Source organism: Pseudomonas japonica, assembly GCF_013522925.1.
In the GTDB taxonomy this organism is placed as follows: domain Bacteria; phylum Pseudomonadota; class Gammaproteobacteria; order Pseudomonadales; family Pseudomonadaceae; genus Aquipseudomonas; species Aquipseudomonas japonica_A.
Genome location: NZ_JAAMQU010000015.1, coordinates 56,901 through 114,571, shown reverse-complemented (window position 1 = coordinate 114,571; position 57,671 = coordinate 56,901). Strand labels below are relative to the sequence as shown.

Below are 57,671 nucleotides of genomic sequence, written 5' to 3'. Positions count from 1 at the left end.
AAAACGCGGCCGAGGCCGCGTTTTCCGTTGTAACAAAGCGCGATCAGTTCTTGGCTTTGTCGACGATCTTGTTCGCCGAGATCCAAGGCATCATCGAACGCAGTTGCTCACCGATCACTTCGATGCCGTGCGCTGCGTTGTTACGGCGGCGAGCGGTCATGGACGGGTAGTTGGCGGCGCCTTCAGCGATGAACATCTTGGCGTACTCACCATCCTGGATGCGCTTGAGTGCATTGCGCATGGCCTGACGGGATTCGGCGTTGATCACTTCCGGGCCGGTAACGTACTCGCCGTACTCAGCGTTGTTGGAGATCGAGTAGTTCATGTTGGCGATGCCGCCTTCGTACATGAGGTCAACGATCAGCTTCAGCTCGTGCAGGCATTCGAAGTAGGCCATTTCCGGGGCGTAGCCAGCTTCTACCAGGGTTTCGAAACCGGCTTTCACCAGTTCTACCGCACCGCCACACAGAACGGCCTGCTCGCCGAACAGGTCGGTTTCGGTTTCGTCCTTGAAGGTGGTTTCGATGATGCCGGTACGCCCACCGCCCACGCCGGCAGCGTAGGACAGCGCGACGTTCTTGGCATTGCCCGAAGCGTCCTGGTAGATCGCGATCAGGTCAGGAATACCGCCGCCCTTGACGAACTCGGAGCGAACGGTGTGGCCCGGTGCCTTGGGGGCGATCATGATCACGTCCAGGTCGCTGCGAGGAACAACCTGGTTGTAATGGATGGCGAAGCCGTGGGAGAAGGCCAGGGTCGCGCCCTGCTTCAGGTTCGGCTCTACTTCGTTCTTGTACAGTACCGACTGGAATTCATCCGGGGTGAGGATCATGACCAGGTCAGCAGAAGCAACGGCGCTGGCCACGTCAGTGACTTTCAGGCCATGAGCCTCAGCCTTGGCCACAGTAGCCGAACCCTTGCGCAGGCCGACGACGACATCAACACCGGAGTCTTTCAGGTTGCACGCCTGAGCATGGCCCTGGGAGCCGTAACCGATGATGGCGACTTTCTTGCCCTGGATGATGGACAGGTCACAGTCTTTGTCGTAGTAAACTTTCATGAAATTCCCCTGATTATCCTGGCCCTTGGGCCGCCTGCAAAAATGGTTTGATTAGATGCTGAGTACTTTGTCGCCGCGCGCGATACCGGTAACGCCACTGCGCACGGTTTCGAGAATGGACGCTGTGCCGACGGCCTGGATGAAGCTGTCGAGCTTGTCGCTGGTACCTGTGAGCTGAACGGTATAAACGCTGCTGCTTACATCCACGATCTGCCCGCGGAAGATGTCGGTGGTGCGCTTGACCTCGGCGCGCTGAGCGCCGGTCGCCTTCACTTTCACCAGCATCAGCTCACGCTCGATGTGTGCACTTTCCGAAAGGTCGACCAGCTTCACCACTTCCACCAGCTTGTTGAGGTTCTTGGTGATCTGCTCGATCACCTCATCATGGCCGATAGTGGTGAGGGTAAGGCGCGACAAGGTCGGGTCTTCGGTCGCGGCAACGGTCAGGCTTTCAATATTGTAGTTGCGCTGCGAGAACAGGCCGACCACCCGGGACAGTGCGCCCGGTTCGTTTTCCAACAGCAAAGAAATGATGTGCCGCATGGTCAGGTACGCTCCGTCTTGCTCAGCCACATGTCACGCATCGAGCCATCCTTGATCTGCATCGGATAGACGTGCTCGCTGGTATCCACCTGAATGTCCAGGAACACCAGGCGATCTTTCATGGCAAAGGCTTCGGCCATCATGGGCTTGAGGTCCTTGAGGTCGGTGATGCGCATGCCGACATGGCCGTAGGCCTCGGCCAGCTTGACGAAATCTGGCAGCGACTCCATGTACGAATGCGAATGGCGGCTGCTGTAGTTCATGTCCTGCCACTGGCGCACCATGCCCAGTACGCCATTGTTCAGGTTCACGATCTTCACCGGCAGGCCGTACTGCATGCAGGTAGAGAGCTCCTGAATGTTCATCTGGATGCTGCCCTCCCCCGTCACGCAGGCAACGTCGTTGTCGGGGAAGTTCAGCTTCACACCCATCGCGGCCGGGAAGCCGAAGCCCATGGTGCCCAGGCCACCGGAGTTGATCCAGCGGTTAGGCTTGTCGAACGGGTAGTACTGAGCCGCGAACATCTGATGCTGGCCCACGTCGGAGGTCACGAACGCATCGCCCTGAGTAACATCCCACAGAGTACGAATCACGGTTTGAGGCTTGATCAGCTGACCATCGCCCTGCTCGTAGGGGAACAGGCCGCGCTCGCCACGCCATTCGTCGATCTGCTTCCACCAGGCGGCAACCGCTTCCTTGTCCGGGGTTTGCCCCAGCTCTTTATAAGCGGCAACCATTTCAGTCAGCACGCTTTCTACCGGGCCCACGATTGGCACATCGGCCTTGATCGTCTTGGAAATGGACGCCGGGTCGATATCCACGTGAATGATCTTGGCGTTAGGGCAGAACTTGGCCGCGCCATTGATTACACGGTCGTCGAAGCGCGCGCCCACGGCGAAGATCACATCGGCATGGTGCATGGTCAGGTTGGCCGTGTAGCTACCGTGCATGCCGAGCATGCCGACGAACTGACGATCAGTGCCTGGGTACGCGCCCAGCCCCATCAACGTGTTAGTGACCGGAGCGTTAAGCAGCCGCGCCAGCTCGGTGAGTGGCGAAGACGCTCCGCCAAGGATCACGCCGCCACCGGCATAGATAACCGGGCGACGCGCAGCCACGAGCATTTCGGCGGCCTTGCGGATCTGGCCCGAATGGCCCCGCACGGCAGGTGAATAGGAGCGCAGCTTCACCTTTTTCGGGTAGACGTATTCGAATTTCTCCGCCGGGTTGGTCATATCCTTCGGGATATCGACCACAACCGGGCCAGGCCGGCCAGACTCAGCCAGGTAGAACGCCTTCTTCAGGATCTCCGGAATTTCCGAGGGATGCTTGATCATGAAGCTGTGCTTCACGATAGGCCGGGAGATACCGATCATGTCGGTTTCCTGGAAGGCGTCGGTGCCTACCATGGTGCTCGGAACCTGGCCAGACAGCACCACCATGGGGATCGAGTCCATGTAAGCCGTGGCGATCCCGGTGATGGCGTTGGTAGCGCCAGGGCCGGACGTCACCAGCACCACACCCGCCTTGCCGGTGGCGCGGGCATAACCGTCGGCCATGTGAGTAGCGGCCTGCTCGTGGCGAACCAGGATGTGCGAGACATCAGGCTCTTTGAACAGGGCATCGTAAACATGAAGGAGAGCACCGCCAGGGTACCCGTAGATGTGCTTGACACCCTCGTCACGCAAAAAGCGGACGATCATCTCAGCGCCGGATAAGAGCTCCACGTTGTTCACCTCAAAAACGCCAGAATACCGCCGGGAGGCGGGTCCATTAGGTTTACTGCCAAGCAGAGCATGAGCGACGGTGGTCGCCGACTACGTCAGCACTGACTGAGCAAGTATTGGGACTTCCCCAAAGTGTTGCGGGGGTTTCCCACCCAGCGCGAGGTAACGCGTTGCGGGTGTAACAGGTCGGCGCGGGTATGCGCCTCATGATCTGCTGAGCGGGTCTGCTTCTGGCAGTCCCTTCACAGCGGACTTTGGATTGTTGTGAATAGCCCCTCGCAAGTCAAGTCATCTGTCGCCTTTCTGCTTCTGTGGTAATTTTGCGCAAAGCCCTTTGGACGAACGGAGCGGACATGCGCCTTACATGCCTGGTGGCCAGCGTGATGCTGGCAGCAATGGGGTCGCTGCAAGCGGCCCAGGTATACAAATGGGTGGATGCCAACGGCGTGACTCACTTCGATGCCAAGCCGCCGACCGGCCAGGCGGCCACGCCTATCGACACGCACGCGCCGCCCCCTGCCAGCCCTGCGAAAGGTTCGCAGAACGAGGACGACGTGGACAACGATCCCGAGCAGAAAGCCGCAAACGATCGTGTTCGCCAGCAGGTGACAGAGCAGGAAGCGCAGACGAAGGAGTTCTGCGACCAGGCGCGCACCAACCTCGCCCAGTTGAACAACAACCCAAGGGTGCGCCAGGAAGTGGATGGCGAATTGAGGCGCCTGACCGAGGAAGAGCGGCAGGCGAAGATTGCCGAAACCCGCAAAGCCATTGCCGATCAGTGCCACTGACCGGCAGCCCTGCCCTGCAGGTCAGGCCTGGCTGGCGCCAGTGATAAGAAGGTCGAACTCGCGCAGGCAGGCCATGAGCGCAAGGCCCTGCCCAGGCCTGCTGGCGTAGACCATTTCAGCCATGGCGAGGATGCCGGAGGCATTGGGCAAGGCCAGGCCGTTCTCCAGGATTAGCTTCATTCGTGGCAGGAAGATCCATTGCAACCACTCCTCGAAGCTGAGCGTGTCCACGCAGAACGGCTCCACACTGGCCAGCGCCTGCTCGCTGGGCGGCTGGGCGGCCCACCATCCAGCCTGACGAAGGGCGCGTTCGATCAGCAAAAGCTGATCGGCAATGGCAGGAAAACGAGCGTCCATTTCCCTGATCACCCTCGCGCATTCTGGCGAGCCTGCGCCGCGCCTGCTGCGTCACCCTGTTTCTCGCGCGCCTGAGCGATGGTTTCCCACAGCCGCGCCTGGAGGTCCGGGCGCCCGTTGGCGTAGCTCAACGCCCGCCGGGCAAACTGCTCGGCCTGGGCAGCGTCACCCTGTGCCAACCTTACCTGGGCGAGACGAAACAGCACCTGAGGCTCGCGCGGCGCTATGCGCTGGGCACGCTCCAGGCTGGAGGAGGCGCCATTGAGGTCGCCGCCGCCCTGCTGTTGTTGGGCGGTAGTGAGCAGCGCCAACACCGGACCGTCCAGCTGCTCATCCGCTGCCAGGCCTCCGCTGGAACGCGTGGCCGCAGGAATACCGCTCGGAGCAGACGGTGCGGGTGTATACAGGCTGCCGCTGGCCGCAGGCGTGGGCGGTGTATAGGCAGGGCCATTGGTAACCGGCCCCGGGGTGATCGGGCTGGTACTGATAGGCGCTGCGCTGGCCTGAATCGGAGCACTGGAGGTGGGCACCATCACCATGACGCCGCTGTCTTCGGGGGCAGCCTGCGTAGGGGCCGCCGCGACCGGAGCGCGGTAAGCGGTATTACGGTTGGCCGACACGCGCTCGCTGTTGGAAACCCGCGCGCCTTGATCAACCACAGGTATCGAGCCGCGAGGCACGCTTGCACAGCCTTGCAACAGGACTGTCGCGGTCAGCATTGAAAACCACAACTTCTTCACGTCAGTTCCTCAGTCAATTCAGCCAGCCCTTGATCCAGTCCATCACCGGAGCCGCCGGGGACTCGGAGCCGGAATTACATGCCACGCCAGGGGCTGGTTCACTGCCCCGAATATAAGGCATCTGCACGGCGTTCGGGCAGCCTTCCGCCGAACCCTGCCCGGTCTGGGCGTCCACCCAGGCGAGCACGACGTTATCCGGCACCGCCATGTTCAGCGGGAGCGGATCGGCCTTGCGCATGAAATTGGTCCACACCTGCAAGGCGCCGGTGGCACCGGTGTAAGGGGTTTTACCGTTGTCGTCGCGCCCCATCCACACCACCGCCAGCAAATCCTGGCTGAAGCCGGCGAACCAGCTGTCGCGTGAATCGTTGGTAGTGCCGGTTTTCCCGGCCAGGTTCAACGACGAGGGCAACACATTGTAAACCGAGCGCGCGGTACCTTCGCGCACCACACGCTGCATGGCGGTCTGGATCAGGTAAATGCTGCCTGGATCGAAACGCTGCTGGATCTGGAAGGGGTAACGCTTCAACGGCTGGCCTTCGGCGGTCAACACGCTGCGAATACCCCGCATCGGCGTGTTGTAGCCACCGTTGGCAATGGTTTGATAAACCGTCGCCACCTGCATTGGCGTGAGCGCGCCTGCGCCCAGCAACATGGAAGGGTATGCCGGCCAGTTCACATCCACGCCCAGTTTGCCAAGGGTTTTGAAGACATTGGGAATGCCGAGATCAAGGCCGAGGCGAGCACTGGAGAGGTTGTAGGAATGCGCCAGCCCTTGATACAGGAAGATGGTGCCGTTGGAGCCTTTTTCGTAGTTCTGCGGCGACCACACCTGCCCATCGGCGCCCTTCACCGAGAAGGGTTCGTCCTTGATCCAGCTGGTAAGCGTGTACTGGCTGGGTTTTTCAAGGGCGGTGAGGTAGATCGCCGGCTTCACCAGCGAGCCGATGGGCCGCACCGCATCCAGGGCCCGGTTGAAGCCGGCAAAACCTGCCTGGCGGCTACCGACCAACGCTTGTACCTCACCACTTTCCGGATTGGTCACCACCATTGCGGTTTCCATTGCGTCACCGCCCTTACGGGCCGAGAAGCGCTTGAAGCTCTCGCTGACGGCCGCTTCGGCTTTCATCTGCAGGATGGGGTCGAAACTGGTGAATATCCGCAGGCCTTCGCCAGTAAGGTCTTCATCCCGGTAATCTTCGCGCAGCTGGCGCTTGACCAGGTCCAGGAAACCCGGGAACGAACTGTCTGCCAGGCTACCGCGCTGGGTAACGCCCAGGGGCATTTTCTTCGCGGCGGCCACGGCCTCGGGTGTGGCCACGCCCTGCTCCTGCAGCAGGTCGAGCACCAGGTTACGGCGCTCCAGCGCCCGCTCGGGATAGCGACGGGGGTTGTAATACGAAGGGCCTTTCACCATCCCGACCAGCAATGCAACCTGGTGCAACCGGAGCTCTGACAGGGGCTGGCTGAAGAAGAACTGGCTGGCCAGGCCAAAGCCGTGCACGGCCCGTTGGCCATCCTGACCGATGAACACTTCGTTCAGGTAAGCCTCGAGGATTTCCTGCTTGCTGTAATGCAGCTCGAGCAGCACCGCCATCATCGCTTCGGTCAGCTTGCGGCTGAGGCTGCGCTCGTTGGTGAGGTAGAAGTTCTTCACCAGCTGTTGCGTCAAGGTACTGCCGCCCTGGCGCATCTGCCCCGAGGAAGCGTTGATGTACACCGCCCGCGCGATGGACTTGGGCGATACACCGAAGTGGTGATAGAAGTCGCGGTCCTCTACGGTCACGAGGGTGTCGATCAGGTAGGGCGGCACCTGATCGAGCTTGATGAGAATCCGGTCTTCAAGGTTTTTCGGGTAGATCCCGCCGATCAGCAACGGCTCGAGCCGCACCACGGGGAGCTTTTCGCCGCCGTTGCCAGCCAGGTCGCCAACGTAGTCGCCATTGAAGCGCACCCGAACCGGCCGGGCTTGCTCCAGCCCCTCATAGAACTGGAAACCACGGGTATTGAGCGAGACGGTATTGCCGGCCACCGCAACCTGCCCGGGGCCATCCACGGCATTGACGCGACGATAGCCAAGGGCGTCCAGTTCGGTGAGAAAGTCTTTGAGTTCGAGCTTTTGCCCCACGAACAATTCGAGCGGCCGGCCGTACACCTTGGCGGGGATGGTCCAGCGCTTGCCGGAAAACTTCTCCTGCACCACGGCATCGAGGTAAATGGCAACGCCAGCCAGCGCCACAAGGCCGACCAGGCTGAGCTTGAGCAGCCAGCCGAGCCACGTGCGGGCGCGATTTGAAGCGGGACGAGAGGGTTTGCGGGGGGATCGGCTACGAGTCATGGCGGCGGATTATACGCAGTTTGCCCCCCCACAAACAGAAACGTTGTTACGGTTTGCAGCACCGGCGGTAGCCGCCATAATGAACGGCAATGCCCCTCGACCGCATAAGGATTTTCCGTGAGTCAAGCCCTCGTTGCCGCGCTGCAGAACCCGGCGCTTTACCCTCACCCGGTTGAAGCGTTCGAGCTGATCGAAACACATATTTCCTGGGTCATCCTGACCGGCCCCTACGCCTACAAGATCAAGAAGCCGGTAAACTTCGGCTTCCTGGATTTCACCACCCTGGCCGCGCGACAACACTTCTGCCAGGAAGAGCTGCGGCTCAACCAGCGCCTTACCGAGGGGCTTTACCTGGACGTGCTGAGCGTAACCGGGAGCGAACAAGCCCCGGCCCTGGGTGGCGAAGGCCCGGCGATCGAATACGCCCTGAAAATGCGCCAGTTCCCGCAAAGCCAGTTGTTGAGCACGCTCCAGGCCAATGGGGAGCTGGGCAACGAGCATATCGACGCGCTTGCGCAACAAATCGCCGAATTCCACCTGGCCGCACCGCGGGTTCCGCTGGAGCGCAGCGAAGGTACGCCTGAGAGCGTGATGGCCCCGGTGAGCCAGAATTTCGAACAGGTTCGGCCGTTCCTGTCCGACCGCGCCGACCTGGTGCAGCTGGACGCACTACAGGCCTGGGCGAGCGCCGAGTACGACCGCCTCCTGCCGCTGTTGCAGGCACGCAAGGCCGAAGGGTTCATCCGTGAATGCCATGGGGATATTCACCTGGGCAACGCAACCATCATTGATGGCAAGGTAGTGATCTTCGATTGCATCGAGTTCAACGAGCCCTTCCGCTTCACGGATGTGTACGCAGATATCGGTTTCCTGGCCATGGACCTCGAAGACCGCGGCCTCAAGTGCCTGTCCCGCAGGCTGGTCACCCGCTACCTCGAGATCACCGGCGACTACGCGGGCCTGCCGCTGCTCAATTTCTACAAGGCTTACCGCGCGATGGTGCGGGCCAAGGTCGCGCTGTTCAGCATGCCGGCCAACGCCGATGGCCTGCAGCGCGCAACCTCGCTGCGCCAATACCGGAACTACGCCACGCTGGCAGAAAGTTACAGCGCCATTCCGTCCCGCTTCCTGGCCATCACCAGCGGCGTGTCCGCCGTGGGCAAGAGCCATGTGGCATTACGGCTGGTCGAAGCTCTGGGCGCCATTCGCTTGCGCTCGGATGTAGAGCGAAAGCGCCTCTACGCTGAAGTGGACACCGATGCGCTCTACAGCGAGCAGGCCAGCGAAGCGACCTACCACAAACTGCACACGCTGGCCGGGCAGATACTGAGCGCAGGCCTTCCGGTGGTGCTCGACGCCACCTACCTCAAGCAGTCACAGCGTGCCGCAGCCCAGGCGGTTGCCCAGGCCCAGGCGGTGCCTTTCTTCATTCTGGATTGCAGCGCTCCCCAGGCAGTGATCGAAAGCAGGCTGGCCCAACGTCAGGCTCAGCAGAACCCGGACCCTTCCGATGCCACACTTGACGTGATCGCGGCACAATCACACAGCCGAGATCCACTCTCCGGAGAGGAGCGGCTGGCGGCGAAAGCGGTCAATACCCATGACGCCAGCAGCGTCGACGCCGTGATCGAAGCGATTCGCAGCCGACTGCCGGGGCTCTGACCTCGACAGCGCGTGAACCAGTCCACACCTTCGGCTTTCGGGTGGTGTCATTATGATGGCGCCACCTTCCCAACGGAGACGCTGCCATGACCCAGCCCAAACTGATCGATTCGCCCCTTTTCGCACTCGTGAGGGAAGAACGGATCGGGGACTTCAATGAGGCGAAGCGCCGCGAGGGGGCGGTGGACTTCACTGGGGGAGACTTCCGAGGCCTGGACCTGCGCAACCTGGATGCAGACGGCCTGAACCTCAGCGACGCCTACTTTCGCTCCGCCGACCTCAGGGGCATAGATTTCCGCAATGCTTGCCTGGAAGGCGCCTCGCTCGCCCATGCGCAAATCTCCGGGGCGTATTTCCCGCCGGAACTGAGTGCGGACGAAATCCTGATGTCCGTCAACTTCGGAACCCGGCTTCGGTATCGCACCAAATGACCCTCGGCTAAAGTCCGCTGAGGGGACAGCCCCCGATTAGGAGCCTGGATGAACGACGAGCTGCAGGAACTGCGAAACCTGGGCAAGACCTCCGCCCAATGGCTCCACGCTGTTGGCATCCACAGTGCAGCCGACCTGCGCCGGCTGGGTGCCGTGGACGCTTATCGCGCTGTAAAAACTCGAGGCTTCCGTGCTTCAAAGGTACTGCTTTATGCCATCGAGGGCGCGCTTCAAGGGGTTCACTGGAGTGACCTGCCTGCCGAGCGCAAGGAAGCCCTGAACAAGGCCTTCAACGCTTCGCCCTCGCCTCGCCCGAACAACTGACCACGCGCCAAGCGCGCACGCTGAGAATGAATCATGTATCTAGTTGGGGAGCAGTCGGCCTACGCCGAAGAATGGATCACACGCTTGCAAGGGTTGCCTTCGCGGCTGTTGGAAGGCGCGCGAGCCAGTGATTCACCGCTGGAATTATCGGCTGACACCCTCCTCGGATCGCATATACGCCCCGACCAGCTTTACCTGATCGAGGCCGGGCTTGTGCAGGTGGCCTTGAACGACCGCAATCTGTTCTATCTCAGCGAGGGTGATGTGCTCAACCTTGCACCGGCGCCTGAAGGCCTGGAATGCCGCTACCGCGCCCAGGCGCCCCTGCGCCTTGTTCCTTTTGAGCGCTCCACCGCCCTGGCTCACATTGGCGCCGCGGGTAAAAGCGAGCTGCTCGCCGATTACCTGGGGGGGCATGCCTGGTTACTCGCCGAAGCCGTTACCCGGCTGAAACAGCCCGAATACCGCAGCGCCAGCGGCTTCAAACATGTGGCCGCTGGTGAAGTGCTCATCCGCCAGGGGGATGAACCCGATCATGTCTTCATCATCATCGACGGTCACGCGGAGGTATTCGTCGACGGCCTGAAGGTGGGAGATGTTGCCAAAGAGGAAATTTTCGGCGCGATGGCAGTGTTCACCGAGGAAAAGCGCACCGCCACCGTGATTGCGAGCACCGCTTGCACAGTAATGATGATCCCGAAGGATCAATTCCTTGCGATGACGCAGTCCAATCCAAAAATTGCGCACAGCCTTATCGAGAGCATGGCCAAGAAAATCAATGTGTTAAATCGCCAGCTCACAGGATCTGGCTTGGAGCCGCAATAAACCCACGAAAATGCACTTGACTCTCAAATGAGAATAGTTATGATTAGCACAACTGGTCGCGAGATCAGCCGATAAGCAGCCCGGTGGTTCGGACTCAGCTTATCTCCTCATCAGGCTAATCACGGTTATTGACCCGGCTCTTGCCGGGTCTTTTTTTGCCTGTGAAAAATGCACCCCGCTCAATCCAGCTGAAGGCTGAGCCGGCGGTCAATGAACACTTCTTCTGGCGTAAGGTGTACGCCGTAGGCGAGCACCTCTACACCTTCACTGGCAGCGAGGCGAAGCGCCTGGGCATAGGTGTCATCGATTTCCCAGGCTGGGCGAACGCTCTCGATACCGCTCAGATTCACGCAAAACAGCTGTACTGCCCGTACGCCGCGCCTGGCCAGCGCGGCCAGCTCACGCAAATGCCGCGCTCCCCGCTGGGTCACAGCATCTGGGAAGGCCGCCACTGTGGTGCCATCGAAGCCCAGGGTTACGCTTTTCACTTCCACGTAGGCTTCGCTTGATGCAAAGCCAAGGTGAAAGTCTATCCGGCTGTTTTCTTCTCCATACCGCACCTCGCGGCGCAGCTGGGTATACCCCGCCAGTTCCGGAATCATCCCGGCCAGCAACGCTTCCTCCACCAGCCGGTTGGCTCGCCCGGTATTGATACAGGCCAAGCGCCCTTGGGGTGTTTCCACGATTTCCCAGGTACCGGGCAGCTTGCGCGAAGGGTCGCTCGAGCGGCTGAACCATACCCGGCAGCCAGGCGCCATGCAGTTGAGCATCGAGCCGGTGTTCGGGCAATGCACAGTGAGCTGGCTCCCATCTGCCAGTTCGATGTCTGCGAGAAATCGCTTGTAGCGGCGCAGCAAGGTGGCAGGCTCCAAGGGCGGATCGAAACGCATCAGCCTTGCCACCGTTGCAGGCCACGGGCAATGCGCTCAACGGCCTGCTCCAGCCGAGGCAACGCCTGGGTGTAGGCGAAGCGCACATGCTGGCGCGCCAGGTGCCGGCCGAAATCGAGGCCCGGTGTGAACGCCACGTGCTCCTCTTCGAGGAAGAACCGGGAGAATGCAAAGGCATCACCACCGAAGCGGCTGATATCCGCGTACAGGTAGAACGCCCCTTGGGGTTCCACTGCAATGTCGAAGCCCAGCCCGCGCAGGGCTGGCAGAAGAAAATCTCGCCGCTGTCGAAACGCTTCGCGGCGGCTTTCGAGGATTTCCAGCGTATGGGGCTCGAAACACGCCAACGCCGCATGCTGAGCGATGCTCGGGGCGCTTATGTAAAGGTTCTGCGCAAGCTTTTCGAGCTCGGGAACTGCTGCTGGCGGGGCTACCAGCCAGCCCAGCCGCCAGCCGGTCATGCCGAAGTACTTGGAGAAGCTGTTGAGCACAAAGGCCTCGTCATTCACTTCGAGCACGCTGTGTGCATCCATGCCATACGTGAGGCCATGATAGATTTCATCCACTACCAGGTGGCCCTCCCGTGCGTCCAGCGCCTCGCTCAACGCTTTCAGTTCGCTCAGCCCAAGCACGGCGCCCGTGGGATTGGCCGGCGAGGCCACCAAAGCCCCCACGGAACGGTCATCCCAGTGCTCGGCGACCAGCCGCGAGTTGAGCTGGTAATGGTCCGCAGGCCCTACGGGCACTAGCTTCGCCTCGCCCTCGATCAGCCTGAGAAAGTGCCGATTACACGGATAGCCCGGATCTGCCAGCAGCCAATGCTGGCCCGGGTCGACCAGCAAGGCACTGGTAAGCAGCAGCGCGCCAGAGCCCCCGGGGGTCACCATGATGCGCGCCGGATCGATGTCCAACCCGTAGCGCTGGCCATAAAACCGGGCGATGGCCTGGCGCAGCGCAGGCAACCCTCGTGCGGCGGTGTAGCCGGTATGGCCGGCGGCAAGCGCAGCCTGCCCTGCCGCCACGATGGGTGCGGCGGTGACAAAGTCCGGCTCGCCGATTTCCAGGTGAATCACGTCATGGCCGGCTGCCTGAAGCTCGTTCGCGCGAGCCAGCAGGGCCATCACATGGAAGGGTTCGATCGCGCGGCTGCGCGCGCTGTAAGGCTTGGCCATGACGCGGTCTCGAGTTGCCTGGCAGAGCGGCGATTCTACGGCAAGCTCGCCCGCAAATGCGCGCTTTCGGGGCATAGTTGAATGAACCGCCGTCCCGGTTGTCCAACCGCGTTGCAGCAGCAAATCAGGCTAGACAACCGGGAGTGGCGCACCCGGATTCGATCTGGTAAGTTCGCCCGCTTGCAGTCGCGGGGCCGGCGGGCGCCGGAGATGGATCATCCCGCGCAGTGGATTAGAAGAGCGAGAGGCGGTCATTCATGCCCACCAATGAAAACCAGCAAAACAGTCCCGAGCTTGTTCGCGGCTTCAAACCCTATGAGGAAAAAAAGGGCGAGGAGTACATGAGCGAAGCGATGCGAGCTCATTTCACGCAAATCCTGAATCAATGGAAACAAGAGTTGATGCAGGAAGTCGACCGCACCGTGGACCACATGAAGGACGAGGCAGCCAATTTCCCGGACCCGGCAGACCGTGCCAGCCAGGAAGAGGAATTCAGCCTCGAACTGCGGGCCCGCGACCGCGAGCGCAAGCTGATCAAGAAGATCGACAAAACCCTGCAGTTGATTGAAGACGAAGAATACGGCTGGTGCGACTCTTGCGGGATCGAAATCGGGATTCGCCGCCTCGAGGCGCGCCCAACCGCTGATCTGTGCATCGATTGCAAAACCCTCGCTGAAATCAAGGAAAAACAGGTCGGCAAGTGATCTGAGTCGGGGGCGCTCCAGCCGCGCGCCCCTGTTTGGCCGGTATAACGGCATCCCTTCGGCCCTTTCCTCATGAATTCCTCGCGTACAGGTCGCTTCGCCCCTACACCTAGTGGCTTGCTTCATTTCGGCTCGCTGGTGGCCGCCCTCGCTTCGTTCGCTGATGCCCGTGCCCAAGGTGGCCAATGGCTTGTGCGCATGGAAGACATCGACCCTCCGCGCGAAGCGCCGGGCGCGAAAGCCGCCATTCTCGAAACCCTGCACGCCTACGGCTTTGAGTGGGACGGCCCGGTGCTTTACCAGAGTGAACGCTCGAGCAGGTACCAGGCGGTCATCGATCACTGGCTGCGACAGGGCCTGGCCTACGCCTGCACCTGTTCACGCAAGGCGCTGGAGCCCTACGCCGGCGTTTACCCAGGCTTTTGCCGCAATGCGGGCCACCCGCCAGAGGGCGCGGCCATTCGCCTGCGAGTGCCCGAGCTGCGCTATGGCTTCCAGGACCGTCTGCAGGGCCATTTCGAGCAGCACCTGGGTACGGAAGTGGGCGATTTCATCATCCGCCGACGCGACGGCCTATACGCCTATCAGTTGGCGGTGGTGATCGATGACGGCGACCAGCAAGTCACGGACATCGTTCGCGGGGCCGACCTGCTCGATTCCACGCCCCGTCAGCTATACCTTCAGGAGCTGTTGGGCCTTCCCTCGCCTACGTACTTGCATGTGCCGCTGCTGGTGCAGCCAGACGGCCACAAGCTGGGCAAAAGCTACCGCTCGGCACCGCTCACCGCGGCAGACGCCCGAAGCCAGCTGTTACGCGCCTTGCGCACACTGGGCCAGAAGCCGCCGCCCGAACTGCAAGGCGCGCAGCCCAGGGAGATACTTCAGTGGGCGGCAAGCCATTGGAGCGTCGATGCACTGCCTCGCGTAGGCACGCTAGCTGAAGCCTCGCTCCTCTGATGCGCCGCGTGCCTGGCGCTGTAGGCAGCCAGGCAGGCATCCGCTAACATCCCGGCACCCCCGCCGGGGTACGTCTGAAGCCGACCGGGAAGTGAAGAGGCCAGCATGTATATCTATCGCTTGGTGTTGCTGCTGGTCGTTGGCATCTATCTGTTCTCGCCGGCCATCATGGACTGGTGGATAGAACCCACCGGCGCCTGGTACCGCCCCTACCTGCTGTGGCTGATCCTCATCGTGGTCACCTTTATCCTGCAAAGCCAGAGAGATGCCGATGAGCTTTAGCCTTACCCAGATGATCCTGATCAGCGCCGCCTACCTGCTGGTGCTGTTCGGCGTAGCGTGGGTGAGCGAGCGAGGCATGATCCCTCGTTCGATTATCCGGCACCCCCTTACCTACACGTTATCGCTGGGCGTGTATGCCAGCGCCTGGGCGTTCTATGGCACCGTGGGGCTGGCCTACGAATATGGCTACGGCTTCCTGGCCTGTTACCTGGGCGTGTCGGGCGCCTTTCTGCTGGCGCCGGTATTGCTGTATCCCATTCTGAAAATCACCCGCACCTACCAGCTCTCCTCGCTGGCAGACCTGATTGCCTTCCGGTTTCGCAGCACCTGGGCGGGCGCGCTGACCACCCTGTTCATGCTGGTAGGGGTGTTGCCTCTGTTGGCCCTGCAGATACAGGCCGTGGCGGACTCCATCGGCATTCTGACCCAGGAACCGGTCAAGGACCGGGTAGCCTTGAGCTTCTGCGCGCTGATCACCCTGTTCACGATTTTCTTTGGCTCGCGCCATATCGCTACGCGAGAAAAGCACCAAGGGCTGGTATTCGCCATCGCCTTTGAATCCATCATCAAGCTGATCGCCTTGGGCGGGCTCGGCCTGTACGCGCTGTATGGCGTGTTCGGCGGCCCTCATGAGCTGGAGCTGTGGCTGCTGCAGAACCAGATGGCGCTGGCGGCGCTGCATACGCCGCTTCAGGAAGGCCCATGGCGGACCCTTCTGCTGGTGTTCTTTGCCTCTGCCATCGTGATGCCGCACATGTATCACATGGCCTTTACCGAGAACCTCAACCCTAGAGCATTGGTAAGCGCCAGCTGGGGCCTGCCGCTGTTCCTGTTGTTGATGAGCCTGGCGGTGCCGTTGATTCTGTGGGCAGGGCTCCGCCTGGGTGCCACTACATCGCCGGAATACTTCACCCTCGGCATTGGTATCGCGGCCAACAACAAGGCGCTTGCCTTGCTGGCCTATGTAGGCGGGCTGTCGGCGTCCAGCGGCTTGATCATCGTGACCACCCTGGCGCTGTCCGGCATGGCGCTCAACCACCTGGTGTTACCGCTGTACCAGCCTCCCGCGGGCGGCAGCATTTACCGCTGGCTGAAATGGACCCGTCGCGGCCTGATCGTGGCCATCATCATGGCGGGGTACGCGTTCTACCTCATGCTCGGCACCCGCCAGGACCTCGCCCACCTGGGGATCGTGGCATTTGTAGCGACCTTGCAGTTCCTTCCCGGCGTGCTGTCAGTGCTGTACTGGCCCACAGCCAACCGCCGCGGCTTTATCGCCGGGCTGCTTGCCGGCGTGGCGGTATGGTCGCTGACCATGCTGATGCCACTGGTGGGTGACGTGGACGGGTTCTATATCCCCGTGCTGGACATGATCTACGTGCTGGACGATACCAGCTGGCACATGGCAGCCATCGCGTCGCTGGCCGCCAACGTACTGCTGTTTACGCTCGTGTCGGTGTTCACCGATGCCAGCGCAGAGGAAATGAGCGCCGCAGAGGCCTGCGCGGTGGACAACGTTAGGCGCCCGCAACGGCGCGAACTGCACGCGGCGTCCCCGCAGGAATTTGCGACCCAACTGGCCAAGCCGCTGGGCGCCCGCGCCGCGCAAAAGGAGGTGGAGCAAGCACTGCGCGACCTCTATCTGCCATTCGATGAGCGCCGCCCCTACGCCTTGCGCCGTTTGCGCGACCGTATCGAGGCCAACCTCTCTGGCCTCATGGGCCCCAGCGTTGCCCAGGATATCGTCGAGACGTTCCTGCCCTACAAGTCCGGCGGCGAAACCTACGTCACCGAAGACATCCACTTTATCGAAAGCCGGCTGGAGGACTACCACTCCCGCCTCACCGGCCTTGCCGCCGAGCTCGATGCCCTGCGCCGCTACCACCGGCAAACGCTTCAGGAGTTGCCCATGGGGGTGTGCTCACTGGCCAAGGACCGGGAAATCCTGATGTGGAACAAGGCCATGGAAGAGCTCACCGGTATCTCGGCGCAGCGTGTGGTGGGCTCGCGCCTGGCCACCATCAGCGAGCCCTGGCACGAACTGCTGCAAAGCTTCATTGAAGGCACAGACGAACACCTGCACAAACAGCGCCTGGCACTGGATGGGCAGATCCGCTGGCTCAACCTGCACAAGGCGGCGATCGACGAGCCGCTCGCGCCGGGCAACAGCGGCCTGGTGCTGCTGGTCGAAGACCTCACAGACACACAGATGCTCGAAGACAAACTGGTGCATTCCGAGCGGCTGGCGAGTATTGGCCGGCTGGCTGCCGGTGTGGCCCATGAAATCGGCAACCCGATCACCGGCATTGCCTGCCTGGCGCAAAACCTGCGCGAAGAGCGCGAGGAGGATGGCGAAATCACCGAGCTGTCCAACCAGATACTGGAGCAGACCAAGCGGGTGTCGCGCATCGTCCAGTCGCTGATGAGCTTTGCTCACGCCGGCAGTCATCAGAACAGCGAGGAAGCCGTGAACCTGGCCGAGGTCGCCCAGGACGCGATCGGCTTGCTGGCCCTCAACCGGCGCAATTTCGAGGTGCAGTTCTACAACCTCTGTGACCCGGACCATTGGGCCGAAGGCGATCCCCAGCGCCTGGCTCAGGTACTGATCAACCTGCTGTCCAATGCCCGGGACGCCTCGCCGGCCGGCAGCGCCGTGCGGGTGCGCAGCGATGCCAGCGAACACACCGTAGACCTGATCGTCGAAGACGAAGGCACCGGGATTCCCAAAAACATCATGGATCGGCTGTTCGAACCCTTTTTCACCACCAAGGATCCGGGCGAAGGCACGGGGCTGGGCCTCGCGCTGGTCTATTCCATTGTGGAGGAGCATTATGGGCAAATCACCATCGACAGCCCGGCTGACCTAGAAAAGCAAATCGGAACCCGTATCCGGGTAACCCTGCCACGCCACGTCGAAGCGACGTCCGCCGTTAACTGAGACCGTCGAGAGAACCGAATCAGATGCCGCACATTCTCATCGTCGAAGACGAAACCATTATTCGCTCTGCCTTGCGTCGCCTGCTTGAACGGAATCAGTACCAGGTCAGCGAAGCGGGGTCTGTGCAGGAAGCACAGGAACGTTTCACCATTGCCTCGTTCGACCTCATCATCAGCGACTTGCGGCTGCCAGGCGCACCAGGCACCGAACTGATCCGCCATGGCGAAGGCCGGCCGGTGCTCATCATGACCAGCTACGCCAGCCTGCGCTCCGCCGTGGACTCCATGAAGATGGGCGCGGTGGATTACATCGCCAAGCCCTTCGACCACGACGAAATGCTTCAAGCCGTGGCGCGGATTCTCCGTGAGCGCCAAGGGCCGGCTTCGGCCGGTGATCCGCAAAAAGCCGCGCCACGCGGTAACGACAAGCTGGCAGGCAACCCTCAGGGTGAGATTGGCATTATCGGCTCTTGCCCGCCCATGCAGGACCTGTACGGCAAAATCCGCAAGGTGGCGCCTACGGATTCGAACGTGCTGATCCAGGGCGAGTCCGGCACCGGCAAGGAACTGGTCGCGCGCGCGCTGCATAACCTGTCACGGCGCGCCAAGGCGACCATGATTTCGGTGAACTGCGCGGCCATCCCTGAAACCCTGATCGAATCCGAACTGTTCGGCCATGAAAAAGGCGCGTTCACCGGTGCCAGCGCAGGCCGCGCGGGCCTGGTAGAAGCTGCAGACGGCGGCACGCTGTTCCTCGACGAGATCGGCGAACTGCCCCTTGAAGCGCAGGCCCGCCTGCTACGCGTATTGCAGGAAGGCGAGATTCGCCGGGTAGGTTCGGTGCAGTCACAAAAGGTGGATGTGCGCTTGATCGCAGCCACCCACCGAGACCTGAAAAGCCTCGCCAAGGTTGGCCAGTTCCGCGAAGACCTTTACTACCGCCTTCACGTGATTGCCCTGAAGCTGCCGCCGCTGCGTGAGCGTGGCAGCGATGTGATCGAAATCGCCAACGTATTCCTCGCCCGGCAGGCTGCGCGCGCCGGCCGTGACGGGGTTCGCTTCGGGCCCGACGCCGAGAGCGCCATCCGGCACTACGGCTGGCCCGGCAACGTCCGCGAGCTGGAGAACGCAGTGGAACGGGCGGTGATCCTCAGCGAGAGCAATCAGATTTCCGCCGACCTGCTGGGCATAGATATCGAGCTGGGCAGCCTGGATGAAGACGATGACTTCCCGGCGGCGAGCGCTGCCCAGCCATCGAACAACCATGAGCCTACCGAGGACCTTTCACTGGAGGACTATTTCCAGCATTTCGTGCTCGAGCACCAGGACCACATGACCGAAACAGAGCTGGCGCGCAAGCTGGGGGTCAGCCGCAAGTGCTTGTGGGAGCGTCGGCAGCGTTTGGGCATCCCTCGGCGCAAATCCAGTGTGGCCAACGAAGGCTGAGAAGGTGTTACCGCCCCGGCACATCACGTAACAAAGCCGGGGCATACGGTAACGGTTTTTCCCTGTAGCGCACTTGGCAAACCACTACCTTTTAGCTCAAGCCCTTGAAAACAAAGGGTTTTTAAAAGTTGGCACAGCATCTGCTATATCTACGGTACAAGAACAACAACAAGCGCCAAGACACATAATAAAAACAACACGAATCGACTCACGCATAACAAAAACAAGACGGCATGAGGCGTAGCTAACTGATTCTTTTGGAGAGGTATTGTTTCGGATTTTCCGCGACCAGGCCGAGAACAACAAAAACTGCGCTACAGCAGTGCCTGAACTGGTTGGACCCACGGGTCGTCACAATACGGCGTTCAAAGCAATCCGTTTGCTCTTTGCTCCCCTTTTGGGAGAAGCCCCTGGCAAAACGCCTGATGGGCTGGGCACTCAACAAAAACAAAAAGCCCGCGCAAGAATAAAAACGAGCAAGCAACGACTTTGCAGGGGAGCTTCGGCTCCCCTTGTCGTGTCCGTACCAGCCCATTTCGCGGCCTCCTACACCATCCCGTCACTAAATGCTAGAATCCCCGCCCATCATGCGGTCACTCCTGGTATGACCGATCATCCCTTCATACAGTGCATCCCATGCTGAAGAAGCTGTTCCAGTCTTTTCGTCCCCCGGCCCGTCAGGTCCACCATCAACGTAGCACGCCCGAAGTGCTGAACAGCGGCACCCATGGCCTGCAGCGTCAGCAGTTCAGCCGCCATGCCGTAGGCATCGTCGAACGCCTGCAGCAAGCCGGTTATCAGGCTTATCTGGTAGGCGGCTGTGTCCGCGACCTGCTGCTGAATATCACGCCCAAGGACTTCGACGTTGCCACCAGTGCCACGCCCGAGCAGATCCGTGCGGAATTCCGCAACGCCCGGATCATCGGCCGGCGTTTCAGGCTCGTGCATATTCATTTCGGCCGCGAGATCATCGAAGTCGCGACCTTCCGCGCCAACCATCCGGAAGACGACGAAACGGCTACCAGCCATCATTCGTCGCGCAACGAAAGCGGGCTGATCCTGCGAGACAACGTTTACGGCACCCTGGAAGAAGACGCACAACGGCGCGACTTCACCATCAATGCGCTGTACTACGACCCGGTCAGCGACCGTATTCTGGATTACGCCAATGGCGTGCACGACGTGCGCAACCGCCTCGTGCGGCTGATCGGCGAGCCCCGTCAGCGGTATCAGGAAGACCCGGTGCGCATGCTCCGCGCGGTGCGCTTTGCTGCCAAGCTGGACTTCGGCATCGAGCGCCACACCATGCTGCCGATTCGCGAAATGGCCGAGTTGCTTCAGGACATCCCGGGCGCGCGCCTGTTCGAGGAAGTGCTCAAGCTGTTCCTGTCCGGCCAGGCGACCGATACGTTCGAGATGCTGGTGGACCTCAACCTGTTCGAGCAGATGTTCCCGGCGAGCGCCGACGCGCTGGAACATAACCCTACCTATACGCACACGCTGATTCGCAACGCGCTGGTCAACACAGACCTGCGGGTGCAACAGGGCAAGCCGGTCACGCCGGCCTTCCTGTTCGCGGCCCTGCTGTGGCCTGCCTTGCCAGCACGGGCCCTGCAGTTGCAGGCCAAAGGCATGCCGCCGATCCCTGCCATGCAGGAAGCCGCCCACGACGTGATTGCCGAGCAGTGCCAATACATTGCCATTCCCAAGCGTTTCACCTTGCCCATCAAGGAAATCTGGGACATGCAGGAGCGCCTGCCGCGGCGCAGCGGCAAGCGTGCCGATGCCCTGCTGGACAACCCTCGCTTCCGCGCCGGTTATGACTTCCTGCTGTTGCGCGAAACCGCCGGCGAAGAAACCGACGGCCTGGGCGAATGGTGGACGGACTACCAGGACGCTTCCGACACGGAGCGCCGTAACATGATCCGCGACCTGGGCAGCCGGGAAGACACCGCCAGCGCGGGCGCACCAGTGCGCAAGAAGCGCCGCAGCAATACCCGGCGCAAAGGCGACAGCATCGCCGAATGAAAGCCATGGAACGGGTATTCGTGGGGCTGGGCAGTAACCTGGCCGCCCCTGCCCAGCAATTGCGCCAGGCTATCGACAGCCTCAGCCACCTGCCCGGTTGCGCGCTGGCAGGCATCTCGAGCTTGTACATGAGCGATTCGCTACTGCCGGGCCAGCCCCGGTACAGCAACGCGGTCGCGGCACTGGACACGTCCCTTGAGCCGCTGGCACTGCTGGATGCGCTGCAAGGTATCGAAAACAACCAGGGCCGTGTGCGTGCCGAACGCTGGGGGCCACGTACGCTGGACCTGGACATCATCCTGTTCGGCGAGCGGCAAATCGACGTTCCCCGGCTGCGTGTGCCCCACTACCACTTGCACGCCCGACCGTTCGTCCTCTATCCCTTGGCCGAGTTGGTCGATGAGCGCTTCATTCTGGCAGATGGCCGTAGCCTGGCTTCTCTGTTGAGCGAGTGCCCTTTCGAGGGCCTGGAGCGCGTAGGCAACCTGGCGTAGCGCCGAGGGGCTGCCGGTAACACCGGTAACGCTCAAGTGTGCCGCCTGGATTGACTTCCCAGGGGTGGCTCACGACTATAGGCGGCCTGCCGGCTTCCGGCAGGCACAAACCGGTAACGCAGGGCCGCTGCCTGCCCCCGCGCCCTGCGTATACCTGCGCACCGCTACCCAGATACACGTGTTGCCTCGCCCCTGTGGCAAGGCCGACCGAGGATTGGAATTCATGCCAGCGATAACCCTGACCACCCTCAGCGCCCTGAAGGCCAAGGGTGAAAAAATAACAATGCTGACCTGCTACGACGCTACCTTCGGCAAAGCAGCCAGTGATGCAGGGGTTGAGATACTGCTCATCGGGGACTCCCTGGGCATGGTCCTGCAAGGCCATGACAGCACCCTCCCCGTTACCAACGCAGAAATGGCCTATCACACCGCTTGTGTAAAACGCGGTAACACCGACGCATTGATCCTCGCCGACCTGCCCTTCATGGCCTGCGCCACGCTCGAACAGGCATTCGCCAACAGCGCCGCACTGATGCAGGCGGGCGCACACATGGTGAAGGTCGAAGGTGCCGCATGGCTGGGCGAGACCATCCGCCTGCTGGCTGAGCGCGGTGTGCCGGTGTGCGCGCACATGGGCCTTACGCCCCAATCGGTGAATGTGCTGGGCGGCTACAAGGTGCAAGGCCGGCTCGAGAGCCAGGCGCGGCAGATGCGCGCCGACGCCATTGCCCTGCAGGACGCTGGCGCGGCAATGATTTTGCTCGAATGCGTACCGAGCGAACTGGCCGCGGAGATTACCCAGGCGGTTCGCGTGCCAGTGATCGGTATCGGCGCTGGCCCCGCCACCGACGGCCAGGTGCTGGTGCTTCATGACATGCTGGGCCTGTCACTGAGCGGCCGCGTGCCCAAGTTCGTCCGCAATTTCATGACCGGCCAGCCCGACATCCATAGCGCGCTGCGGGCCTACGTGGCCGCGGTCAAGGATGGAAGCTTCCCTGCCCCCGAACACGGATTCAACGCATGAACACAGTAAAAACTGTACTCGAGCTGCGTGCCGCCGTGGCACGGGCGCGCGCGGAAGGTAAACGGATCGGCTTCGTGCCTACCATGGGCAACCTGCACAGCGGCCATGTGGCGCTGGTGACCAAGGCCTGCCAGCGCGCAGACTTCGTGGTGGCGAGCATTTTCGTGAACCCTCTGCAGTTCGGCGCCAACGAAGACCTGGACAGCTATCCCCGCACACTGGCCGCGGATCAGGAAAAGCTGCTGGAGGCCGGCTGTAACCTGCTGTTCGCGCCCTCTGTGAGTGAGGTGTACCCCGGCGGCACATCCACTCAAACCCGCGTGAGCGTGCCCGAACTGTCCCAGGAATTGTGCGGCGCGAGCCGTCCGGGGCATTTCGAAGGCGTGGCCACAGTGGTCAGCAAATTGTTCAACATGGTGCAGCCAGACCTGGCTGTGTTCGGCCAGAAGGACTACCAGCAGCTGGCCGTGATCAAGGCGATGGTCCGCGACCTGAACTTGCCGGTGCAGATCATTGGCGAGCCCACGGTGCGGGCAGAAGATGGCCTGGCCTTGTCTTCCCGCAACGGCTACCTCAGCGTGGAACAACGCGCCATCGCACCGGCGATTCACCGTAGCCTGGAGGCTATCGCCACAGCACTTGCGCAGGGCAATCGCGACCTTCAGGGGTTGATGACCGAGCACCGCAAGCGCATCGTGGACAGCGGCATGCGCCTCGACTACCTGGAAATTCGCCACGCCGACACCCTGCGCGCCGCAACGGAGCAAGACGTGGAGCTGGTGATCCTTGCCGCCGCTTACCTGGGCAACACCCGGTTGATCGACAACCTGCGGGTAAGCCTGAGCCCGGCCGCCTGAGGAAAAGGTTATCGGGCACGGCGCGACGGCGCCTGCTACCTTCCGGTGACATAAGATAGTATCGGAAACGCTTGGAGGCAGGCGCAGACAGCGCCCCGCCCAAGCGTTACCGTGATGTTCCGGCCAAACGCTGCCTTGTGCTCTGGCAGCTCAAATACAAAGCAACCCGGCCGCCCCCCGTAGTGTCCAAGAGGCTGACCAAGTAAAAGGAAACTTGCAGAGATGGCGTACTACCGCAATCCTCATGACGTGACCGCCCTTCCCGCCTGGCAGGCGCTCAAAGAGCACCGCGCCGCCATGCAGCATTTCAGCATGCGCGAAGCCTTCCAGGCCGACCCCGAGCGCTTCGGCACTTTCTCGCTCAGCGCCTGTGGCTTGTTCCTCGACTATTCCAAGAACCTGATCACCAAGGAAACCCGTGACCTGCTGGTGCAGCTGGCCAATGAGGTGAAGCTGTCCGAAGCGATCAACTCGATGTTCGATGGCGAGATCCTGAACGCCTCCGAAGGCCGCCCGGCCCTGCATACTGCCTTGCGCCGCCCCATCGGCGACAAGTTGAAGGTGGGTGGCACCAACATCATGCCCGAAGTGCACAAAGTGCTTGGGCAGATCACCGAACTGGTTACCCGCATCCACGATGGCCTGTGGCGCGGTTACACCGAAAAACCGATCACTGATGTGGTGAATATCGGTATTGGCGGTTCTTTCCTCGGCCCTGAGCTCGTCTCTGAAGCCCTGCTGCCTTACAGCCAGAAAGGCGTGCGTTGCCATTACCTGGCCAATATCGACGGCAGTGAATTCCACGAGCTGTCGGCGAAACTTCGAGCCGAAACCACGCTGTTCATCGTGTCGTCGAAATCCTTCGGCACGCTGGAAACGTTGAAAAATGCCCAGGCCGCCCGGGCCTGGTACCTGGCACAGGGTGGTTCGGAGGCTGAGCTGCACCGCCACTTCATCGCGGTGTCCAGCAACAATGCCGCCGCAGTCGCCTTTGGTATCCGTGAAGAAAACATCTTCCCGATGTGGGACTGGGTAGGTGGGCGTTATTCGCTGTGGTCGGCCATCGGCCTGCCGATTGCGCTCTCCATCGGTACCGCCAACTTCAAGGAACTGCTGTCCGGCGCGCACACCATGGACCAGCATTTCCAGACCGCGCCGTTCTCGAGCAACATGCCGGTGCTGCTGGCGTTGCTGGGGGTGTGGTACGGGAATTTCTGGGGCGCGCAAAGCCACGCGATCCTGCCGTACGACCATTACCTGCGCAACATCACCAAGCACTTGCAGCAGCTGGACATGGAATCCAATGGAAAGAGCGTGCGCCAGGATGGCTCTCCCGCGGTCACCGACACCGGCCCCGTGATCTGGGGCGGCGTGGGCGCCAACGGGCAACACGCCTATCACCAGCTGCTGCATCAAGGCACCCAGGTGATCCCCGCAGACTTCATCGTGCCGGTGGTGAGCTTCAACCCGGTCGCCGACCATCATCAATGGCTGTTCGCCAACTGCCTGTCTCAAAGCCAGGCACTGATGCTGGGTAAAACCCGGGCCGAAGCCGAGGCCGAGCTGCGCGCCAAGGGTGTGGCAGAGGCCGAAGTCGAGCGGCTGGCACCGCACAAGGTCATCCCGGGCAACCGTCCGAGCAATACGCTGGTGGTGGAACGTATCAGCCCTCGCCGCCTGGGTGCGTTGGTGGCCATGTATGAACACAAAGTGTTCGTACAAAGCGTGGTGTGGGGTATCAACGCCTTCGACCAGTGGGGCGTGGAACTGGGCAAGGAGCTCGGTAAAAACGTGTACCAGCGCCTGATCGGTGATGTAGAGGAGCCGGCAGAAGACGCCTCCACTCAAGGCCTGATCGACTTCTTCCGCAGCCGTCACCGCGGCTGAACCGCTGGATGATCGAAGCCCTCCGGCGCCGGGTCGAACGTCAGGTGCTCAGCCTGACCGGCCTGGCGCTGGGGCAGCGCCGTACGTAGGCGCAACGGATACAAATATGCCAACATGCGCCCACTCCGCTATCTCCAGCCTACCCAGGCCAGCTAAAAACAATGAGGATCGAAGCGCATGAAAGAGGTCGTTATCGTCGCTGCCAAGCGCACCCCCGTGGGCAGTTTCCAAGGGGCCTTGGCGTCCGTTTCCGCGGTTGAGCTAGGGGCAACGGTGATCCGCCAGTTGCTCAGCGACACCGGCCTGGCACCGGCAGAAGTGGACGAGGTCATTCTTGGCCAGGTGCTCACCGCCGGCGCGGGCCAGAACCCTGCGCGGCAGTCCTCCATCGTGGCGGGGTTACCGCCTTCCGTTCCAGCCATGACAGTGAACAAGGTCTGCGGTTCTGGCCTCAAGGCATTGCACCTGGCTACGCAGGCCATTCGTTGCGGCGACGCGGATGTGATCATTGCCGGCGGGCAGGAAAGCATGAGCCTGGCCAATTACGTGCTGCCAGGCGCCCGCACCGGCCTTCGCATGGGGCATGCCACCATGGTGGACACGCTTATCAGCGATGGCTTGTGGGATGCCTTCAATGATTACCACATGGGCATCACGGCCGAGAACCTGGTCGAGAAATATGACATCAGCCGGGAAGACCAGGACACCTTCGCCGCGGCGTCCCAGCACAAGGCCGCCGCGGCGGTGGAGTCTCGCCGCTTCCATAGCGAAATCAGCCCTGTCAGCGTGCCCCAGCGCAAGGGCGAGCCGCTGCAGATCGTCGATGACGAACAGCCTCGTGCCGGTACCACCGTTGAAGCGCTGGCCAAGCTCAAGCCCGCTTTCAAAAAGGACGGCTCGGTCACTGCCGGGAACGCCTCTTCGCTGAACGACGGCGCAGCGGCTGTCATTCTCATGAGCGCTGAAAAAGCCGCAGCCCTTGGCTTGCCAGTGCTGGCGCGCATTGCCGGCTACGCCAACGCCGGGGTAGACCCCGCCATCATGGGCATCGGTCCGGTCAGCGCCACACGGCGGTGCCTCGAAAACGCAGGCTGGGCCCTTGAAGACCTTGACCTGATCGAGGCCAACGAAGCGTTCGCGGCCCAGGCCCTGGCGGTTTCACGCGAACTGGGCTGGGACATGGACAAGGTGAACGTGAACGGCGGTGCGATCGCGCTCGGGCACCCCATTGGCGCCTCCGGGTGCCGTGTACTGGTTACCCTCCTGCATGAAATGATCCGCCGGGACGTGAAGAAAGGGCTGGCCACGCTTTGCATCGGTGGTGGCCAAGGCGTAGCCCTGGCCATCGAACGGCCCTAACAAGCTGTAAGCGGCAAGCTGCAAGCTGCAAGCTGCAAGAAAGAGCGCCGCGTATTGCTCCTACTTGCGGCTTGAAGCTTGAGGCTTGGAGCTGCCGCCGGGAACCCAACGGCTGCGTTACACTCCAACGCACCTTTCCTGATCAAGCGAAGCCGACATGCCCATCAGATTGCTACGCATCGGCGCCGGGGTGCTGATTGCTCTCGCGTTGTATGCCCTGTTGGGGTTCTGGGTTGCGCCGGTCGTTGCCCTGCGCATTACCAACGACAAGCTCGCCGAGCTGGCCGCCGTGCCGGCGCGCCTGGAGCAGATCCGGTTCAACCCGTTCACCCTGCAGCTGGAGCTGTACGGCCTCAGGTTCGGAGAAGCAGGGGCCGAACAGGTAGGGTTCCAACGGTTGGCAGCCAACTTACAGGTCGATAGCCTGTGGCGCCGCCAGGTTCACCTGGCAAGCGTTGAACTCACTCAGCCGAAAGTCCAGGTATTGATAGCCGCAGACGGCACGCTCAACCTTGCCCAATTGTTCAAGCCTTCCAACGCCCCCGAGCAGCCGGCAACCACCGAGAACGACTCGCCGTTCCCGGTCACGATTGACACACTGGCGCTGAGCCAAGGCTATGTGCACTTTCGTGATGCCCGCTCCAAGGCACCGGTGGAATTCACCTACGACGCAATGGACTTCCAGCTTCGGCACCTGACCACGCTGCCCAAGGGCGATGCGGAAATGGAGCTCACGGCGCGGGGCCCGTTGGTAGGGAAGCTGGAATGGGCCGGGCGCTTCGCGCTGTTCCCGTTTACCTCCAAGGGCCACCTCACGCTTACCAATGCTCCCTTGCAAACATGGTGGCCTTACGTGCAAGCCGCCGCGCCCTTGAAGCTGGAGCAGGGGCAGGTGAGCGCCGATCTTGATTACACCCTGGACCTGACCCAGCAGGCCCAGGTGGTTGTGAGCAACGCGCGGTTGAGCCTGGCACCCTTCGCCATGGCCAGCCCCGACGGCAAACCCTTGGTACGGCTGAAAGCTTTGGACGTTACCGGCGCCTCTTTCGATCTTGCACAGCGGCATGTGACGCTTCCCAGCATCGCGGCCCAGCAACTGGAAACCTGGGCCGCGCGCGAAGCCGATGGCCAGCTTGACTGGCAACGGTTGTTCAGCGGACCAAACCCACCCGCACCGGCGGCCCAGCCGCCCGCACCCAGCGCCGAGGCGCAGCCGTGGCGCATCACACTCAACGATGCGCGCCTGACCGACGCCCGGGTGCACCTCGCGGACAGGTCAGCCGCCGACCCGGTTCAGCTGGACCTTGCCCCACTGAACGTACATGTGAGCGGTTACGACAGCATCAATGGCCAGCCAGTACACGTGGACATTGATACTGGCGTCGGGCGCCAAGGCAAGCTGCAGGCCAAGGGGCAGCTTTCGCTGAGCCCCGTGAGTGGCGAGTTCGCGGTTACCACCCGGGACATCGACCTGCGCATCGCCCAGGCCTATATCACGCCCTTCATGCGCCTGGAATTACGCAGCGGCATGCTCGACAGCGACTTGAACGTAGCGCTGAGCAATACCGCGCCGCTGGCATTTACCGTTACTGGCAAGGCCCAGGTGAATCAGCTGCATACGCTGGATACACTCAAGTCCCGGGACTTCCTGCGCTGGGCCCGCCTGAACCTCGACGGTATCGACTACCGCCATGGCGAGGGGCTGAGCATTGATCAGGTCACCCTGACGCAGCCCTACGCCCGCTTCATGATCAATGAAGACCGCAGCACCAACATTGACGACCTGCTGGTCCCGCAGCCCGCCGCGCCGGCGGTACCGCGGGCGCCAACCGAGCCCTCGAAGCCCCTTGCCATACGCATCGGCGGCATTGCTTTCAGTGACGGCTCTGCCAACTTCGCGGATTTCAGCCTCACCCCCAATTTCGCCACGGCCATCCAGCAACTCACCGGGCAGGTGGGCACCCTCGACAACCAGCGCCCTCTCGCTGCCCGGGTGGACATCAAGGGCCGGGTGGACCGCTACGCGCCGGTTACGATCGAAGGCAGCCTGAGGCCGTTCGACCCCCTGGCGAGCCTGGACATCGCCACCCATTTCCGCCGGGTAGAGCTGACCACGCTCACCCCTTACTCAGGGAAATTCGCCGGGTACCGCATTCGCAAGGGCCGGCTGGACCTGGACCTTCACTACCAGATCACCAAGGGGCAGCTCAAAGCCGACAACAACCTGGTGGTGGAACAACTGGAACTCGGGGAGAAGGTAGACAGCCCCGATGCGGTCAACCTGCCCATCAAACTGGCGATCGCTTTGCTCAAAGACAGCCATGGGCGGATTTCGATTGCACTGCCCGTGTCGGGCGATTTGAACAATCCGCAGTTCAGCGTGATGCCGGTGGTATGGCAAACCTTGCGTAACCTGATGGTACGTGCGGCTCAGGCCCCATTCAGGCTGCTGGGTAGCCTGGTACAGGGCGGCGGCGGTGAAGACCTCGGCACCGTCACCTTCGAGCCCGGCAGCAGCGAGCTGGACGCCCAGGCCAAGGCCGACCTGCTCAAAGTGGCGGGCGCCCTGACCCAGAAACCTGAGCTACGCCTTGAGGTGGAAGGCGCGAGCGCGGCAGCGAGTGATGGGCCGCTGATTGCAATGCAACGTCTGGAGCGGGAATACCAGGCCATGTGGTACAAAATCTTGCAGCGGCGCGGCGACAAAGTGCCGGCACAAGCGGCGCAGATCACCGTACCAGCCGATGAGAAACCGGCGCTGCTGGAAGGTATCTACCGCACACGCCTCAAGCAACAACCGCCTGCGGATTGGCAGGCGCTGGCCCCAGCGGAGCGGCAGCAGAAGCTTCAGGTGGCGGTTATCGATTCATGGCGCGACAACAATACCCTCCTCCGCCAGCTGGGTCAGGCGCGCGCCGCCAGCATCAAGGACTTCATGGTTGCTCAGGGCAAGCTCTCGGATGATCGGGTTTACCTGATCGATGCCCGGCTGGAAACGCCTGGGCCCAATGGCCGCGTGACCAGTCTGTTGCACCTTGACGTAGCCCCGTAACAAACGGTCTTAGCGTTCAGAAACGAGAAAGCCCCGCAAATGCGGGGCTTCTTTTTACAACTGACCGGGATCAGTTGGTTTTCAGGCCATCAGCCGAAACGGCTTTAACGCCTTTGATTTTCTTGGTGATCATGACGGCGGTGTCTTTCTGAGCCTTGCTCAGTGCAACAGTAGACGACAGGGAAACGACGCCTTTGTTGGTCTCAACCTTGATGTCAGTGCCTGGAATGCCTTTTTCGGTAACCAGGTCGGATTTGACCTTGGTGGTGATCCAGGTATCGGAGGTCGCTTCCTGGGCCTGCTCCACTTCACCTGCTGCCAGCATCATTGGCGATTGCGCGGCTTGAGTGGTTTGGGCAAAGGCGACATTGGTCAGGCCCATCGCCATGACGGAAGCAGCTGCGGCAGCGATAGCGAGTTTTTTCATGGGAGTCACTCCTGTTCTTTTGGATATCCCGTAGCCTGTTGGCCACTGAGTGACAGTAGTGTTGCAGTCGCCGTGCCAACGTTTCGCTTGGTTATTAGCCCATATAAATCAATTACTTATGAATTCGAGCATCGGAATGCCATCGTGCAAGCTGCAATCACTGACGAAAATTTGCGTGCAAGTTGCAGGGACATGAATCGCCGAAAACCGGACAAAAAAAAGCCCCACCGAAGCGGGGCCCTTTCATTATGCGCAGTCGATCAGGTGATCAAACGCCCGAAGCTTCCGCCGCCGGCACGTCTTTGATCGAAAGCTTGATACGGCCGCGGTTGTCCACGTCCATTACCAATACCTTCACTTCCTGGCCTTCCTTCAGCACGTCGGTCACTTTCTCAACGCGCTGATCGCTCAGCATCGAGATGTGCACAAGGCCGTCCTTGCCTGGCAGGATGTTCACGAATGCGCCGAAGTCGACGATGCGCTCAACCTTGCCGACATAGATCTTGCCGATCTCGGCTTCTGCGGTGATGCCCAGTACGCGCTGGCGGGCAGCTTCAGCAGCTTCCTTGGTTTCGCCGAAGATCTTGATCGTGCCGTCGTCTTCGATGTCGATCGAAGCCTTGGTTTCTTCGCAGATGGCGCGGATGGTGGCGCCGCCCTTGCCGATCACGTCACGGATCTTGTCGGTGTCGATCTTCATCGCGATCATGGTAGGCGCGTTGGCGGACAGCTCGTTACGCGACTGGCCAATCACCTGGTTCATCTGGCCGAGGATGTTCAGGCGCGCTTCCAGGGCCTGGCCCAGGGCGATTTCCATGATCTCTTCGGTGATGCCGTTGATCTTGATGTCCATCTGCAGTGCGGTAACGCCCTTGGCGGTACCGGCAACCTTGAAGTCCATGTCGCCGAGGTGGTCTTCGTCACCCAGGATGTCGGTGAGGATGGCGAATTTCTCGCCTTCTTTCACCAGGCCCATGGCGATACCGGCCACAGGGGCCTTCATCGGTACACCGGCGTCCATCAAGGCCAGAGAAGCACCGCACACCGACGCCATGGAGCTGGAGCCGTTGGATTCGGTGATTTCCGACACCACGCGGATGGTGTAGGGGAACACGTCGGAGTCCGGCAGCATAGCCTGGACGCTGCGGCGGGCCAGACGGCCGTGGCCGATTTCGCGACGGCCAGCACCGCCCATGCGACCACACTCGCCTACCGAGAACGGCGGGAAGTTGTAGTGCAGCATGAAGGGGTCTTTCTTCTCGCCTTCGAGGGTGTCCAGCAGCTGTGCGTCACGGGCGGTGCCCAGGGTCGCTACTACCAGTGCCTGGGTTTCGCCACGGGTGAACAGGGCCGAACCGTGGGTCTTGGGCAGTACACCTACTTCGATGTTCAGCGGGCGAACGGTACGGGTGTCACGGCCATCGATACGCGGCTTGCCATTCACGATGTTTTCGCGAACGGTGCGGTATTCGATCTCGCCGAAGATTTCCTTCACTTCGGCGGAGCTTGGCTGGCCTTCCTCACCGGAGAATTTGGCAACGGCCTGGTCGCGCAGTTCGCCCAGGCGAGCATAGCGATCAGCCTTGACGGTGATGGTGTAAGCCTCGGAGACAGCAGCACCGACTTCACCACGGATGGCGTTCAGCAGCTCGGTGTTCTCGGCTTTTGGCGCCCAGTTCCAGGTAGGCTTGGCAGCTTCGGCGGCCAGTTCCTTAACAGCAGTGATCACCGACTGGAATTCGTCGTGGGCGAACAGCACAGCGCCCAGCATCTGGTCTTCGGTCAGTTCCTTGGCTTCGGATTCAACCATCAGCACGGCGTCGGCGGTACCGGCCACGACCATGTCGAGGCTGGAAGCGGCCAGTTGCTCGTAGGTCGGGTTCAGCAGGTAGCCGGTGCTTTCATGGAAAGCGACACGGGCAGCGCCGATTGGGCCTTCGAACGGAATACCGGAAATGGCCAGGGCAGCCGAGGTGCCGATCATCGCAGCGATGTCCGGATCGGTCTTCTTGCTGGTGGAAACGACGGTGCAGACAACCTGCACTTCGTTCATGAAGCCTTCGGGGAACAGCGGGCGGATCGGACGGTCGATCAGCCGGGAAGTGAGGGTTTCTTTCTCGGACGGGCGGCCTTCGCGCTTGAAGAAGCCACCAGGGATCTTGCCGGCTGCGTAGGTTTTTTCCTGGTAGTGAACAGACAGCGGGAAGAAGCCCTTGCCTGGATCGGCCTGCTTGGCACCTACCACGGTGACCAGCACGGTCACGTCGTTGTCGACGGTGACCAGGACGGCGCCGGAGGCTTGACGGGCAATGCGGCCAGTCTCGAGGGTTACGGTCGATTGACCGAACTGAAATTGCTTGATTACCGGGTTCACGGTTTCCTACCTTCCATTTGCTCTTGGGGGAATCTGTACCAGGCCAGTATGCCGTTGCCTACCGGGCCTCGAATAGTTGGGCGCCAACGGGTTTCGGCCCGTACCACGTCCGGATAAAGCTGGTCCCGGATATCACCGGCCCCATAAAACTTGAGGCTGGAAACCCGCCCCTCTCGAACACAAGGCTCGAAAGAGACGGGTCGCCAACCTCATTGAGTTGCCCAGCCCCTGCAACGATTGCGCATCAAGCGCGACCGTTGCGAGGCCGTGCACACCACTGGCCGGGCCGCTATCAGCGACGCAGGCCCAGGCGACCGATCAGGGCGCTGTAGCGAGTGACGTCTTTGCCCTTCAGGTAGTCCAGCAGCTTGCGACGCTGGTTAACCATACGGATCAGGCCACGACGCGAGTGGTGGTCTTTGCCGTTGGCCTTGAAGTGGTCCTGCAGCTTGTTGATGTTGTGGGTCAGCAGGGCTACCTGCACTTCCGGGGAACCGGTGTCGCCAGCAGCTTGCTGATATTCACCAACGATACGAGCTTTGTCTTCAACGCTGAGTGCCATGAGGCGTTCTCCATTTCACGGAACCGCCAGGCGATTCCAATAGGCCAGGGAAACCCCTGTCGTTTAATAGGAGGAGTGACCGCGCCTAATGACAGCCACCCTCGTTCGGTCATTCAGACCGAATCAGTCGACGCGGCGCAATACGCCCGTCTTCGCTCACTTCACCGATACCAATGAAGCGACCGTTGTGATCCTGTACGCGCACCATGCCAAAGGCCGGAGCCTCCGGGGCACGAACCGGCTGCCCATGGAGCCAGTAGAACGCACTGTGTTCCGAGAACTGCAGCAGCGGCCAATCCTGAAGGCCGCTGTCGGCCGGCAGGAGGAACTGGTCCAGCGCCTCGTTGCCACCCTCGGCATGCGCCTGTTCCAGGGCTTCGAGGGTGATCGTTTGCGCGAGCTTGAACGGCCCCGCCTGTGTACGCCGCAGCTGCGCCACATAAGCCCCGCAACCGAGCCGCTCGCCGATATCCTCGACCAGGGTTCGAATGTAGGTGCCTTTGGTGCAATGCACTGCCAGCGTAGCCCGGGTTTGCTCTACCGCCAGCAACTCAAGGCTGCCAATAGTAACAGAACGCGCTTCGCGCTCCACTACTTCCCCGGCACGTGCAAGTTTGTACAGCGGCTGCCCGTCACGCTTGAGCGCCGAGTACATCGGCGGAACCTGCTGGATAGGGCCACGGAAGTGGGGCAGTACCGCTTCGATGTCAGCACGACCGACGGTCACCTCACGCTCGCGCAATACCTCACCTTCCGCATCGGCGGTGGTGGTGGTAACGCCCAGCTGCATGACGGTCTCGTAGCCCTTGTCGGAATCGAGCAGGTACTGGGAGAACTTGGTCGCCTCCCCGAAGCACAGCGGCAATACGCCGGTGGCCAGAGGGTCGAGGCTACCGGTGTGGCCGGCCTTCTCGGCATTGAGCAGCCAACGCACCTTCTGCAGCGCCGCGTTGGAGGTAAAACCCTGTGGCTTGTCCAGCAGGATGATGCCGCTCACGTTACGGCGTATACGCTTGACCTGAGCCACCGGTCAGTCCTCGCCCACATCTTTGGGCTCGGGCGAGGCTGGCGCGTGCTGGCTGTCTTCGGCGACCGCGCGCTCGATCAGCGCAGAGAGGTGCGCCCCGCGAGCCACGCTTTCGTCATAGTGGAAGTGCAGTTGCGGAACGCTGCGCAGTTTCATTTCCCGGCCCAGTTGCGTGCGCAGGAAACTGCCCGCCGCGTTGAGCACCTTCACGCTCTGCTTGACCTGCTCGCCGCCATCGTCACCCATCACGGTGATGTAGACCTTGGCGTGGCCAACGTCGCGTGTGACTTCTACCGCGGTGATGGTGACCAGGCCCACGCGTGGGTCTTTCACTTCACGCCGAATGAGTTGCGCCAGTTCGCGCTGCATCTGATCGCCGATGCGTTGGGTACGGCTATATTCTTTTGCCATGGCAAGACTACCTGTATCGACCCCCCGCAGCGCGGGCGGCTTGAAAGCGGCAAACGCCCGACCCAGCGAGTAGCCGGACCGGGCGTTGCGTTAAGGGCGGGCGCTGAGCCTTCCCTGAGTACAGCTTAGAGGGTACGAGCTACCTGGACCTTCTCGAAGACTTCGATCTTGTCACCGACTTTCACGTCGTTGTAGCTCTTCACGCCAATACCGCACTCCATGCCGGCACGCACTTCGGACATGTCGTCCTTGAAGCGGCGCAGCGACTCGAGTTCGCCCTCGAAGATCACCACGTCTTCGCGCAGTACGCGAATCGGGCGATTCCGGTGAACGATACCTTCGAGCACCATACAGCCGGCAACGGCGCCGAATTTCGGCGAGCGGAACACGTCACGTACTTCGGCGATGCCGAGGATGTTCTCGCGGACATCGCTGCCAAGCATGCCGGTAAGGGCCTTCTTGACGTCTTCGATGATGTCGTAGATCACGTTGTAGTAACGCATGTCCAGGCCTTCCTGCTCGACGATCTTGCGAGCACCGGCATCGGCACGCACGTTGAAGCCGAACACGACTGCATTGGAGGCAAGGGCCAGGTTGGCATCGCTTTCCGTGATGCCACCTACACCGCCAGCCACGACGCGAACCTGCACTTCGTCGTTGCCCAGGCCGCCCAGGGCGCCCTGCAGGGCTTCGAGAGAACCACGCACGTCGGCCTTGAGCACGATGTTGAGGGTTTTCTTCTCTTCCTGGCCCATGTTCTCGAAGATGTTCTCGAGCTTGCCGGCGTGAGCACGAGCCAGCTTGACCTCGCGGAACTTGCCTTGACGGAACATGGCAACTTCACGGGCTTTCTTCTCGTCGCCCACCACGCTCATTTCGTCGCCGGCGTCCGGGGTACCGTCCAGGCCGAGAATCTCGACCGGGATCGATGGGCCCGCTTCTTTCACGTTCTTGCCGTTCTCGTCGAGCATTGCGCGGATGCGGCCGAAGTTCGAGCCTACCAGCACCATGTCGCCCTGACGCAGGGTACCGTCCTGAACCAGAACGGTCGCAACCGGGCCGCGGCCCTTGTCCAGGCGGGACTCGACTACAACACCACGGCCAGGCGCAGCCGGGCTTGCCTTGAGCTCGAGTACTTCAGCCTGAAGCAGAACGGCTTCGAGCAGTTCGTCGACACCGGTACCCATCTTCGCGGAGACCGGAACGAACGGAGTATCGCCGCCCCACTCTTCGGAAGTCACGCCCTGCACCGACAGCTCGCTGCGGATGCGGTCCAGGTCAGCGCCCGGCTTGTCGATCTTGTTCACTGCGACAACCAGCGGTACACCGGCAGCCTTGGCGTGCTGAACGGCTTCGATGGTTTGCGGCATCACGCCGTCGTCCGCCGCCACCACGAGGATGACGATGTCGGTCGCCTTGGCACCACGAGCACGCATGGCGGTAAACGCGGCGTGGCCAGGGGTGTCGAGGAACGTAACCATGCCACGGTCGGTTTCGACGTGGTAGGCACCGATGTGCTGGGTGATACCACCGGCTTCGCCAGCAGCAACCTTGGCACGACGGATGTAGTCGAGCAGCGAGGTTTTACCATGGTCAACGTGGCCCATGACGGTAACCACCGGCGCGCGAGCGACGGTTTCGCCTTCATAGCGCAGCGATTCGGCCAGGGATTCTTCCAGGGCGTTGTCGCTGACCAGCTTGACCTTGTGGCCGAGCTCTTCGGCGACCAGCTGAGCGGTGTCACGGTCCAGCACCTGGTTGATGGTAACCGGGGTGCCGAGCTTGAACATGAACTTGACCACTTCAGCGCCCTTGACGGACATCTGCTGCGCCAGGTCGGACACGGTGATGGTTTCGCCAATCACAACGTCACGAACAACCGGGCCAGTCGGGCTCTGGAAGCCATGCATGTTGCGCTTCTTGAGCTTGGACTTGCCACGGCCACCGCGACGGAAGCCATCGCTCTCTTCGTCGGTGGTACGTGGGGCGGCACGCGGCGTAGGCGCCTTTTCCTTCACAGTCGCGCGGTGCGGCTGATTCTTGCGGTCGCCACGACGATCGTCGTCGGTGGTTGCCTTGGGCTTGTCCGGACGGCGGGCATCGTCGCGCTTGCGCACTTCAGCGACCTGGGTCGGCTGTGGCGCACGCTCAGGTGCAGCGGCCGGCTCGGAAGCACGGGCGGCAGGTGCCTGGGCAACCGCGTCAGCCACAGGCTGGCTGGCCTCGGCGGCAGACGCGGCCTTGCGGGCTTCTTCCTCAGCGCGCAGGCGAACCTGATCGTTGATCTTGTCGCGAGCAGCGTTTTCAGCAGCGCGGCGCTCTTCGAGTTCGCGGCGTTGTTGAGCCTCGATCTCCTCAGGGCTTTGCTTGACGAAGGTCTTCTTCTTGCGGACCTCGACACTGATGGTCTTGCTGCCGGCCACGCGCAATGTGCTGGTGGTCTTGCGTTGCAGGGTAATCTTGCGGGGTTCTTCCACTTTTGCCTTGTGACTGCTTTTCAGGTGCGCCAACAGCGCTTGTTTTTCGGTATCGGTCACAACCTGGCCGGCGTCGGTATGTGGTAGCCCCGCCTCACGCATCTGTTGCAACAGGCGCTCCACCGGTGCGGCGACCTCTTGGGCCAGTTCTTTCACCGTGACTTGCGTCATGCACTTCTCTCCTCAGGCCGCGCCAGTTACTCGAACCAATGGGCTCGGGCGGCCATGATCAACTTGCCGGCACGCTCTTGGTCGATGCCGTCGATGTCGAGCAAATCGTCAATAGACTGCTCGGCCAGGTCTTCGCGGTTGATTACGCCGCGTACCGCCAATTCCTTCGCAAGGTCCGCGTCCATACCTTCCAGGGAAAGCAGATCTTCGGCCGGATGGGCGTCAGCGAGCTTTTCCTCGGAAGCGATGGCAGCGGTCAACAGGCGATCCTTGGCCCGAGCACGAAGCTCATTGACGATCTCCTCATCGAACCCATCGATGTTGAGCATTTCTTCCAAAGGCACGTAGGCGATTTCTTCCAGGCTGGTGAAACCTTCGTCAACCAGAACCTGGGCGAGCTCTTCGTCGACTTCGAGTTGCTCGACGAAATTGCGCAGGATGTCGCCGGTTTCGGCCTGTTGTTTAGCCTGGATATCGGACTCGGTCATGACATTCAGCGTCCAGCCGGTCAGCTGGCTGGCCAGACGAACGTTCTGCCCGCCCCGGCCGATGGCCTGGGCGAGGTTGTCAGCCGCAACGGCGATATCCATGGCATGCGCGTCCTCATCAACGATGATGGCCGCGACTTCCGCCGGGGACATTGCGTTGATGACGAACTGTGCAGGGTTGTCGTCCCAGAGGACGATGTCGACACGCTCGCCACCCAGCTCGCCGGACACCGCTTGTACGCGGGAGCCGCGCATACCGATGCACGCGCCCTGAGGGTCGATGCGTTTGTCCTTGGAGCGGACCGCGATTTTCGCGCGGGAACCCGGATCGCGGGAAGCGGCCATCACTTCGATGAGGCCTTCTGCGATTTCCGGTACTTCGATACGGAAGAGCTCGATGAGCATTTCCGGTGCAGTGCGCGACAGGATCAGTTGCGGGCCGCGGTTCTCGCTGCGAATTTCCTTGAGCAGCGCGCGAAGACGCACGCCAACACGGAAGGTTTCGCGGGAGATGATGTCTTCACGCGCCAGCAGCGCCTCGGCATTGTTGCCAAGGTCCACGATGACGTTGTCGCGAGTCACCTTCTTTACGGTGCCGGAGATGATTTCGCCAACCTTCTCGCGGTAGGCATCGACCACCTGGGCACGCTCGGCCTCGCGCACTTTCTGCACGATGACTTGCTTGGCGGTTTGCGCGGCGATGCGACCGAACTCGATGGAGTCGATCTTTTCCTCGATGATGTCGCCTGCAACCGAGTCAGGCTTGCGAGCCTGAGCCTGGTCGACAGCCAGCTGGATGGCCGGGTCATCGAAGTTTTCGTCCTCGACGACGGTCCAGCGGCGGAACGTCTCGTAGCTGCCGGTGTGGCGGTTGATCGCCACGCGCAGATCTACTTCGTCCTCGAACCGCTTCTTGGTAGCGGTAGCCAGGGCGATTTCCAGTGCTTCAAAAATGACACCCGCCGGTACGCCCTTTTCATTGGATACCGATTCAACAACCAGCAGTACTTCTTTACTCATCGTACGCCTCGCCTTTCGCAAGCCTTTGGTTTCCGCGATTCACGCAGAACCCGAAACGTCTCAGTCAAAACTGGGAATAATGTTTGCTTTATCGATGGAATCGATCGGCAACAAGAATTCATGGTCATCGACCTGGACCACCACATCCTGTTCTTCCACACCGCGAAGCAGGCCCTGAAAATTGCGCCGACCTTCGAAAGGCGTGCGCAACTTGATTTTTACCTGGTCGCCGGCATGGGCAGCGAACTGCTCCAGCGTAAACAACGGGCGATCCATGCCTGGAGAGGAAACTTCAAGCGTGTACTCGACAGCGATCGGGTCTTCGACATCAAGTACCCCGCTGACCTGACGACTGACGATTTCGCAGTCCTCGACAAGCACACCGCCTTCCTTATCAATAAAAATACGTAGCAGTGAGTGGCGACCCTGGGATATGTACTCTATACCCCAACATTGATAACCAAGCGCCTCGACCACTGGGGCCAGCAGGGCCTGCAACTGTTCTAGCTTGCTCGACAACTGAACCCCCTCGTGCATGCTTTGCAAATAAAAAATGGGCGAAACGCCCACACTGGAAACGCCGCCGGAGAGCGACGCATGTGCTGATCAGCTAACAAAAAGCCCCTGAACAGGGGCTCCGCTAAAGCTGGTTGCGGGGGCTGGATTTGAACCAACGACCTTCGGGTTATGAGCCCGACGAGCTACCGGACTGCTCCACCCCGCGACATAACTGGCCCGAAAGTATACGGCTTCGGCCCTGAACGGTCAATCAACAGCGCTGGAACAAGAAAGCCCGCAAAAATGCGGGCTCCTTGTATATGGTACCGAGAAGGGGACTCGAACCCCTACACCCTATGGGCACAACCACCTCAAGGTTGCGTGTCTACCAATTCCACCACCTCGGCAAAACTCTTAAAACCCGTTACTTCTGCTCTTGAGCTGGAGGAACATCGTTAGTGTTCGCTCCGCCTTTCTGCTCATTGAGCACCGGGACATCATCTGCCGCCGGCTTTTGCTGAGGTACTTCGAGCACTGCTGGATTTGGAAGCCCTGCCTGACTCAACTGGTGAGCCTTTTCCTTAGCAAAGTATCCTAACCCCAAGCTGGTCAAGAAGAAACATGCAGCGAGTATACCAGTAAACTTGCTTAGAAAGGTAGAGGAACCTTGGCTTCCGAACACAGTATTTGAAGCACCTGCGCCGAAAGATGCTCCTGCTTCTGCACCTTTCCCCTGCTGAAGCAGCACGAGGACAACTACCCCGAGCGCACCCAACAGGTGAAACACTACAACGACGTTTTCCAGCATGTTGTCAGCTTCCCGCGGCGCGACAGATCGCACCGAACTCATCTGCATTCAGGGCGGCACCACCAATCAGCCCCCCGTCGATATCCGGCATACGGAACAGATCAGCCGCGTTGGCCGCCTTTACGCTGCCGCCGTATAAAAGTCGCACGCCTTGTGCGACTTCAGCATTCCTGGCTGCCAGCCTGGCCCGGATCGCATGATGCACGTCCTGAGCCTGCTCTGGCGTTGCCGTCAAACCTGTGCCAATCGCCCATACCGGCTCGTAAGCAATGACTGCCTGGGAGAAGACCTCTACACCAAGCGCGTCCATGACGCTGTCGAGCTGTGCACCGACTACATCGAAAGTCCGTTCGGCTTCGCGATCCTCGAGGGTTTCGCCTACACAGAGCACCGGAACCAGCCCAGCCTCCTGTGCAGCCTTGAACTTCGCAACGAGAACGCCTTCAGCCTCGCCCAGAATCTGCCTGCGTTCCGAATGCCCTATCAGGACAAGCGAACAACCTGCATCCTTGAGCTGGCTCGCTGCAACCTCACCGGTAAGGGCACCTGGCCCCGACTGGGTAGCAACGTTTTGCGCCCCTACTGCAACGCCCGCCTCTCGCAACGCTTCAACCGCTTCGCTGACGTGGAGGAATGTCGGGAAAACCGCGACGTCTACTGTCGCTGAAAACTCCTGACTTTTCAACCCCTTGAGCAGCTCCGCCACGCTGGAGCGGGTACCGTTCATTTTCCAGTTACCAGCTACCATCAAGCGACGCATACTTTACCCCGTCGGTCAAAGTGGGCGCAGATGTTACCCAGAACAAAGCGCAGTGGCAAGCCTTCAGATCGCAAATCAGGCGCAAACTTCTTCCACAAGCCTGGCGAGCTCTTCGGCATAGCGGCGAACCTGCACTTCTTCATCGCCTTCGACCATCACACGCACAAGCGGCTCGGTTCCAGACTTGCGCAGCAGCACACGGCCGCGACCACCCATGGCTGCGGTCACGCGTTCGCACGCCTGCTCCACCGCCGGATGACTTGTTGGGTCCTGCCCGCCACCGAAACGTACGTTGATCAGTACCTGGGGGCACTTGCGCAGGCCGTGACGGGCCTGGGAAAGCGTTTCGCCACGGCGCTTGAGCGCCAGCAGCACCTGCAGCGACGCGATGATCGCGTCCCCGGTGGTGGTGTGCTGGGAGCAAACGATGTGCCCGGAGTTTTCACCGCCCAGCGGCCAGTGGCGCTCGGACATTTCGGCGATGACATAGCGGTCGCCGACTTTGGCCCGCGTAAACGGGATATCGTGGTCCTGTAACGCCAGCTCCAGCCCCAGGTTGCTCATCAGTGTGCCGACCACGCCACCTTCCAACCGCCCGCGCTCTTTGAGGTCGCGGGCAATGATGAACAGCAGTTCGTCGCCGTCGACGATGGCACCGGTATGGTCGACCATGAGCACGCGGTCGCCGTCACCGTCGAAGGCGATACCCATGTCCGCATGGCCAAGCAGTACAGCGGCCTGCAGGGCTTCCATGTGGGTGGAGCCGCAGTTCTCGTTGATATTCAGGCCGTCCGGTTGGGCCGAGATGACGGTAACCTGGGCACCCAGCTCACGGAACACGTTGGGGGCGACTTTATAGGTGGCGCCGTGCGCGCAATCCACCACCAGCTTGAGGCCAGCGAAATCGGTGCTGGTCGGAACACTGCTTTTGCAGAATTCGATATAGCGGCCGGCGGCGTCGTTGATACGCGACACCTTGCCCAGGCTGCCCGACTCGGCCACTGTCATCGGCTGATCCATCAGCTCTTCGATCATCAGTTCGATGTCATCCGGCAGCTTGGTGCCCTGCCCGGAGAAGAATTTAATGCCGTTGTCGTGGTGCGGGTTATGCGAGGCACTGATAACGATGCCCGCTTCGGCATGGAAGGTACGGGTGAGGTAGGCAATGGCTGGCGTGGGCATAGGCCCCAGCAGCATCACGTCCGCACCGGCGGCCGACAGGCCGGCTTCGAGCGCGGATTCGAACATGTACCCGGAGATGCGTGTGTCCTTGCCCACCAGAACCCGGCATGCGCCCATCTTGCGGAACGCCATGCCCGCAGCCCAGCCAAGCTTGAGCATGAAATCCGGAGTGATTGGGTATTGACCGACGCGGCCCCGAATTCCATCGGTGCCAAAATACTTCTTGCTCATAGGTGCTCCGTTCGTTCTTATTCCGCCGCGTCGACCGCTGCGATCATGCGCACCACGTCTACTGTTTCAGCAACGTCGTGAACGCGAAGGATCCGCGCGCCTTTGGCCATCGCCAGCGCCGCCAATGCCAGGCTACCGAACAGCCGCTCGGTTACCGGCTTGCCCAGCGCCTGGCCTACGATGCTTTTGCGCGAAACGCCGACCAACAACGGCTGCCCAAGCGCATGCAAAGCTTGCAGGTGTTTGAACAGGCTCAGGTTGTGAGCATGCGTTTTCGCAAAGCCGAACCCTGGGTCCAGGATGATCCGCGACGGGTCTATGCCCACATTCTGACAGGCAAGCACGCGCCCGGCGAGGAAATCGGACACTTCGCCGACCAGATCAGTGTAGTGAGGATTGTCCTGCATATCGCCGGGCTCGCCGAGCATGTGCATCAGGCATACCGCGGCGCGGGTACCTGCCGCTGCCTCCAGCGCACCAGGCCGGCGCAACGAGCGAACATCATTGATCAAGCCCATGCCTCTGGCGGCGCTTTCGGTAATGACTTCTGGCGTGGACGTGTCCACGGAAATCACCACATCCAGTTCGCCGGCTATGGCCTCGACCACAGGACACACCCGGTCCAGCTCTTCCTGGACGGATACCGCCGATGCGCCTGGGCGAGTGGACTCCCCGCCCACGTCAATGAGCGTGGCGCCCGCGTCAACCATGGCACGGGCGTGAGCCAGCGCGCGGTCGAGCCCCTTGAAGCGGCCACCGTCGGAGAAAGAGTCGGGGGTAACGTTGAGAATACCCATGACATGGGTACGTGATAAATCAAGAACCCGGTTACCGCAAGGTAACCGGGTCGAGTACAGCGCAGAGGTCATGCGAGGCCTTAGTGTTGAGCGGCGGGCCCGCCGATGGGCGCCTCCGGACGCTCGCTGCCTTTGGCCGCGGTTCCGGAAGAGCCGGAGCCTCCGGTCCAGTCCCGAGGTTCGCGCACCGGCCTGCCGGCCATGATGTCTTCGATCTGATCCGCGTCAATGGTCTCATATTTCATGAGCGCATCGGCCATGACATCGAGCTTGTCGCGGTTGTCCGCCAGGATCTGCTTGGCGGTGGTATAGCAGTGATCGATGATACTGCGAACTTCAGAGTCGATCATCTTCGCGGTTTCGCCCGACAGGCTGCCGTTCTGCGAGCTGCCGCCACGGCCCAGGAACACCTCGCCCTCTTCCTCGGCATACATGAGCGGGCCCATCTTCTCGGACAGCCCCCACTTGGTCACCATGTTCCGGGCAATCTGGCTGGCGCGCATGATGTCGTTGGACGCGCCCGTGGTCACCCCATCGAAGCCCAGGGTCATTTCCTCGGCGATACGGCCACCGTAGAGGGAACAGATCTGGCTGATGAGGGCACGCTTGGACAGGCTGTAACGATCTTCCTCAGGAAGGAACATGGTCACGCCCAAAGCGCGGCCACGAGGGATGATCGACACCTTGTACACCGGGTCATGCTCGGGAACGATGCGCCCGACGATCGCGTGGCCTGCTTCATGATAGGCAGTGTTGCGCTTTTCCTTGTCGGACATGACCATGGTTTTGCGCTCGGCGCCCATCATGATCTTGTCTTTGGCAAGCTCGAATTCACGCATTTCAACAATGCGCTTGCCTGCACGAGCCGCGAACAGCGACGCCTCGTTGACCAGGTTGGCCAGGTCGGCGCCCGAGAAGCCAGGTGTGCCGCGAGCGATAACGCCAGCGTTCACATCGTCGCCCATCGGCACTTTACGCATGTGCACTTTCAGGATCTGCTCGCGACCACGGATATCCGGCAAGCCAACCACGACCTGACGGTCGAAGCGGCCAGGCCGCAGCAAGGCAGGGTCCAGCACGTCAGGACGGTTGGTGGCTGCAATGACGATGATGCCGTCATTCATTTCGAAGCCGTCCATCTCTACCAGCAACTGGTTGAGGGTTTGCTCGCGCTCGTCGTGACCACCGCCCATACCGGCGCCACGGTGGCGACCGACAGCGTCGATTTCGTCGATGAAGATGATGCAAGGCGCGTGCTTTTTAGCCTGTTCGAACATGTCCCGAACACGGCTGGCACCGACACCCACGAACATTTCAACGAAGTCCGAACCGGAAATGGTGAAGAACGGTACTTTCGCCTCGCCCGCAATAGCCTTGGCGATAAGGGTTTTACCGGTACCCGGCGGGCCGACCATCAGCACACCGCGCGGGATTCGCCCACCAAGGCGCTGGAACTTGCCGGGGTCGCGAAGGAACTCGACCAGTTCGCCCACTTCTTCCTTGGCTTCGTCGCAGCCCGCCACGTCGGCGAGCGTTGTTTTCACCTGGTCTTCGGAAAGCAGCCTGGCCTTGCTCTTGCCAAAGCTCATGGGGCCACCCTTGCCACCTGCCCCGCCCTGCATCTGCCTCATGAAGAACATGAACACGGCAATGATGACGAGTATGGGGAAGCTGGCGACCAGCAGTTGCGTCCAGATGCTTTGCTGCTCGGGCTGCTTGCCTTCGATCACGACCTTGTTGTCCACCAGGTCGCCGATCAGGCCGTTGTCCTGGATCGCCGGGCGGATGGTCTTGAAGTTGTCGCCGTCGTTGCGCTTGCCGGTGATGACGTAACCGTCGACCTGCACGCGCTCAATCTTGCCGTCCTTCACCTGTTGGATGAAATCGGAGTAATTGAGGGTTTGCGGCTCGTTGGGGCTCGAGAAATTGTTCATCACCGTCACCAGAACGGCGGCGATGATCAGCCACAGGATGAGATTCTTTGCCATATCGTTCAATTCGCTACCCTCTGAAGCCAGTCTCTGAGACCTAGCGCCAGGCTTCGTATGATGTCCATCGGCCTAACTTACTACACAACCGTAGGCATGCGCAGACGCTGCTTGTAACGCTTTGTGAAACTTTTGACTGCGTAATAGTCGCTTATGCTTCACAGCGACCACCATTTGAAAAAAGCTATCGCCAGCTACAAGCCCGTTGTGAGTGTAGCTGTCAGCCCTTGAACCCGCGCGCCAGAAGGTATTGCTCCCTGGAACGATCTCGCGACGACAGCGGTTTACGCATCTGGACCTTTTCGAACTTCTGCCGAACGGTCTTGAGGTACGTATCGAAGCCCTCACCCTGGAAAATCTTGATGAGAAAATCGCCGCCTGGCTTGAGCACCCGGTCGGCCAGGTCCAGTGCCAACTCGCACAGGAACATGGCACGCGGCATGTCCACCGCGCTCAATCCACTCATATTGGGGGCCATATCGGAAATAACAAGGTCGACTTCGCTGCTACCCACCGCCTGGAGGATTTGCGCGAGCACGGCCTCTTGTGTGAAGTCCCCCTGGATGAAGGTCACGTCGGGGATGCTGTCCATCTCCAGGATGTCCGAAGCGATCAGCCGGCCTTGGCCGCCGATCAACCGGCTGGTGACCTGCGACCAGCCACCCGGCGCCGCGCCCAGGTCGATAACCGACATGCCGGGGCGGATCAGCCGGTCCTTCTCCTGGATTTCCAGCAGCTTGTAGCTGGCCCGTGAGCGATAGCCGTCTTTTTGCGCCATCTTCACGTAGGGGTCGTTGAAATGTTCTTTCAGCCAGTTATGGCTTGTCTTGGAACGGGCCACAGGGCACCTCTGGGTAAGACGGCGATGCGTGTCGCTGGGCTTGGACCGGCACGCTCGGGTAAAATGGCCGCCGTTTTATACGGTTTCATTCAAAGGGTCAGATTATGCCGCTCAATACAGAGCAGAAAAAGCAGTACAAATCCATCGGTCACCACCTCAAGCCGGTATTGATCGTAGCCGACAACGGCGTTACCGAAGGGGTCGCGGCCGAGCTGGAGCGTGCCCTGGCCGACCACGAACTGATCAAGGTGAAGGTCAACATCCTGGACCGTGAGCAACGGCTGGAGACGATCACGAGCCTTTGCCAGGCCGGGCGTGCGGAGCTGGTTCAGGTGATCGGCAAGATGGCGCTGGTGTACCGTCGCAATCCACAGCCGAACAAGCAGCTGTCGAATATCCACCGGTTTCATTAACCGGTAACCCGGATATTTTCGGCGGGTTTGAGATGTTCGCGAGCTACGCCGGACAGCCGGCGTAGCTCGCGAATAATCAGAGGTGCAACACCTCGATGATTTCGTACTCCACAATGCCGCTCGGGGTTTTCACTACCACGATGTCGCCTTCTTCCTTCCCGATCAGGGAACGAGCGATAGGCGAACTGACCGAGATCTTGCCGGCCTTGATATCGGCTTCATCCTCACCAACGATCTGATACTTCAAGCGATCGTCGGTTTCGGTATTGGCGATTTCTACGGTGGTACCGAAGATCACCTTGCCGGTCGGCTCGATGGTGCTGACGTCAATCACCACGGCATTCTGCAGGCGGCCTTCGATGTCACGAATGCGCGCCTCGACCATGCCCTGCTGCTCGCGGGCAGCATGGTACTCGGCATTCTCCTTCAGGTCGCCCAGCTCCCGCGCCACGCCAATGTCATGGCTCAGCTTGGGGCGCACAACCTTGGAGAGGTGAGCATGTTCCTCTTCCAGGGCGCGGTGGCCCTGGACAGTCATCGGGTATTTATTCATGCGTTGAGTCCTGCGTGTAGATCCTGCAAGCGGCGCACCGTTTTCTCGGGGCCGAATTTCAGTGCCTCACAGATGGCTTCGCCCGCGGCAATGGTCGTGGTGCAGTAAATCTTGTGCTGCAGGGCGTTGCGGCGGATGGAGTACGAGTCGGCGATCGACTGGCGGCCTTCGGTGGTGTTGATGATCAAGGTCACTTCGTCGTTCTTGATCATGTCGACCACGTGCGGGCGCCCTTCGGTGACCTTGTTCACACGGCGCACCTTCAGGCCTGCCTCTTCGATCACCTTGGCGGTGCCGGAGGTGGCTACGATGTTGAAGCCCAGTTCGATCAGCTGCGAGGCTACGCCAGCCACGAAGGGTTTGTCGTCGTCACGCACGCTGATGAAGGCGGTACCGCCGGTAGGCAGCACTTCGCTGGCACCCATCTGGGCCTTGGCGAAGGCTTCACCGAAGGTGTCGCCCACACCCATCACTTCACCGGTGGATTTCATCTCTGGGCCCAGGATCGGGTCCACGCCAGGGAACTTGGCGAAGGGGAATACCGCCTCCTTCACACTGTAGAAGTTCGGGATGATTTCCTTGGTGAAGCCCAGCTCTTTCAGGGTTTTACCGGCCATCACACGTGCTGCGATCATGGCCAGGGAGGTGCCGATGCACTTGGACACGAACGGCACGGTGCGCGAGGCGCGCGGGTTGACCTCGATCACGTAGATCTTGTCGCCTTGCAGTGCCAATTGCACGTTCATCAGGCCGACAACACCCAGCTCCAGGGCCATCTTCTTGACCTGCTCGCGTACTTCGTCCTGCACATGAGCAGGCAGCGAGTACGGTGGCAGCGAGCATGCGGAGTCACCGGAGTGAACACCGGCCTGCTCGATGTGCTGCATGATGGCGCCGATGACCACGTCGGTACCGTCGCACACCGCATCCACGTCCATCTCGATGGCGCAGTTGAGGAAGTGGTCCAGCAGCACCGGGCTGTCGTTGGATACCTGCACGGCTTCACGCAGGTAGCGCTTGAGCTCGTCGAGCTCGTAGACGATTTCCATCGCGCGGCCGCCCAGTACATAGGACGGGCGAACTACCAGCGGGTAGCCGATGGTGCCAGCGGCGCGAATGGCTTCTTCCTCGCTGCGAACGGTGGCGTTCGGCGGCTGCAGCAGGTTCAGGCGCTGCACCATCTGCTGGAAGCGCTCACGGTCTTCGGCGCGGTCGATGGCGTCCGGGCTGGTACCGATGATCGGTACGCCGGCTTCTTCAAGCGCACGCGCCAGTTTCAGCGGGGTCTGGCCGCCGTACTGCACGATCACGCCCTTGGGCTTCTCGACCCGTACCACTTCCAGCACGTCTTCGAGGGTAAGCGGCTCGAAGTACAGGCGGTCCGAAGTGTCGTAGTCGGTGGAAACGGTTTCCGGGTTGCAGTTGACCATGATGGTTTCATAACCATCGTCACGCAGGGCCAGGGCCGCATGCACGCAGCAATAGTCGAACTCAATGCCCTGGCCGATACGGTTTGGCCCGCCACCCAGGATCATGATCTTGTCGCGGTTGGACGGGTTGGCCTCGCACTCTTCCTCGTAGGTGGAATAGAGGTAGGCGGTATCGGTCGCGAACTCGGCGGCGCAGGTGTCCACGCGCTTGTAGACCGGGAAGATCTCCAGCTTGTGGCGATGGCGACGCAGGTTCTTGTCCGTCACACCCAGCAGCTTGGCCAGGCGCTGGTCGGAGAAGCCTTTGCGCTTGAGGCGGAACATCAGGGCTTTGTCGATATCGGCCAGGCCCAGGGTTTTGACCTTTTCTTCTTCCTTGATCAGGTCTTCGATCTGAACCAGGAACCAGTGGTCGATGCTGGTCAGGGCGAAGATTTCGTCACAGGTCATGCCCGCGCGGAAGGCATCGGCCACGTACCAGATGCGCTCGGCGCCAGGCACGGTCAGCTCGCGCTTGAGGATGCTGTGGTATTCCGGGTTGCTCGGCTCCACTTTCGGGTCCAGGCCGCACACGCCTACTTCCAGACCACGCAGGGCCTTCTGCAGCGATTCCTGGAAGGTCCGGCCGATAGCCATCACTTCACCCACCGACTTCATCTGGGTGGTGAGGCGAGCGTCTGCCTTGGGGAATTTCTCGAAGGCGAAGCGCGGAAGCTTGGTGACCACGTAGTCGATGGACGGTTCGAACGAGGCCGGGGTTTTGCCGCCGGTGATGTCGTTCTGCAATTCGTCGAGGGTGTAGCCCACTGCCAGCTTGGCCGCGACCTTGGCGATCGGGAAGCCGGTGGCCTTGGAGGCCAGCGCCGAGGAGCGCGATACCCGTGGGTTCATTTCGATCACGACCATGCGGCCGGTGTCCGGGCAGATGCCGAACTGCACGTTCGAGCCGCCGGTTTCCACGCCGATTTCACGCAGCACCGCCAGCGAGGCGTTGCGCATGATCTGGTATTCCTTGTCGGTCAGCGTCTGCGCCGGTGCGACGGTGATCGAGTCGCCGGTGTGCACGCCCATCGGGTCGAAGTTCTCGATGGAGCAGACGATGATGCAGTTGTCCTTCTTGTCGCGGACAACTTCCATTTCATACTCTTTCCAACCGATCAGCGATTCGTCGATCAGCAGTTCCTTGGTCGGCGAGAGGTCCAGGCCGCGGGCGCAGATTTCTTCGAACTCTTCGCGGTTGTACGCGATGCCGCCACCGGTGCCGCCCATGGTGAACGAGGGCCGGATGATGCACGGGAAGCCCAGGGTTTCGAGGACCGCGTTGGCTTCTTCCATGCTGTGGGCGATGCCCGAGCGCGGGCAGGCCAGGCCGATGGCCTTCATGGCCTTGTCGAAGCGCGAGCGGTCTTCAGCCTTGTCGATGGTGTCGGCATTGGCGCCGATCATTTCCACGCCGAACTTCTCCAGAACGCCTTCGCGCTCCAGGTCCAGGGCGCAGTTGAGCGCGGTCTGACCACCCATGGTCGGCAGCAAGGCATCCGGGCGCTCGGCTTCGATGATCTTGGCAACGGTCTGCCACTTGATCGGCTCGATGTAGGTCGCGTCGGCCATGGCCGGGTCGGTCATGATGGTGGCGGGGTTCGAGTTGACCAGGATCACCCGGTAACCTTCCTCACGCAGCGCCTTGCAGGCCTGAGCGCCGGAGTAGTCGAACTCGCACGCCTGGCCGATGACGATCGGGCCGGCGCCAAGAATCAGGATGCTTTTGATGTCTGTACGTTTTGGCATGGTTGTCACTCAATTCCGCGTATCGGTCGGCGGGCCCGGTTGCGGCGGGCGGCCGAGAACAATCAGGGGCGGCGCCAGGCCTGCCCGCGTAACCCCGGAAGGGTAACGGAGCGGGCCCAGGGCTATTGGCAGTTAGCGGCGCTTGGCCATCGAATCGATGAAGCGATCGAACAGCGGGGCCACGTCGGTCGGGCCCGGGCTGGCTTCCGGGTGCCCCTGGAAGCTGAACGCGTCCTTGTCGGTAAGCTCGATCCCCTGCAGGGTGCCGTCGAACAGCGACTTGTGAATGGCACGCACGTTGCCCGGCAGTGTGCTTTCGTCTACCGCGAACCCGTGGTTCTGGCTGGTGATCATCACCACACCGCTGTCCAGATCCTGCACAGGGTGGTTGGCGCCGTGGTGGCCGGTGTCCATCTTCACGGTGCGGGCGCCCGCGGCCAGGGCCAGCAGCTGGTGACCCAGGCAGATGCCGAACACCGGGGTATCGGTTTTCAGGATTTCCTGAATCGCCTCGATGGCGTAGTCGCACGGCTCGGGATCGCCAGGGCCGTTGGACAGGAACACGCCGTCAGGCTTGAGGGCGAGCACTTCACTGGCAGGCATTTGCGCCGGCACTACCGTCAGGCGGCAGCCGCGCGCAACCAGCATGCGCAGGATGTTCAGCTTTACCCCGTAGTCGTAGGCGACCACGTGGTAAGGCAGCTCTTCGTCCTTCATCACCGCATGGGTGTCGGTAGCCAAGGCCCATACACCCTCGCGCCACTGGTAGGACTCCTTGGTGCTCACTTCCTTGGCCAGGTCCATGCCCTTCAGGCCCGGGAACGCACGGGCGGCGGCGATGGCGGCTTCTTCGGAAATGTCGTCACCGGCCAGGATGCAGCCGTTCTGCGCGCCTTTTTCGCGCAGCAGGCGGGTCAGGCGGCGGGTGTCGATACCGGCGATGGCCACAACGTTGTTGGCCTTGAGGTAGTCCGACAGGGACTGGGTGTTACGCCAGTTGCTGGCGACCAGTGGAAGGTCCCGGATGACCAGGCCTGCCGACCATACGCGATCGGCCTCGGCGTCCAGCGCGGTGGTGCCGGTGTTGCCGATGTGCGGGTAGGTCAGGGTGACGATCTGCTGGGCATAGGAAGGGTCTGTGAGGATTTCCTGATAGCCGGTCATTGCGGTGTTGAACACCACCTCTCCGACAGTCTGGCCGTCGGCTCCAATCGCTTCACCGCGAAAGATGCTGCCGTCGGCAAGGGCGAGTATGGCTGGCTTAGTCAAGAAGACCTCCGATAAATCAAGCCTGAAAGGGCGATCGCAGGTTGTAAAAAAGCGGAGAGACGTATTGACACGTCACCCCGCTTCTTCATCGAATTATCTGCGCGCTTTTAGTGGACACACTAAAGCTGTAGCTTACAGAAAAGCGACATTTTGGTCCACCCATTGCACGCTTTAATTTTGGAAAGCTCTAGAATCTCGCAATGCTCCAAGGCTCGACCCTGCCGCGAGCCTGCACAATCCTGGGATCCGCCAGCTCCTGATAATACAGATAGCTCAATACGGTACGCCGGACTGCGGGATTTTCAACGTCCAACGAACCCGGCAAGGTTGGCCAATCATCCATGGTCACAGGCTTGATGGGCATATAGCCGCCCCACATGGGTTCCAAATGCCGCTCAATGGCCCTTTCGAACAACGACGGGTCACGCAAAGACGACGATGGAATGGCCTGGTACACCTTGGTGCTCGCTTTGACCTGCTCGGCATTATGTATCATCACACCAAGCGAGCCTTCGGAGTTTGAAAGCTGCGCACCCAGTGCGGTGTACATTTGCGTTGCGTCTGCCACCTCAGAAGTGGCGAACCGAAGCACCCTGCCTTGGCCACCGCCAGCATAAGTCAGCTCCAGCGCGCTATGCACCTGTTTGACTGGTACCGATTTCGACCAAACCTTGCCCAGCATGGCCCAACTTGCACCTTTGCTGTCCAGCCGGTTTACCGGATCGCCTCCGCAGTAGACATAAGCGTTCAATCCACCCCGCCCGAAAGGGCTTACCCCATCCGGCAACGTAAACCGGCCCAGTGCTGGCAGGTAGGCACGATAGCCATTGCCCAGCAGATACAGGCCCGATTCGCGTAGTTGCCCGGCAAACGCCGTTTCGCCCCGCCGGCCTGGTGCATAACCGAAGGGCGTATACCCCTGCAGCGTTCGAGCGCGCCGCAGCGCAGATCCCGCCATATCGACGGCCAACAGCGTGTTCAGAGGATTGTAAGAAGGCATCAAGAGCTCCCGGCGCGTTCATGCGTTCATTAGAACGCGCCGGGAGGCTGATCGAAACTGGCAGAAATGCCAGGTTCCCGTTTGGCCCTACGGCTCAAACGGCTTATCGCAGGTCGAGCACATCCTGCATGTCGTACAGCCCCGCGGCTCGACCATCCAGCCACATGGCTGCGCGCACGGCGCCTTTGGCGAAGGTCATGCGGCTGGAAGCCTTGTGGGTGATCTCGACGCGCTCGCCTTCGGCGGCGAACAGCACCGTATGGTCACCCACCACGTCGCCAGCGCGCACGGTGGCGAAGCCGATGGTCTGGCGGTCACGGGCACCGGTCTGGCCTTCACGGCCGTACACGGCCACTTCCTGAAGGTCGCGACCCAACGCATTGGCTACCACTTCTCCCATGCGCAAGGCGGTACCCGAGGGGGCATCGACCTTGTGACGATGGTGGGCTTCGATGATCTCAATGTCCACTTCATCGCCGAGCACCCGGGCAGCGGTATCGAGCAGCTTCAAGCACAGGTTCACGCCTACGCTGAAGTTGGCCGCGAACACGATAGGGATGTCTTTGGCGGCATCCGCCAGGCGTTCCTTTTCTTCCGGGCTGAAGCCGGTGGTGCCGATAACCATGGCCTTGCCCGCCTTGCGGCAGAAGGCCAGGTTTTTCAGCGTGACCGATGGGTGGGTGAAGTCGATGAGCACATCGAACTCCTCCGCCACCTTGGCCAGGTCGCCGGAGACTGGCACGCCAATACGGCCGAGCGCGGCCAGCTCACCGGCATCCGCGCCCACCAGGGTGCTGTCAGGCCGGTCGATGGCGGCGGTCAGGCCAGAACCCGGGGTTTGCTGGACCGCTTCGACCAGGGTTTTGCCCATGCGCCCGGCGGCGCCCATCACAGCTATACGTCGCATCAGTGAATCCTTTTATACGTTCGCTTCAGAGGTCGCCAAAGAAGCGCTTCATGCCCTCGAACCAGCCACTGGCCTTGGGCGAGTTCGTGGTATTGCCTTCCAGGGAAGCCCGGAACTCTTCCAGCAGCTCACGCTGACGGCGGTCGAGGTTGACCGGGGTTTCGACCGCAACGCGGCACAGCAGGTCGCCGGGCGAACCGCCGCGCACCGGTGCTACACCCTTGCCGCGCAGGCGGAACTGCTTGCCGGTTTGAGTGCCTTCCGGGATCTTGAGCTTCACGCGGCCATCGAGCGTGGGCACTTCCAGCTCGCCACCGAGGGCAGCATCGGTGAAGCTGATCGGCACTTCGCAATAGAGGTTTTTGCCGTCGCGCTGGAAGATCGAGTGCTCGCGCACATTGATGACCACATAGAGGTCGCCGGTGGGGCCGCCCTGAGCGCCCGCCTCGCCCTCACCCGACAGACGAATACGGTCGCCGGTATCGACCCCTGGCGGCACCTTGACCGAAAGGGTCTTGAATTCTTCGACGCGGCCTTCGCCATGGCAGCCTTCGCACGGGTCGGAGATGATCTTGCCCTGGCCATGGCAGCGCGGGCAGGTTTGCTGCACCGAGAAGAAGCCCTGCTGCATGCGCACCTGGCCGATACCGGCACAGGTAGGGCAGCTGATGGGGGAAGAGCCTTTCTTGGCGCCGCTACCGTCGCACACCTTGCAGTTGACCAGCGTGGGCACGCGGATGCTGACGGTAGTGCCGCGTACAGCTTCTTCGAGGTCCAGCTCGAGCGTGTAGCGCAGGTCGCTGCCACGCTGGGCGCCCCCACGGCCGCCGCCACGCCCGCCACCGCCGCCGAAGAAGTCGCTGAACACGTCGCCGAAGATGTCGGAGAAGTTGGCGCCGCCGAAGCCCGGGCCACCGCCGCCCATCTGCGGATCTACACCGGCATGACCATACTGGTCGTAGGCGGCGCGCTTGCTGGCATCCGAGAGCACCTCATAGGCCTCGTTGGCTTCCTTGAAGCTTTCTTCCGACGCCTTGTCACCCGGGTTGCGGTCGGGGTGATGCTTCATCGCCAGACGGCGATAGGCCTTCTTCAGGTCGGCTTCGCTCGCGCCCCGCTCTACCCCCAGTACCTCGTAATAGTCACGCTTAGCCATATGGTTTTTTCACACCCTGAATAATTTTCGCCAATGCCCGCCGAACCGAGCCGGCAAACGTACGCAAGCGCCAAGGCCAATGGCCCGGCAGCATGCGCTCTGGCCTGCCCCCGTGCCGCGATTGCGGTCACGGGCCACTGCAGCCAGCCGGAGCACCCGCCGCGGCGAGTGCTTGAAATTCCTGTATCCCAGACACGCCAACGCGGGGACCAAGGCCCCCGCGCGGCGACATGCTACCAGTCACCGCGCTTAAGCAGGGAACCGGCCGATCACAAGCAATTGCTTACTTGTTGTCTTTCACTTCTTCGAACTCGGCATCGACCACGTCGTCGTGCTTCTTCGGTTCTTCACCGGCGGGCTGGGCAGGTGCTTCCTGACCGGCGTCGGCGTACATCTTCTGGGCAACCGGAGCGGTGACTTTCGACAGCTCTTCGATACGCGACTCGATCGCAGCCTTGTCGTCGCCTTTCACAGCGGTTTCCAGCGCGGTAACGGCCGTTTCGATCGCGGCTTTTTCCTCGGCGGTCACCTTGTCACCGGCTTCGCTCACCATCTTGCGAGTGGAGTGCACCAGTGCATCACCCTGGTTGCGCGCAGCGGCCAGCTCTTCGAACTTGCGGTCTTCCTCGGCGTTGGCCTCGGCGTCACGCACCATTTGCTGGATCTCTTCCTCGGACAGGCCGGAGTTGGCCTTGATCACGATGGACTGCTGCTTGCCGGTGGCCTTGTCTTTCGCGCCCACGTGCAGGATGCCGTTGGCGTCGATGTCGAAGGTCACTTCGATCTGAGGCACGCCACGCGGTGCTGGCGGGATGTCGCTCAGGTCGAACTTGCCCAGGGACTTGTTCTGCGAGGCCTGCTTGCGCTCACCCTGCAGCACGTGAATGGTCACTGCGCCCTGGTTGTCGTCGGCGGTCGAGAACACCTGCGACTTTTTGGTCGGGATAGTGGTGTTTTTCTCGATCAGCGGGGTCATCACGCCGCCCATGGTTTCGATACCGAGGGTGAGCGGGCTGACGTCCAGCAGCAGTACGTCTTTCACGTCACCGGCCAGTACCGCACCCTGGATGGCAGCACCCATGGCCACGGCTTCGTCCGGGTTCACGTCCTTGCGTGCTTCCTTGCCGAAGAAGTCGCTGACGGTTTTCTGAACCAGCGGCATGCGGGTCTGGCCGCCAACGAGGATCACGTCGTTGATCGAACCGACGTCGATGCCAGCGTCCTTCAGTGCGATACGGCAAGGCTCGATGGTGCGCTGCACCAGGTCTTCGACCAGGGCTTCGAGCTTGGCGCGCGAAATCTTCACGTTCAGGTGCTTCGGCCCGGTGGCGTCGGCGGTGATGTACGGCAGGTTGACGTCGGTCGACTGCGAGGACGACAGCTCGATCTTGGCTTTTTCAGCGGCTTCTTTCAGGCGCTGCATCGCCAGCGGGTCACCCTTGAGGTTCATGCCGCTTTCTTTCTTGAATTCGTCTACCAGGTAGTCGATCAGGCGGATGTCGAAGTCTTCACCACCCAGGAAGGTGTCGCCGTTGGTGGCCAACACTTCGAACTGGTGCTCGCCGTCAACTTCAGCGATTTCGATCACGGACACGTCGAAGGTACCGCCACCCAGGTCATACACGATGACGGTGTGGTCGCCCTTGGCCTTGTCCATGCCATACGCCAACGCAGCCGCGGTAGGCTCGTTGATGATGCGCTTGACGTCCAGGCCAGCGATGCGGCCGGCGTCTTTGGTCGCCTGGCGCTGGCTGTCGTTGAAGTAAGCAGGAACGGTGATGACCGCTTCGGTCACTGCTTCGCCGAGGTAGTCTTCGGCGGTTTTCTTCATCTTCTTCAGCACTTCGGCCGAAATTTGTGGCGGTGCCATCTTCTGGCCGTTCACTTCCACCCAGGCGTCACCGTTGTCGGCCTTGGCGATCTTGTACGGGACCATCTTGATGTCTTTCTGTACAACGTCTTCTTCGAACTTGCGGCCGATCAGGCGCTTTACCGCGTACAGGGTGTTGTGCGGGTTGGTGACCGCCTGACGCTTGGCGGACTGGCCTACGAGGATCTCGCCATCGTTGGCGTATGCAATGATCGAAGGGGTGGTACGCGCGCCTTCGGCGTTCTCGATCACCTTGGCTTTGCCGTTTTCCAGCACGGAGACACAGGAGTTGGTAGTCCCCAGGTCAATACCGATAATCTTGCCCATGTATGAAACTCTCCCGAAACTTTGAATTAGGTTGCCGCGTCAGTGGTGGCTGCACGCGGTAGCACTCGAACGCTTGACGACTAAATGGGGGCCGCTTTGCGGATTTCAAGCCTTCTCGTCGATGGACGGCGATGCCGCGGCGACGGGCTTGCTGACCACAACCATCGCCGGGCGCAGCAGGCGGCCGTTGAGCTGGTAACCCTTCTGGAACACCTTGAGCACGGTGTTGGGCTCCACGTCGGCGCTTTCCTGCATGGCCATCGCCTGGTGGTGCTCGGCGTTGAACGGTTCGCCATGCGGATCAACCGCTTCGGCCCCGTAACGCTTGAGCGTGTCGGCGAACATTTTCAGGGTCAGCTGCATGCCTTCGCGCATCGGGCGAAGGGCTTCGTCTTCGGCGTTGGACATTTCCAGGCCGCGCTCGAGGCTGTCGATGATCGGCAGCAGGTCGCCTGCGAATTTTTCCAGCGCGAACTTGTGAGCCTTTTCCACATCCTGCTCGGCGCGGCGACGGATGTTCTGCACGTCCGCGGCCACACGCAGGGATTGGTCCTTGGCTGCGGCCAGCTGCTCTTCGAGCGCCTGCACTTGAGCGGCGAGGTCTTCGCCGGTGGCTTCTGGCGCCGGGGTGGTGTCCGGGTTCTGTTCGTCCAGAGTCTTTTCTTCAGCCATGGAATTCTCCTTTGGATACGTCGGCGAGTGTTGCCTCGCACAGGTTGCCCGCTATATGGGGCCGCGATCACAAGCTTCAAGGGCCCCGCGCGCAGCCAATTCACTTTCGCCCGCTGAACGGCTCCATGGGCGAGCGATGGCCGGGATTGTCAGCACCACCAAAAACACTGTATAAATAACCAGACATTTCTCACATCGGGGATCGTGACCATGCTGGTGCACCTGTCCGTTCACAACTACGCCATCGTCGAACACCTGGACCTTGAACTGGAACGCGGCATGAGCGTGATCACCGGTGAAACGGGTGCGGGCAAGTCCATCATGCTCGATGCGCTGGGCC

Annotated in this window: 49 protein-coding genes, 2 tRNA genes and 1 pseudogene (1 of these 52 only partly in view); 19 read left to right on the top strand and 33 right to left on the bottom strand. The window is 61.2% G+C overall.

From position 1 onward, the window contains the following. Positions 1-43 precede the first annotated feature (43 nt). Genes ilvC through G7016_RS21575 form a run of 3 tightly spaced genes read right to left on the bottom strand, consistent with a single transcriptional unit; the run spans position 44 to position 3,330 of the window. Positions 44-1,060: a ketol-acid reductoisomerase gene (gene ilvC, locus G7016_RS21585; protein ID WP_181117761.1), complete on the bottom strand. Its 1,017-nt coding sequence runs from the start codon at positions 1,058-1,060 to the stop codon at positions 44-46. A gap of 51 nt (positions 1,061-1,111) precedes the next feature. After that, complete coding sequence (gene ilvN / locus G7016_RS21580; RefSeq protein ID WP_181117760.1) at positions 1,112-1,603, bottom strand: acetolactate synthase small subunit; 492 nt, start codon at positions 1,601-1,603, stop codon at positions 1,112-1,114. 2 nt (positions 1,604-1,605) lie between these two features. Beyond that, positions 1,606-3,330, bottom strand: a complete 1,725-nt coding sequence (locus G7016_RS21575; protein ID WP_181117759.1) for an acetolactate synthase 3 large subunit — start codon at positions 3,328-3,330, stop codon at positions 1,606-1,608. 353 nt (positions 3,331-3,683) lie between these two features. On the opposite strand from G7016_RS21575, the gene G7016_RS21570 reads away from it, so the two are divergent. Then, entirely contained in the window at positions 3,684-4,118 is a 435-nt protein-coding gene (locus G7016_RS21570; RefSeq protein ID WP_181117758.1) for a DUF4124 domain-containing protein, read from the top strand. 21 nt (positions 4,119-4,139) lie between these two features. On the opposite strand, the gene G7016_RS21565 is transcribed toward G7016_RS21570, so the two are convergent. Genes G7016_RS21565 through mrcB form a run of 3 tightly spaced genes read right to left on the bottom strand, consistent with a single transcriptional unit; the run spans position 4,140 to position 7,553 of the window. Beyond that, entirely contained in the window at positions 4,140-4,475 is a 336-nt protein-coding gene (locus G7016_RS21565) for a YqcC family protein (protein WP_181117757.1), read from the bottom strand. An 8-nt stretch (positions 4,476-4,483) separates the two neighbouring features. Further along, on the bottom strand, positions 4,484-5,215 hold the full coding sequence (locus tag G7016_RS21560; protein WP_375139248.1) for a tetratricopeptide repeat protein: 732 nt from the start codon (positions 5,213-5,215) through the stop codon (positions 4,484-4,486). Between the two features lie 13 nt (positions 5,216-5,228). Continuing rightward, positions 5,229-7,553, bottom strand: coding sequence for a penicillin-binding protein 1B (mrcB, locus tag G7016_RS21555; RefSeq protein ID WP_181117756.1), 2,325 nt, complete (start codon positions 7,551-7,553; stop codon positions 5,229-5,231). A 117-nt stretch (positions 7,554-7,670) separates the two neighbouring features. Here mrcB and G7016_RS21550 point away from each other — a divergent pair, with 117 nt between their 5' ends. The 4 genes from G7016_RS21550 (at position 7,671) to G7016_RS21535 (ending at position 10,795) form a co-directional block, all read left to right on the top strand. Then, complete coding sequence (locus tag G7016_RS21550) at positions 7,671-9,215, top strand: bifunctional aminoglycoside phosphotransferase/ATP-binding protein (RefSeq protein WP_181117755.1); 1,545 nt, start codon at positions 7,671-7,673, stop codon at positions 9,213-9,215. Positions 9,216-9,301: 86 nt separating this feature from the next. Further along, positions 9,302-9,646, top strand: a complete 345-nt coding sequence (locus tag G7016_RS21545) for a pentapeptide repeat-containing protein (protein WP_181117754.1) — start codon at positions 9,302-9,304, stop codon at positions 9,644-9,646. 48 nt (positions 9,647-9,694) lie between these two features. Beyond that, entirely contained in the window at positions 9,695-9,970 is a 276-nt protein-coding gene (locus G7016_RS21540) for a TfoX/Sxy family protein (RefSeq protein ID WP_181117753.1), read from the top strand. 33 nt (positions 9,971-10,003) lie between these two features. After that, positions 10,004-10,795 carry a cyclic nucleotide-binding domain-containing protein gene (locus G7016_RS21535; protein ID WP_181117752.1) on the top strand — a complete coding sequence of 264 codons (792 nt, stop codon included), beginning with the start codon at positions 10,004-10,006 and terminating at the stop codon, positions 10,793-10,795. A gap of 179 nt (positions 10,796-10,974) precedes the next feature. On the opposite strand, the gene sfsA is transcribed toward G7016_RS21535, so the two are convergent. Together sfsA and G7016_RS21525 are read right to left on the bottom strand one after the other, a co-directional pair. Beyond that, entirely contained in the window at positions 10,975-11,685 is a 711-nt protein-coding gene (gene sfsA / locus G7016_RS21530) for a DNA/RNA nuclease SfsA (RefSeq protein ID WP_181117751.1), read from the bottom strand. Then, positions 11,685-12,857, bottom strand: a complete 1,173-nt coding sequence (locus G7016_RS21525) for a pyridoxal phosphate-dependent aminotransferase (protein WP_181117750.1) — start codon at positions 12,855-12,857, stop codon at positions 11,685-11,687. Before G7016_RS21525 ends, sfsA begins: the two co-directional genes overlap by 1 nt. Before the next feature lie 257 nt (positions 12,858-13,114). On the opposite strand from G7016_RS21525, the gene dksA reads away from it, so the two are divergent. The 10 genes from dksA (at position 13,115) to pgi (ending at position 25,473) form a co-directional block, all read left to right on the top strand. After that, positions 13,115-13,561, top strand: coding sequence for an RNA polymerase-binding protein DksA (gene dksA, locus G7016_RS21520; protein WP_181117749.1), 447 nt, complete (start codon positions 13,115-13,117; stop codon positions 13,559-13,561). A gap of 72 nt (positions 13,562-13,633) precedes the next feature. Continuing rightward, a complete protein-coding gene (gene gluQRS, locus G7016_RS21515) occupies positions 13,634-14,518 on the top strand; it encodes a tRNA glutamyl-Q(34) synthetase GluQRS (RefSeq protein ID WP_181117748.1) in 885 nt (294 codons plus the stop codon). Positions 14,519-14,623: 105 nt separating this feature from the next. Further along, on the top strand, positions 14,624-14,800 hold the full coding sequence (locus G7016_RS21510) for a hypothetical protein (RefSeq protein WP_003250005.1): 177 nt from the start codon (positions 14,624-14,626) through the stop codon (positions 14,798-14,800). Further along, positions 14,784-17,738 carry a sensor histidine kinase gene (locus G7016_RS21505; RefSeq protein WP_181117747.1) on the top strand — a complete coding sequence of 985 codons (2,955 nt, stop codon included), beginning with the start codon at positions 14,784-14,786 and terminating at the stop codon, positions 17,736-17,738. The genes G7016_RS21510 and G7016_RS21505 overlap by 17 nt, the downstream gene beginning before the upstream one ends. Before the next feature lie 23 nt (positions 17,739-17,761). After that, positions 17,762-19,183, top strand: a complete 1,422-nt coding sequence (locus G7016_RS21500; RefSeq protein ID WP_181117746.1) for a sigma-54-dependent transcriptional regulator — start codon at positions 17,762-17,764, stop codon at positions 19,181-19,183. A gap of 636 nt (positions 19,184-19,819) precedes the next feature. Further along, the gene (locus tag G7016_RS21495) at positions 19,820-21,211 is read left to right on the top strand and encodes a polynucleotide adenylyltransferase PcnB (protein WP_181117745.1); all 1,392 of its coding nucleotides are present in this window, start codon (positions 19,820-19,822) and stop codon (positions 21,209-21,211) included. A 5-nt stretch (positions 21,212-21,216) separates the two neighbouring features. Then, the gene (gene folK, locus G7016_RS21490; RefSeq protein ID WP_181117767.1) at positions 21,217-21,705 is read left to right on the top strand and encodes a 2-amino-4-hydroxy-6-hydroxymethyldihydropteridine diphosphokinase; all 489 of its coding nucleotides are present in this window, start codon (positions 21,217-21,219) and stop codon (positions 21,703-21,705) included. A gap of 223 nt (positions 21,706-21,928) precedes the next feature. Next, on the top strand, positions 21,929-22,729 hold the full coding sequence (gene panB, locus G7016_RS21485; RefSeq protein ID WP_181117744.1) for a 3-methyl-2-oxobutanoate hydroxymethyltransferase: 801 nt from the start codon (positions 21,929-21,931) through the stop codon (positions 22,727-22,729). After that, complete coding sequence (gene panC / locus G7016_RS21480; RefSeq protein ID WP_181117743.1) at positions 22,726-23,586, top strand: pantoate--beta-alanine ligase; 861 nt, start codon at positions 22,726-22,728, stop codon at positions 23,584-23,586. The genes panB and panC overlap by 4 nt, the downstream gene beginning before the upstream one ends. A gap of 222 nt (positions 23,587-23,808) precedes the next feature. Continuing rightward, positions 23,809-25,473: a glucose-6-phosphate isomerase gene (pgi, locus tag G7016_RS21475; protein ID WP_181117742.1), complete on the top strand. Its 1,665-nt coding sequence runs from the start codon at positions 23,809-23,811 to the stop codon at positions 25,471-25,473. Here the strand turns inward: pgi and G7016_RS25225 are convergent. After that, entirely contained in the window at positions 25,461-25,589 is a 129-nt protein-coding gene (locus G7016_RS25225) for a hypothetical protein (protein ID WP_258195279.1), read from the bottom strand. The genes pgi and G7016_RS25225 overlap by 13 nt on opposite strands. A gap of 61 nt (positions 25,590-25,650) precedes the next feature. On the opposite strand from G7016_RS25225, the gene G7016_RS21470 reads away from it, so the two are divergent. Both G7016_RS21470 and G7016_RS21465 read left to right on the top strand, forming a co-directional pair. Continuing rightward, the gene (locus tag G7016_RS21470; RefSeq protein ID WP_181117741.1) at positions 25,651-26,832 is read left to right on the top strand and encodes an acetyl-CoA C-acetyltransferase; all 1,182 of its coding nucleotides are present in this window, start codon (positions 25,651-25,653) and stop codon (positions 26,830-26,832) included. A 157-nt stretch (positions 26,833-26,989) separates the two neighbouring features. Then, positions 26,990-29,884: a DUF748 domain-containing protein gene (locus tag G7016_RS21465; RefSeq protein WP_181117740.1), complete on the top strand. Its 2,895-nt coding sequence runs from the start codon at positions 26,990-26,992 to the stop codon at positions 29,882-29,884. A gap of 70 nt (positions 29,885-29,954) precedes the next feature. Here the strand turns inward: G7016_RS21465 and G7016_RS21460 are convergent, their stop codons facing one another. From G7016_RS21460 to rlmE, 16 genes are all read right to left on the bottom strand, one after another. Next, the gene (locus G7016_RS21460) at positions 29,955-30,311 is read right to left on the bottom strand and encodes a BON domain-containing protein (RefSeq protein ID WP_181117739.1); all 357 of its coding nucleotides are present in this window, start codon (positions 30,309-30,311) and stop codon (positions 29,955-29,957) included. 268 nt (positions 30,312-30,579) lie between these two features. Next, entirely contained in the window at positions 30,580-32,685 is a 2,106-nt protein-coding gene (gene pnp / locus G7016_RS21455) for a polyribonucleotide nucleotidyltransferase (RefSeq protein ID WP_181117738.1), read from the bottom strand. 292 nt (positions 32,686-32,977) lie between these two features. After that, positions 32,978-33,247 (bottom strand): 30S ribosomal protein S15, encoded by a 270-nt coding sequence (rpsO, locus tag G7016_RS21450; protein WP_181117737.1) that lies wholly within the window; start codon positions 33,245-33,247, stop codon positions 32,978-32,980. Positions 33,248-33,356: 109 nt separating this feature from the next. Next, the gene (gene truB / locus G7016_RS21445) at positions 33,357-34,274 is read right to left on the bottom strand and encodes a tRNA pseudouridine(55) synthase TruB (protein ID WP_181117736.1); all 918 of its coding nucleotides are present in this window, start codon (positions 34,272-34,274) and stop codon (positions 33,357-33,359) included. Positions 34,275-34,277: 3 nt separating this feature from the next. Then, entirely contained in the window at positions 34,278-34,685 is a 408-nt protein-coding gene (gene rbfA / locus G7016_RS21440) for a 30S ribosome-binding factor RbfA (RefSeq protein ID WP_181117735.1), read from the bottom strand. A gap of 125 nt (positions 34,686-34,810) precedes the next feature. Next, positions 34,811-37,333, bottom strand: coding sequence for a translation initiation factor IF-2 (gene infB, locus G7016_RS21435; RefSeq protein ID WP_181117734.1), 2,523 nt, complete (start codon positions 37,331-37,333; stop codon positions 34,811-34,813). A 26-nt stretch (positions 37,334-37,359) separates the two neighbouring features. After that, positions 37,360-38,841 carry a transcription termination factor NusA gene (gene nusA, locus G7016_RS21430; protein ID WP_181117733.1) on the bottom strand — a complete coding sequence of 494 codons (1,482 nt, stop codon included), beginning with the start codon at positions 38,839-38,841 and terminating at the stop codon, positions 37,360-37,362. Between the two features lie 60 nt (positions 38,842-38,901). After that, a complete protein-coding gene (gene rimP, locus G7016_RS21425) occupies positions 38,902-39,360 on the bottom strand; it encodes a ribosome maturation factor RimP (protein ID WP_181117766.1) in 459 nt (152 codons plus the stop codon). Positions 39,361-39,488: 128 nt separating this feature from the next. Next, positions 39,489-39,565, bottom strand: a tRNA-Met gene (locus G7016_RS21420). Positions 39,566-39,660: 95 nt separating this feature from the next. Beyond that, a tRNA-Leu gene (locus G7016_RS21415) sits at positions 39,661-39,746 on the bottom strand. A gap of 17 nt (positions 39,747-39,763) precedes the next feature. Beyond that, positions 39,764-40,147 carry a preprotein translocase subunit SecG gene (gene secG, locus G7016_RS21410; protein ID WP_181117732.1) on the bottom strand — a complete coding sequence of 128 codons (384 nt, stop codon included), beginning with the start codon at positions 40,145-40,147 and terminating at the stop codon, positions 39,764-39,766. Positions 40,148-40,151: 4 nt separating this feature from the next. Next, positions 40,152-40,907 carry a triose-phosphate isomerase gene (tpiA, locus tag G7016_RS21405; protein ID WP_181117731.1) on the bottom strand — a complete coding sequence of 252 codons (756 nt, stop codon included), beginning with the start codon at positions 40,905-40,907 and terminating at the stop codon, positions 40,152-40,154. A gap of 75 nt (positions 40,908-40,982) precedes the next feature. Beyond that, entirely contained in the window at positions 40,983-42,320 is a 1,338-nt protein-coding gene (gene glmM, locus G7016_RS21400; RefSeq protein ID WP_181117730.1) for a phosphoglucosamine mutase, read from the bottom strand. A gap of 17 nt (positions 42,321-42,337) precedes the next feature. After that, the gene (gene folP, locus G7016_RS21395; RefSeq protein WP_181117729.1) at positions 42,338-43,189 is read right to left on the bottom strand and encodes a dihydropteroate synthase; all 852 of its coding nucleotides are present in this window, start codon (positions 43,187-43,189) and stop codon (positions 42,338-42,340) included. Between the two features lie 8 nt (positions 43,190-43,197). Beyond that, positions 43,198-45,105 (bottom strand): ATP-dependent zinc metalloprotease FtsH, encoded by a 1,908-nt coding sequence (ftsH, locus tag G7016_RS21390; RefSeq protein WP_181117728.1) that lies wholly within the window; start codon positions 45,103-45,105, stop codon positions 43,198-43,200. 220 nt (positions 45,106-45,325) lie between these two features. Continuing rightward, on the bottom strand, positions 45,326-45,946 hold the full coding sequence (gene rlmE, locus G7016_RS21385; protein ID WP_181117727.1) for a 23S rRNA (uridine(2552)-2'-O)-methyltransferase RlmE: 621 nt from the start codon (positions 45,944-45,946) through the stop codon (positions 45,326-45,328). 104 nt (positions 45,947-46,050) lie between these two features. Between rlmE and yhbY the strand changes: the two genes are divergently transcribed. Beyond that, the gene (gene yhbY, locus G7016_RS21380; protein ID WP_181117726.1) at positions 46,051-46,359 is read left to right on the top strand and encodes a ribosome assembly RNA-binding protein YhbY; all 309 of its coding nucleotides are present in this window, start codon (positions 46,051-46,053) and stop codon (positions 46,357-46,359) included. A gap of 76 nt (positions 46,360-46,435) precedes the next feature. Here yhbY and greA read toward each other — a convergent pair whose 3' ends face one another. The 8 genes and pseudogenes from greA to grpE all read right to left on the bottom strand — a co-directional run. Beyond that, complete coding sequence (gene greA, locus G7016_RS21375) at positions 46,436-46,912, bottom strand: transcription elongation factor GreA (protein ID WP_181117725.1); 477 nt, start codon at positions 46,910-46,912, stop codon at positions 46,436-46,438. Further along, complete coding sequence (gene carB, locus G7016_RS21370) at positions 46,909-50,130, bottom strand: carbamoyl-phosphate synthase large subunit (protein WP_181117724.1); 3,222 nt, start codon at positions 50,128-50,130, stop codon at positions 46,909-46,911. Before carB ends, greA begins: the two co-directional genes overlap by 4 nt. 132 nt (positions 50,131-50,262) lie before the next feature. After that, positions 50,263-51,399: a glutamine-hydrolyzing carbamoyl-phosphate synthase small subunit gene (gene carA / locus G7016_RS21365; protein WP_181117723.1), complete on the bottom strand. Its 1,137-nt coding sequence runs from the start codon at positions 51,397-51,399 to the stop codon at positions 50,263-50,265. Between the two features lie 187 nt (positions 51,400-51,586). Next, positions 51,587-52,399: an RHS repeat-associated core domain-containing protein gene (locus G7016_RS21360; RefSeq protein WP_181117722.1), complete on the bottom strand. Its 813-nt coding sequence runs from the start codon at positions 52,397-52,399 to the stop codon at positions 51,587-51,589. 103 nt (positions 52,400-52,502) lie between these two features. After that, positions 52,503-53,306: a 4-hydroxy-tetrahydrodipicolinate reductase gene (dapB, locus tag G7016_RS21355; protein ID WP_181117721.1), complete on the bottom strand. Its 804-nt coding sequence runs from the start codon at positions 53,304-53,306 to the stop codon at positions 52,503-52,505. A 25-nt stretch (positions 53,307-53,331) separates the two neighbouring features. Further along, positions 53,332-54,462, bottom strand: a complete 1,131-nt coding sequence (gene dnaJ / locus G7016_RS21350; RefSeq protein WP_181117720.1) for a molecular chaperone DnaJ — start codon at positions 54,460-54,462, stop codon at positions 53,332-53,334. A gap of 283 nt (positions 54,463-54,745) precedes the next feature. Next, on the bottom strand, positions 54,746-56,659 hold the full coding sequence (gene dnaK, locus G7016_RS21345; RefSeq protein ID WP_181117719.1) for a molecular chaperone DnaK: 1,914 nt from the start codon (positions 56,657-56,659) through the stop codon (positions 54,746-54,748). Between the two features lie 105 nt (positions 56,660-56,764). After that, positions 56,765-57,346, bottom strand: a pseudogene (grpE, locus tag G7016_RS21340) (nucleotide exchange factor GrpE); the annotation flags it as partial. 195 nt (positions 57,347-57,541) lie between these two features. On the opposite strand from grpE, the gene recN reads away from it, so the two are divergent. Further along, positions 57,542-57,671, top strand: partial view of a DNA repair protein RecN gene (gene recN / locus G7016_RS21335; RefSeq protein WP_181117717.1) — the 5' portion only. It continues 1,544 nt past the right edge of the window; the window shows 130 of its 1,674 coding nt (coding positions 1-130); the start codon lies at positions 57,542-57,544; its stop codon lies off the right edge, out of view.

Bases quoted from the DNA above. Each gene is read 5' to 3' on its own strand.
- ilvC (WP_181117761.1), bottom strand. From the start codon at position 1,060: ATGAAAGTTTACTACGACAAAGACTGTGACCTGTCCATCATCCAGGGC.
- ilvN (WP_181117760.1), bottom strand. From the start codon at position 1,603: ATGCGGCACATCATTTCTTTGCTGTTGGAAAACGAACCGGGCGCACTG.
- G7016_RS21570 (WP_181117758.1), top strand. From the start codon at position 3,684: ATGCGCCTTACATGCCTGGTGGCCAGCGTGATGCTGGCAGCAATGGGG.
- G7016_RS21565 (WP_181117757.1), bottom strand. From the start codon at position 4,475: ATGGACGCTCGTTTTCCTGCCATTGCCGATCAGCTTTTGCTGATCGAA.
- mrcB (WP_181117756.1), bottom strand. From the start codon at position 7,553: ATGACTCGTAGCCGATCCCCCCGCAAACCCTCTCGTCCCGCTTCAAAT.
- G7016_RS21545 (WP_181117754.1), top strand. From the start codon at position 9,302: ATGACCCAGCCCAAACTGATCGATTCGCCCCTTTTCGCACTCGTGAGG.
- G7016_RS21540 (WP_181117753.1), top strand. From the start codon at position 9,695: ATGAACGACGAGCTGCAGGAACTGCGAAACCTGGGCAAGACCTCCGCC.
- G7016_RS21535 (WP_181117752.1), top strand. From the start codon at position 10,004: ATGTATCTAGTTGGGGAGCAGTCGGCCTACGCCGAAGAATGGATCACA.
- sfsA (WP_181117751.1), bottom strand. From the start codon at position 11,685: ATGCGTTTCGATCCGCCCTTGGAGCCTGCCACCTTGCTGCGCCGCTAC.
- G7016_RS21525 (WP_181117750.1), bottom strand. From the start codon at position 12,857: ATGGCCAAGCCTTACAGCGCGCGCAGCCGCGCGATCGAACCCTTCCAT.
- dksA (WP_181117749.1), top strand. From the start codon at position 13,115: ATGCCCACCAATGAAAACCAGCAAAACAGTCCCGAGCTTGTTCGCGGC.
- gluQRS (WP_181117748.1), top strand. From the start codon at position 13,634: ATGAATTCCTCGCGTACAGGTCGCTTCGCCCCTACACCTAGTGGCTTG.
- G7016_RS21510 (WP_003250005.1), top strand. From the start codon at position 14,624: ATGTATATCTATCGCTTGGTGTTGCTGCTGGTCGTTGGCATCTATCTG.
- G7016_RS21505 (WP_181117747.1), top strand. From the start codon at position 14,784: ATGCCGATGAGCTTTAGCCTTACCCAGATGATCCTGATCAGCGCCGCC.
- G7016_RS21500 (WP_181117746.1), top strand. From the start codon at position 17,762: ATGCCGCACATTCTCATCGTCGAAGACGAAACCATTATTCGCTCTGCC.
- G7016_RS21495 (WP_181117745.1), top strand. From the start codon at position 19,820: ATGCTGAAGAAGCTGTTCCAGTCTTTTCGTCCCCCGGCCCGTCAGGTC.
- folK (WP_181117767.1), top strand. From the start codon at position 21,217: ATGGAACGGGTATTCGTGGGGCTGGGCAGTAACCTGGCCGCCCCTGCC.
- panB (WP_181117744.1), top strand. From the start codon at position 21,929: ATGCCAGCGATAACCCTGACCACCCTCAGCGCCCTGAAGGCCAAGGGT.
- panC (WP_181117743.1), top strand. From the start codon at position 22,726: ATGAACACAGTAAAAACTGTACTCGAGCTGCGTGCCGCCGTGGCACGG.
- pgi (WP_181117742.1), top strand. From the start codon at position 23,809: ATGGCGTACTACCGCAATCCTCATGACGTGACCGCCCTTCCCGCCTGG.
- G7016_RS25225 (WP_258195279.1), bottom strand. From the start codon at position 25,589: ATGTTGGCATATTTGTATCCGTTGCGCCTACGTACGGCGCTGCCCCAG.
- G7016_RS21470 (WP_181117741.1), top strand. From the start codon at position 25,651: ATGAAAGAGGTCGTTATCGTCGCTGCCAAGCGCACCCCCGTGGGCAGT.
- G7016_RS21465 (WP_181117740.1), top strand. From the start codon at position 26,990: ATGCCCATCAGATTGCTACGCATCGGCGCCGGGGTGCTGATTGCTCTC.
- G7016_RS21460 (WP_181117739.1), bottom strand. From the start codon at position 30,311: ATGAAAAAACTCGCTATCGCTGCCGCAGCTGCTTCCGTCATGGCGATG.
- rpsO (WP_181117737.1), bottom strand. From the start codon at position 33,247: ATGGCACTCAGCGTTGAAGACAAAGCTCGTATCGTTGGTGAATATCAG.
- rbfA (WP_181117735.1), bottom strand. From the start codon at position 34,685: ATGGCAAAAGAATATAGCCGTACCCAACGCATCGGCGATCAGATGCAG.
- infB (WP_181117734.1), bottom strand. From the start codon at position 37,333: ATGACGCAAGTCACGGTGAAAGAACTGGCCCAAGAGGTCGCCGCACCG.
- nusA (WP_181117733.1), bottom strand. From the start codon at position 38,841: ATGAGTAAAGAAGTACTGCTGGTTGTTGAATCGGTATCCAATGAAAAG.
- secG (WP_181117732.1), bottom strand. From the start codon at position 40,147: ATGCTGGAAAACGTCGTTGTAGTGTTTCACCTGTTGGGTGCGCTCGGG.
- tpiA (WP_181117731.1), bottom strand. From the start codon at position 40,907: ATGCGTCGCTTGATGGTAGCTGGTAACTGGAAAATGAACGGTACCCGC.
- glmM (WP_181117730.1), bottom strand. From the start codon at position 42,320: ATGAGCAAGAAGTATTTTGGCACCGATGGAATTCGGGGCCGCGTCGGT.
- folP (WP_181117729.1), bottom strand. From the start codon at position 43,189: ATGACCTCTGCGCTGTACTCGACCCGGTTACCTTGCGGTAACCGGGTT.
- ftsH (WP_181117728.1), bottom strand. From the start codon at position 45,105: ATGGCAAAGAATCTCATCCTGTGGCTGATCATCGCCGCCGTTCTGGTG.
- yhbY (WP_181117726.1), top strand. From the start codon at position 46,051: ATGCCGCTCAATACAGAGCAGAAAAAGCAGTACAAATCCATCGGTCAC.
- greA (WP_181117725.1), bottom strand. From the start codon at position 46,912: ATGAATAAATACCCGATGACTGTCCAGGGCCACCGCGCCCTGGAAGAG.
- carB (WP_181117724.1), bottom strand. From the start codon at position 50,130: ATGCCAAAACGTACAGACATCAAAAGCATCCTGATTCTTGGCGCCGGC.
- G7016_RS21360 (WP_181117722.1), bottom strand. From the start codon at position 52,399: ATGCCTTCTTACAATCCTCTGAACACGCTGTTGGCCGTCGATATGGCG.
- dapB (WP_181117721.1), bottom strand. From the start codon at position 53,306: ATGCGACGTATAGCTGTGATGGGCGCCGCCGGGCGCATGGGCAAAACC.
- dnaJ (WP_181117720.1), bottom strand. From the start codon at position 54,462: ATGGCTAAGCGTGACTATTACGAGGTACTGGGGGTAGAGCGGGGCGCG.
- dnaK (WP_181117719.1), bottom strand. From the start codon at position 56,659: ATGGGCAAGATTATCGGTATTGACCTGGGGACTACCAACTCCTGTGTC.